The 55586-nt window shown below is 73.4% G+C and carries 51 protein-coding genes and 1 pseudogene (2 of these 52 only partly in view); 23 read left to right on the plus strand and 29 right to left on the minus strand.

What is annotated here, in order from left to right:
- From ACZ4M5_RS12945 to ACZ4M5_RS12955, 3 genes are all read right to left on the minus strand, one after another.
- Positions 1 to 47 carry the 5' end (the start) of an NAD(P)-dependent oxidoreductase gene (locus tag ACZ4M5_RS12945; RefSeq protein WP_467735952.1) on the minus strand. The gene continues 841 nt to the left of window position 1, outside the view, so only the first 47 of its 888 coding nucleotides appear in the window; it begins with the start codon at positions 45 to 47; its stop codon lies beyond the left edge, outside the window.
- A 138-nt stretch (positions 48 to 185) separates the two neighbouring features.
- Complete coding sequence (locus tag ACZ4M5_RS12950; RefSeq protein ID WP_467735954.1) at positions 186 to 1430, minus strand: ROK family protein; 1245 nt, start codon at positions 1428 to 1430, stop codon at positions 186 to 188.
- A gap of 35 nt (positions 1431 to 1465) precedes the next feature.
- On the minus strand, positions 1466 to 2107 hold the full coding sequence (locus tag ACZ4M5_RS12955) for an alpha-ketoglutarate-dependent dioxygenase AlkB family protein (RefSeq protein WP_467735956.1): 642 nt from the start codon (positions 2105 to 2107) through the stop codon (positions 1466 to 1468).
- Between the two features lie 182 nt (positions 2108 to 2289).
- Between ACZ4M5_RS12955 and ACZ4M5_RS12960 the strand changes: the two genes are divergently transcribed.
- Positions 2290 to 3432 carry a methyltransferase gene (locus tag ACZ4M5_RS12960; RefSeq protein WP_467735958.1) on the plus strand — a complete coding sequence of 381 codons (1143 nt, stop codon included), beginning with the start codon at positions 2290 to 2292 and terminating at the stop codon, positions 3430 to 3432.
- A 55-nt stretch (positions 3433 to 3487) separates the two neighbouring features.
- Here the strand turns inward: ACZ4M5_RS12960 and ACZ4M5_RS12965 are convergent, their stop codons facing one another.
- Complete coding sequence (locus ACZ4M5_RS12965) at positions 3488 to 4348, minus strand: class II fructose-bisphosphate aldolase (protein ID WP_467735960.1); 861 nt, start codon at positions 4346 to 4348, stop codon at positions 3488 to 3490.
- The gene (locus tag ACZ4M5_RS12970; RefSeq protein ID WP_467735962.1) at positions 4339 to 5265 is read right to left on the minus strand and encodes an SIS domain-containing protein; all 927 of its coding nucleotides are present in this window, start codon (positions 5263 to 5265) and stop codon (positions 4339 to 4341) included. Before ACZ4M5_RS12970 ends, ACZ4M5_RS12965 begins: the two co-directional genes overlap by 10 nt.
- Positions 5266 to 5381: 116 nt before the next feature.
- Here ACZ4M5_RS12970 and ACZ4M5_RS12975 point away from each other — a divergent pair, with 116 nt between their 5' ends.
- Positions 5382 to 6161, plus strand: a complete 780-nt coding sequence (locus ACZ4M5_RS12975) for a DeoR/GlpR family DNA-binding transcription regulator (RefSeq protein WP_467735964.1) — start codon at positions 5382 to 5384, stop codon at positions 6159 to 6161.
- A gap of 64 nt (positions 6162 to 6225) precedes the next feature.
- Entirely contained in the window at positions 6226 to 8061 is a 1836-nt protein-coding gene (locus ACZ4M5_RS12980) for a glycoside hydrolase family 15 protein (protein ID WP_467735966.1), read from the plus strand.
- Positions 8062 to 8064: 3 nt separating this feature from the next.
- Here ACZ4M5_RS12980 and ACZ4M5_RS12985 read toward each other — a convergent pair whose 3' ends face one another.
- Positions 8065 to 9033, minus strand: a complete 969-nt coding sequence (locus ACZ4M5_RS12985; protein WP_467735968.1) for a hypothetical protein — start codon at positions 9031 to 9033, stop codon at positions 8065 to 8067.
- Positions 9034 to 9224: 191 nt separating this feature from the next.
- Here ACZ4M5_RS12985 and ACZ4M5_RS12990 point away from each other — a divergent pair, with 191 nt between their 5' ends.
- From ACZ4M5_RS12990 to ACZ4M5_RS13000, 3 genes are all read left to right on the plus strand, one after another.
- Complete coding sequence (locus ACZ4M5_RS12990; RefSeq protein WP_467735970.1) at positions 9225 to 9437, plus strand: heavy-metal-associated domain-containing protein; 213 nt, start codon at positions 9225 to 9227, stop codon at positions 9435 to 9437.
- 2 nt (positions 9438 to 9439) lie between these two features.
- Complete coding sequence (locus ACZ4M5_RS12995; RefSeq protein WP_467735972.1) at positions 9440 to 11692, plus strand: heavy metal translocating P-type ATPase; 2253 nt, start codon at positions 9440 to 9442, stop codon at positions 11690 to 11692.
- 139 nt (positions 11693 to 11831) lie between these two features.
- The gene (locus ACZ4M5_RS13000) at positions 11832 to 12533 is read left to right on the plus strand and encodes a phosphatase PAP2 family protein (RefSeq protein WP_467735974.1); all 702 of its coding nucleotides are present in this window, start codon (positions 11832 to 11834) and stop codon (positions 12531 to 12533) included.
- 66 nt (positions 12534 to 12599) lie between these two features.
- On the opposite strand, the gene ACZ4M5_RS13005 is transcribed toward ACZ4M5_RS13000, so the two are convergent.
- From ACZ4M5_RS13005 to ACZ4M5_RS13020, 4 genes are all read right to left on the minus strand, one after another.
- A complete protein-coding gene (locus tag ACZ4M5_RS13005) occupies positions 12600 to 13052 on the minus strand; it encodes a phospholipase (protein ID WP_467735976.1) in 453 nt (150 codons plus the stop codon).
- A gap of 272 nt (positions 13053 to 13324) precedes the next feature.
- On the minus strand, positions 13325 to 13816 hold the full coding sequence (locus tag ACZ4M5_RS13010) for a hemerythrin domain-containing protein (RefSeq protein ID WP_467735978.1): 492 nt from the start codon (positions 13814 to 13816) through the stop codon (positions 13325 to 13327).
- Between the two features lie 89 nt (positions 13817 to 13905).
- A complete protein-coding gene (locus tag ACZ4M5_RS13015) occupies positions 13906 to 14076 on the minus strand; it encodes a DUF5670 family protein (RefSeq protein ID WP_467735980.1) in 171 nt (56 codons plus the stop codon).
- A 117-nt stretch (positions 14077 to 14193) separates the two neighbouring features.
- Positions 14194 to 16092 carry a CASTOR/POLLUX-related putative ion channel gene (locus ACZ4M5_RS13020; RefSeq protein WP_467735982.1) on the minus strand — a complete coding sequence of 633 codons (1899 nt, stop codon included), beginning with the start codon at positions 16090 to 16092 and terminating at the stop codon, positions 14194 to 14196.
- A gap of 289 nt (positions 16093 to 16381) precedes the next feature.
- On the opposite strand from ACZ4M5_RS13020, the gene ACZ4M5_RS13025 reads away from it, so the two are divergent.
- From ACZ4M5_RS13025 to ACZ4M5_RS13050, 6 genes are all read left to right on the plus strand, one after another.
- A complete protein-coding gene (locus tag ACZ4M5_RS13025; protein WP_467735984.1) occupies positions 16382 to 18382 on the plus strand; it encodes a flavin monoamine oxidase family protein in 2001 nt (666 codons plus the stop codon).
- A gap of 223 nt (positions 18383 to 18605) precedes the next feature.
- On the plus strand, positions 18606 to 19589 hold the full coding sequence (locus ACZ4M5_RS13030) for a Bug family tripartite tricarboxylate transporter substrate binding protein (RefSeq protein ID WP_467736553.1): 984 nt from the start codon (positions 18606 to 18608) through the stop codon (positions 19587 to 19589).
- Positions 19586 to 20128 carry a tripartite tricarboxylate transporter TctB family protein gene (locus ACZ4M5_RS13035; RefSeq protein WP_467735986.1) on the plus strand — a complete coding sequence of 181 codons (543 nt, stop codon included), beginning with the start codon at positions 19586 to 19588 and terminating at the stop codon, positions 20126 to 20128. Before ACZ4M5_RS13030 ends, ACZ4M5_RS13035 begins: the two co-directional genes overlap by 4 nt.
- A gap of 1 nt (position 20129) precedes the next feature.
- Positions 20130 to 21623, plus strand: coding sequence for a tripartite tricarboxylate transporter permease (locus ACZ4M5_RS13040; protein WP_467735988.1), 1494 nt, complete (start codon positions 20130 to 20132; stop codon positions 21621 to 21623).
- 167 nt (positions 21624 to 21790) lie between these two features.
- A complete protein-coding gene (locus ACZ4M5_RS13045; RefSeq protein ID WP_467735990.1) occupies positions 21791 to 23425 on the plus strand; it encodes a cellulase family glycosylhydrolase in 1635 nt (544 codons plus the stop codon).
- A 147-nt stretch (positions 23426 to 23572) separates the two neighbouring features.
- The gene (locus ACZ4M5_RS13050; RefSeq protein WP_467735992.1) at positions 23573 to 24559 is read left to right on the plus strand and encodes a sporulation protein; all 987 of its coding nucleotides are present in this window, start codon (positions 23573 to 23575) and stop codon (positions 24557 to 24559) included.
- A 47-nt stretch (positions 24560 to 24606) separates the two neighbouring features.
- Here the strand turns inward: ACZ4M5_RS13050 and ACZ4M5_RS13055 are convergent.
- A pseudogene (locus tag ACZ4M5_RS13055) lies at positions 24607 to 25651 on the minus strand (M56 family metallopeptidase).
- A gap of 6 nt (positions 25652 to 25657) precedes the next feature.
- The gene (locus ACZ4M5_RS13060; RefSeq protein ID WP_467735994.1) at positions 25658 to 26044 is read right to left on the minus strand and encodes a BlaI/MecI/CopY family transcriptional regulator; all 387 of its coding nucleotides are present in this window, start codon (positions 26042 to 26044) and stop codon (positions 25658 to 25660) included.
- Positions 26045 to 26312: 268 nt separating this feature from the next.
- Between ACZ4M5_RS13060 and ACZ4M5_RS13065 the strand changes: the two genes are divergently transcribed.
- A complete protein-coding gene (locus ACZ4M5_RS13065) occupies positions 26313 to 26564 on the plus strand; it encodes a twin-arginine translocase TatA/TatE family subunit (protein WP_467735996.1) in 252 nt (83 codons plus the stop codon).
- Between the two features lie 22 nt (positions 26565 to 26586).
- Here the strand turns inward: ACZ4M5_RS13065 and htpG are convergent, their stop codons facing one another.
- From htpG to ACZ4M5_RS13090, 5 genes are all read right to left on the minus strand, one after another.
- Positions 26587 to 28485 carry a molecular chaperone HtpG gene (gene htpG / locus ACZ4M5_RS13070; RefSeq protein ID WP_467735998.1) on the minus strand — a complete coding sequence of 633 codons (1899 nt, stop codon included), beginning with the start codon at positions 28483 to 28485 and terminating at the stop codon, positions 26587 to 26589.
- Positions 28486 to 28571: 86 nt separating this feature from the next.
- Positions 28572 to 29270 (minus strand): class F sortase, encoded by a 699-nt coding sequence (locus tag ACZ4M5_RS13075; protein WP_467735999.1) that lies wholly within the window; start codon positions 29268 to 29270, stop codon positions 28572 to 28574.
- 111 nt (positions 29271 to 29381) lie between these two features.
- Positions 29382 to 30134 carry a hypothetical protein gene (locus ACZ4M5_RS13080; protein WP_467736001.1) on the minus strand — a complete coding sequence of 251 codons (753 nt, stop codon included), beginning with the start codon at positions 30132 to 30134 and terminating at the stop codon, positions 29382 to 29384.
- A gap of 482 nt (positions 30135 to 30616) precedes the next feature.
- The gene (locus ACZ4M5_RS13085; protein ID WP_467736003.1) at positions 30617 to 30904 is read right to left on the minus strand and encodes a DUF3040 domain-containing protein; all 288 of its coding nucleotides are present in this window, start codon (positions 30902 to 30904) and stop codon (positions 30617 to 30619) included.
- Positions 30905 to 31490: 586 nt separating this feature from the next.
- Positions 31491 to 31904 carry a helix-turn-helix domain-containing protein gene (locus ACZ4M5_RS13090; protein WP_467736005.1) on the minus strand — a complete coding sequence of 138 codons (414 nt, stop codon included), beginning with the start codon at positions 31902 to 31904 and terminating at the stop codon, positions 31491 to 31493.
- Positions 31905 to 31979: 75 nt separating this feature from the next.
- On the opposite strand from ACZ4M5_RS13090, the gene ACZ4M5_RS13095 reads away from it, so the two are divergent.
- The 3 genes from ACZ4M5_RS13095 to ACZ4M5_RS13105 are packed head-to-tail and all read left to right on the plus strand — an operon-like array spanning position 31980 to position 34673.
- Positions 31980 to 32831 (plus strand): class I SAM-dependent methyltransferase, encoded by an 852-nt coding sequence (locus tag ACZ4M5_RS13095; RefSeq protein ID WP_467736007.1) that lies wholly within the window; start codon positions 31980 to 31982, stop codon positions 32829 to 32831.
- 49 nt (positions 32832 to 32880) lie between these two features.
- Positions 32881 to 33591 carry a ThuA domain-containing protein gene (locus tag ACZ4M5_RS13100; RefSeq protein ID WP_467736009.1) on the plus strand — a complete coding sequence of 237 codons (711 nt, stop codon included), beginning with the start codon at positions 32881 to 32883 and terminating at the stop codon, positions 33589 to 33591.
- Positions 33561 to 34673, plus strand: a complete 1113-nt coding sequence (locus ACZ4M5_RS13105; protein WP_467736011.1) for a Gfo/Idh/MocA family protein — start codon at positions 33561 to 33563, stop codon at positions 34671 to 34673. Before ACZ4M5_RS13100 ends, ACZ4M5_RS13105 begins: the two co-directional genes overlap by 31 nt.
- 6 nt (positions 34674 to 34679) lie before the next feature.
- On the opposite strand, the gene ACZ4M5_RS13110 is transcribed toward ACZ4M5_RS13105, so the two are convergent.
- The gene (locus ACZ4M5_RS13110; protein WP_467736013.1) at positions 34680 to 36158 is read right to left on the minus strand and encodes a glutamate-cysteine ligase family protein; all 1479 of its coding nucleotides are present in this window, start codon (positions 36156 to 36158) and stop codon (positions 34680 to 34682) included.
- A 122-nt stretch (positions 36159 to 36280) separates the two neighbouring features.
- Here ACZ4M5_RS13110 and ACZ4M5_RS13115 point away from each other — a divergent pair, with 122 nt between their 5' ends.
- Together ACZ4M5_RS13115 and ACZ4M5_RS13120 are read left to right on the plus strand one after the other, a co-directional pair.
- Entirely contained in the window at positions 36281 to 37459 is a 1179-nt protein-coding gene (locus tag ACZ4M5_RS13115) for an MFS transporter (RefSeq protein ID WP_467736015.1), read from the plus strand.
- Between the two features lie 509 nt (positions 37460 to 37968).
- The gene (locus tag ACZ4M5_RS13120) at positions 37969 to 38847 is read left to right on the plus strand and encodes an SDR family oxidoreductase (RefSeq protein ID WP_467736017.1); all 879 of its coding nucleotides are present in this window, start codon (positions 37969 to 37971) and stop codon (positions 38845 to 38847) included.
- A 69-nt stretch (positions 38848 to 38916) separates the two neighbouring features.
- Here the strand turns inward: ACZ4M5_RS13120 and ACZ4M5_RS13125 are convergent, their stop codons facing one another.
- A complete protein-coding gene (locus tag ACZ4M5_RS13125; protein ID WP_467736018.1) occupies positions 38917 to 39312 on the minus strand; it encodes a MarR family winged helix-turn-helix transcriptional regulator in 396 nt (131 codons plus the stop codon).
- Between the two features lie 85 nt (positions 39313 to 39397).
- On the opposite strand from ACZ4M5_RS13125, the gene ACZ4M5_RS13130 reads away from it, so the two are divergent.
- Positions 39398 to 40891 (plus strand): MFS transporter, encoded by a 1494-nt coding sequence (locus ACZ4M5_RS13130; protein ID WP_467736020.1) that lies wholly within the window; start codon positions 39398 to 39400, stop codon positions 40889 to 40891.
- Positions 40892 to 40973: 82 nt separating this feature from the next.
- Positions 40974 to 41258, plus strand: coding sequence for a DUF6332 family protein (locus tag ACZ4M5_RS13135; RefSeq protein WP_467736022.1), 285 nt, complete (start codon positions 40974 to 40976; stop codon positions 41256 to 41258).
- On the opposite strand, the gene ACZ4M5_RS13140 is transcribed toward ACZ4M5_RS13135, so the two are convergent.
- The 3 genes from ACZ4M5_RS13140 to ACZ4M5_RS13150 all read right to left on the minus strand — a co-directional run bounded on the left by ACZ4M5_RS13140 (position 41219) and on the right by ACZ4M5_RS13150 (position 44832).
- Positions 41219 to 41884, minus strand: coding sequence for a response regulator (locus ACZ4M5_RS13140; RefSeq protein WP_467736024.1), 666 nt, complete (start codon positions 41882 to 41884; stop codon positions 41219 to 41221). The genes ACZ4M5_RS13135 and ACZ4M5_RS13140 overlap by 40 nt on opposite strands.
- Complete coding sequence (locus ACZ4M5_RS13145) at positions 41881 to 43155, minus strand: sensor histidine kinase (RefSeq protein WP_467736026.1); 1275 nt, start codon at positions 43153 to 43155, stop codon at positions 41881 to 41883. The genes ACZ4M5_RS13140 and ACZ4M5_RS13145 overlap by 4 nt, the downstream gene beginning before the upstream one ends.
- Before the next feature lie 411 nt (positions 43156 to 43566).
- Complete coding sequence (locus tag ACZ4M5_RS13150; RefSeq protein ID WP_467736028.1) at positions 43567 to 44832, minus strand: geranylgeranyl reductase family protein; 1266 nt, start codon at positions 44830 to 44832, stop codon at positions 43567 to 43569.
- A gap of 190 nt (positions 44833 to 45022) precedes the next feature.
- Between ACZ4M5_RS13150 and ACZ4M5_RS13155 the strand changes: the two genes are divergently transcribed.
- On the plus strand, positions 45023 to 46378 hold the full coding sequence (locus ACZ4M5_RS13155) for a M20/M25/M40 family metallo-hydrolase (protein ID WP_467736030.1): 1356 nt from the start codon (positions 45023 to 45025) through the stop codon (positions 46376 to 46378).
- A gap of 61 nt (positions 46379 to 46439) precedes the next feature.
- Positions 46440 to 47141 carry an MBL fold metallo-hydrolase gene (locus ACZ4M5_RS13160; protein ID WP_467736032.1) on the plus strand — a complete coding sequence of 234 codons (702 nt, stop codon included), beginning with the start codon at positions 46440 to 46442 and terminating at the stop codon, positions 47139 to 47141.
- 339 nt (positions 47142 to 47480) lie between these two features.
- On the opposite strand, the gene ACZ4M5_RS13165 is transcribed toward ACZ4M5_RS13160, so the two are convergent.
- From ACZ4M5_RS13165 to ACZ4M5_RS13195, 7 genes are all read right to left on the minus strand, one after another.
- Entirely contained in the window at positions 47481 to 48524 is a 1044-nt protein-coding gene (locus ACZ4M5_RS13165; RefSeq protein WP_467736034.1) for an NUDIX hydrolase, read from the minus strand.
- Between the two features lie 140 nt (positions 48525 to 48664).
- The gene (locus tag ACZ4M5_RS13170) at positions 48665 to 48868 is read right to left on the minus strand and encodes a hypothetical protein (protein ID WP_467736036.1); all 204 of its coding nucleotides are present in this window, start codon (positions 48866 to 48868) and stop codon (positions 48665 to 48667) included.
- A 72-nt stretch (positions 48869 to 48940) separates the two neighbouring features.
- Positions 48941 to 49156 carry a hypothetical protein gene (locus ACZ4M5_RS13175; protein WP_467736038.1) on the minus strand — a complete coding sequence of 72 codons (216 nt, stop codon included), beginning with the start codon at positions 49154 to 49156 and terminating at the stop codon, positions 48941 to 48943.
- Between the two features lie 127 nt (positions 49157 to 49283).
- Positions 49284 to 51680, minus strand: coding sequence for an ATP-binding cassette domain-containing protein (locus tag ACZ4M5_RS13180; protein WP_467736040.1), 2397 nt, complete (start codon positions 51678 to 51680; stop codon positions 49284 to 49286).
- 133 nt (positions 51681 to 51813) lie between these two features.
- Entirely contained in the window at positions 51814 to 52230 is a 417-nt protein-coding gene (locus ACZ4M5_RS13185; RefSeq protein ID WP_467736042.1) for a VOC family protein, read from the minus strand.
- 10 nt (positions 52231 to 52240) lie between these two features.
- Positions 52241 to 52687 (minus strand): helix-turn-helix transcriptional regulator, encoded by a 447-nt coding sequence (locus ACZ4M5_RS13190; protein ID WP_467736044.1) that lies wholly within the window; start codon positions 52685 to 52687, stop codon positions 52241 to 52243.
- A 734-nt stretch (positions 52688 to 53421) separates the two neighbouring features.
- Positions 53422 to 54375 carry an ROK family protein gene (locus ACZ4M5_RS13195; RefSeq protein WP_467736046.1) on the minus strand — a complete coding sequence of 318 codons (954 nt, stop codon included), beginning with the start codon at positions 54373 to 54375 and terminating at the stop codon, positions 53422 to 53424.
- Positions 54376 to 54647: 272 nt separating this feature from the next.
- Between ACZ4M5_RS13195 and ACZ4M5_RS13200 the strand changes: the two genes are divergently transcribed.
- Positions 54648 to 55586, plus strand: partial view of a LacI family DNA-binding transcriptional regulator gene (locus tag ACZ4M5_RS13200; protein ID WP_467736555.1) — the 5' portion only. Its footprint extends 48 nt past the window's final position; 939 of the gene's 987 nt are visible here — the first part of the coding sequence; it begins with the start codon at positions 54648 to 54650; its stop codon lies off the right edge, out of view.

Raw genomic sequence — 55586 nt, forward strand, 5'->3', positions numbered from 1 at the left:
CCCATGATGCCGGTGCCCAGGACGCTGACGGTGAGCTGGTCGGTCATGGTGTCGACTTCCTCGGTCGTGCGGTCGGGTGTGCTGCCCGCGGGACGGGCGTCGTCCGGTGAACGGGTCCCCCCGGCGCGGGGATCATGCACGGCGTCCGCCGGGGGATGCGGCGCCCCGTGCGCGCCGGGGGGCCGTCACCCCTGCCGTGCCAGGGCCCCGAGGGGATCGTCCAGGACCGGCTGCCAGGCCAGTTCCGCCGCGCCGACCAGGCTGTTGTGGTCGAGGGTGCAGGCCAGGATGGGCACACCGCCGCTCTGCCCCCACAGGCTGCGGTCGGCGACGACCGCGCGCAGGCGGGCCGGGTCGGCGTCCAGGAGGGTGCGGTGCAGGCCGCCGAGGATGATGCGGTCCGGGTTGAGGATGTTGACCAGCCCGGCGAGCCCGAGCCCCAGGCGGTCGATGAGGGCTTCGGCGGCGGTGCGGACGGCCGGGTCGTCGTAGTGGTGGCGGATCAGGTCGATCGACTGCTGCAGCAGGGACACCTCGGGGCCCGGTGCCCGTCCCGCCTCGGTGAGGAAGGCCAGCGGATCGGTCTCGACGTCGAGGCAGCCGCGGCTGCCGCAGTGGCAGGGACGGCCCTCGGGGTGCACGGTGAGGTGGCCGACCTCCAGGGCGAGACCGGAACTGCCGCGGTGCAGACGGCCGTCGAGGACGAGGGCGCCGCCGACGCCCCGGTGCCCGGTGGCCACGCACAGCAGGTCGCGGGCGCCGCGTCCGGCGCCGTGCCGGTGCTCGGCGAGCGCGGCGAGGTTGACGTCGTTCGCGGCGAACGCGGGCCCGCCGAGGCCGGCCGCGCGGACCTGCTCGGCGAAGATGTCCCGCACGGGCGCTCCGGCGGGCCAGGCCAGGTGCAGGGGGTTGAGGGCCAGTCCGTCGGGTTCGGCGACGGCCGACGGCACGGCCAGGCCGGCTCCCACGCACCGCCGTCCGGTCTCACGCAGCAGCTCGGCCCCGGCGGTGACGACGGAGGCCAGCACCTTCGCGGGGTCGGCGTCGACGGTCTCGCAGCCGGGCGCGGTGGCGACGATCCGGCCGCCGAGCCCCACCAGGGCCGCGCGGAAGCCGTCGGCGTGCACCTGCGCGGCGAGCGCGACGGGCCCGTCCTCGGCGACGGACAGGCGGTGCGAGGGCCTGCCCTGCGAACCGGCCGCGGCGCCGGGGCGGGCGTCGACCCGGATCAGGCCGAGCGCCTCCAGTTCGGCGGCGACCGCACCGGCCGTCGCGCGGGTCACCCCGAGTTCGGCGGTGAGCACGGCCCGGGTGGGCGCCCGTCCGGTGTGCACGAGCTCCAGCGCGGGTCCGAGCGCCGCGCGCCCCCGGTCGAGCCGCGTCCTCGTGGTGCTCCCGTCCCCCGGCCGGGGGTCCGCCTTCCCGCTCATGAGGGCGAGTCTCCCATGATCCGCCGCGTCGGCGGCTACAGGCCGCTGACCCGCAGCGTGATGTTGAGCCGCCCGCTCAGGTCGAGCCCGGGCGGTGCCGTGCCCGGGTGGATGCGGGGCACCCCGTGGTGGGCGAGCCGGGAGGGGCCGCCGAAGACGAACAGGTCGCCGCTGCGCAGCTCGACGTCGGTCCAGGGCCGGTTGCGGGTCTCGGTGTTGCCGAAGCGGAAGACGCAGCTGTCGCCGAGGCTCAGCGAGACCACGGGCGCGTCCGCCTTCTCGTCGCTGTCGCGGTGCATGCCCATCCGAGCGTCGGCGTCGTAGAAGTTGATCAGCGCGATGTCGAAGGCGGGGTCCGGTCCGCCGAGGGTGTCGCGCACCGCGCGGCGGCCCAGGTCCCCCAGGAGGCCGGGGAAGGGCTTGACCGGGGCTCCGTCCCCGTCGGCAACGGTCCGTGCGTAGCGGTAGGGGTACCAGTGCCAGCCCAGGCACACCTGCCGGGCGCTCATCGTGCCGCCGCCGGGGGTGCGGACGGTGCGCAGCCCGGCGGGCGGCCGGGCCCAGGCGCGGCAGGCCTCGACCAGCTCGCGCTGGTCGCGCGCGTCCAGCCAGCCGGGCACGTGCACCGCTCCCGGGGCGATCTGCGCGCGCTCGCGGGGGAACAGCTCGGCGTCCATGCCCTCCATGGTGCCCGACCAGGGCCGATGGGCGGCTCGGCCGGGGCCTGTCGTTCGGATCACGGCGCAGGGCATCGGCAGCGCTTGCCGACGCCGGTGAGCGACGACAACGCGGCAGATGTGCGTGCCGGTCCCCGCCTCTGCGGCGTGACCCGAACGACAGGCCCTAACCTGGTCGCACGATGGACGACCGTATGACGACCCCGTGGGGCGAACTGGCGCTGACCCGTTTCCCCGAGGACCCGCGTGACCGGCTGCGCGCCTGGGACGCCTCCGACGCGTATCTGCTGAGGCACCTGGCCGGGGAGCGGGTGCCGCTGTCCGGGACGGTCGTGGTGGTCGGTGACCGGTGGGGTGCGCTGGTCACCGCGCTCGCGGACCACCGGCCGGTCCAGATCACCGACTCTTATCTGACGCAGGAGGCGACGCGGGCCAATCTCGCCCGGGCCGGTGCCGACGCTGAGGCGGTGCGGCTGCTCACCACGCAGGATCCGCCGCCGGAGCGGGTCGACGTGCTGCTGGTGCGGGTGCCGAAGAGCCTGGCACTGCTGGAGGACCAGCTGCTGCGGCTGGCGCCGGCCGTGCACGCGGGGACGGTCGTGGTGGGCACGGGCATGGTCAAGGAGATCCACACCTCGACGTTGCGGCTGTTCGAGCGGATCCTGGGCCCCACCCGCACCTCCCTCGCCGAACAGAAGGCGCGCCTGATCTTCTGCACCCCCGACCCGGCGCTGGAGCGGCCCGCGGGTCCGTGGCCCCACGTGTACGCGCTGCCGGACGACGCCGGGCCGGTGGCGGGGCGCACGGTGGTCAACCACGCCGGGGTGTTCTGCGCCGACCGGCTGGACATCGGCACGCGCTTCTTCCTGCGCCATCTGCCGCCGGGCCGGGGCGGCCGGGTGGTGGACCTGGGGTGCGGCAACGGGGTCGTGGGGACGGCGGTGGCGCTCGCCGACCCGGGCGCCGAGGTGCTGTTCGTGGACGAGTCGTTCCAGGCCGTGGCCTCGGCTGAGGCGACGTACCGGGCCAACGGCGTGCCGGGGCGTGCGGAGTTCCGGGTCGGCGACGGGCTGGCCGGGGTGGCGTCGGGCAGTGTCGACCTGGTGCTCAACAATCCGCCGTTCCACTCCCACCAGGCGACGACGGACGCCACCGCCCGGCGGATGTTCACCGGGGCGCGGCGCGCGCTGCGGCCGGGCGGTGAGTTGTGGGTGGTCGGCAACCGTCATCTGGGCTACCACGTCACGCTGCGCAGGCTGTTCGGCAACAGCACGCTGGTCGCGAGCGACCCAAAGTTCGTGGTGCTGAAGGCCGTGAAACGGTAGCGGCGAAGGGCGGTAGGGGTGCTGGCGAGGGGCGTCAAGGGAGCGGCGAGGGGCGTCAAGCGGTAGCGGCGCCGAGGGTCCGCAGGGTCCTCGCCACCGACTGCGTCATCGCCTCGCGTGCCACGGTCAGGCAGCCGCGCGGGTCGACGGCGTCGGGGTGCGCCGCGAGGAAGTCGCGGACCGCGCCGGTGAACGCGAGGTTCAGGGCCGTGCCGATGTTGACCTTGGTGATGCCCCCGGCGATCGCGGCCGTGAGTTCGGCGTCCGGGACGCCGGAGGAGCCGTGCAGGACGAGCGGCACGTCCAGGGCGGCGGACAGGCGTTTGAGCAGGGCCTGGTCGAGGGCCGCGGTGCGGGTGGTCATGGCGTGGGAGCTGCCGATGGCCACGGCCAGGGCGTCCACGCCCGTGTCGGCGACGAAGACGCGCGCCTCGTCGGGGTCGGTGCGGGCACCGGGGGCGTGGGCGTCCAGCGGGGCCCCGCCGTTCTTGCCGCCGATCCGGCCGAGCTCCGCCTCGATCCACAGACCCCTGGAGTGGGCCCAGTCGACCGCGGCCCGGGTCGCGGCGAGGTTCTCGTCGTAGGGCAGGCGGGCCGCGTCGTACATCACGGAGCTGAAGCCGGCGTCGGCGGCCTGGTGCAGCAGGGCGTCGCTGCACACGTGGTCCAGGTGCAACGCGACCGGTACGGCGGCCTGTTCGGCGCAGGCGGCGGCGGCGCGGGCCAGTGGGAGCAGCCGGTTGCCGTGGTACTTGACGGCGTTCTCGCTGATCTGCAGGACCACGGGGGCCCCTGCGGACTCGGCGCCGGCGACGACGGCCTCGGCGTGCTCCAGCGTGATGACGTTGAACGAGGCGACGGCCGAACGGGCCGCGGCGGCGCGGGTGACGAGTTCGCCGGTGGTGGTCAGGGGCACGGGGTCTCCTGGGTGGGGAGGCGGGCGTCCGGCGGGTCAGGGGTGAGGATCACGGAGCGGGTGAGGTGGCGCGGGCGGTCCGGGTCGAGGCCCCGGGCGGCGGCGACGGCGACCGCCAGGCGCTGGGCGCGGACGAGTTCGGCGAGCGGGTCGAGCTCGCCGCTGATCCACGACGCGCCGGTGGCGCGCACCTGTTCGGCGAGTCCGTCCGGTGCTTCACCGAGCATCCAGGTCGCCGTGCCCGAGGTGCTCACGCTGATCGGGCCGTGCCGGTACTCCATCGCCGGATAGGCCTCCGCCCAGGCCAGCGCGGCCTCCCGCATCTTCAGACCGGCCTCGTTCGCCAGTCCGACGGTCCAGCCGCGGCCCAGGAAGGTGAACTGGCCGCAGTCGGCGAGTCCTTCGGGCAGCGGGTCGGCCAGTGCCGTGCGGGCGTCGGCCACCGCGCGGTCGGGGTGCAGGCCGAAGTGGGTGCGCAGCAGGGTGAGGGCGGTGGTGGCGAACCGGGTCTGCACGACCGAGCGTTCGTCGGCGAAGTCGAGGACGGCCAGGTCGTCCGCGGCGCCGGCGACGGGGGTGCCGGGGTCGGCGGTGATCGCGGTGGTGCGGGTGCGGCCCGTCAATCGGCCCAGCAGTTCGAGGACTTCGGTGGTGGTGCCGGAGCGGGTCAGGGCGACGACCCGGTCGTAGGCACGGCCGTGGGGGAACTCCGAGGCGGCGAAGGCGTCCGTCTCGCCCTGGCCCGCGCCCTCGCGCAGGGCGGCGGCCGCCTGCGCCATGAAGTACGAGGTGCCGCAGCCCACGACGGCGACCCGCTCCCCCGGCGCCGGCAGCACCCGCGCGTGACCCGGTGCCTCCGAGGCGGCGCGGGCCCAGCACTCCGGCTGGCTGGTCAGCTCGTCCTCGACATGCGTCATACGGCACCCTCCGGTCTGCTTGTTCCTGCAAGATAGCGCCTTGTTTCGAACATCATCAAGCATCGGGGCCCGACCGGTGCGCTAGGGTCGCCCGGAGATCGAGAGTGGAGGTGCGGATGTCGCGCGATGCCCGCTGGAAGGCGCTGCTGGAACTGCTGGTGGAGCGCGGCCGGCTGGACGTCGAGGACGCGGCCCGCGAGCTCGGGGTGTCGGCGGCGACGATCCGCCGGGACTTCGACCAGCTCGCGGAGCAGCAGATGCTGGTGCGCACCCGGGGTGGTGCCGTGGTGCACGGGGTGTCGTACGAACTGCCGCTCCGCTACAAGACGGCCCGCCGCGCCTCGGAGAAGCAGCGGATCGCCAAGGCCGTGGCGGACCTGGTGGCGCCCGGTGAGGCGGTGGGCCTGACCGGCGGGACGACCACCACCGAGGTGGCCCGGGCCCTTGCCGTGCGCGGGGACCTGGCGTCGGGCACCCCGGCCCTGACCGTCGTGACGAACGCGCTGAACATCGCGAGCGAGCTGGCCGTGCGGCCGCAGTTCAAGATCGTGCTGACGGGCGGGGTGGCCCGGGCCCAGTCCTACGAGCTGGTGGGGCCGCTCGCGGACGGCGTGCTGGGGCAGATCACCGTCGACGTGGCGGTGCTCGGCGTGGTCGCCTTCGACGTCCGGCACGGCGCCGCGGCCCACGACGAGGCGGAGGCGGCGGTCAACCGGCTGCTGTGCGAACGGGCGGAGCGCGTGGTGGTGGCGGCGGACTCCAGCAAGCTGGGACAGCGGGCGTTCGCCCGGATCTGCGCGGTCGGCACGGTGGACACCCTGGTCACCGACACGGCCGCCGACCCGGGCGCGGTGCGCGACTTCGAGGAGGCGGGACTGCACGTCGTGACCGTCTGAGGGCGACTTCGCCGCGGGGGCCCTAGGCTGGGACGCAGGCGCCTGTCGGGCCAGGGAGGCTGTCATGGGCGTGACGGCGGAAGAGAGCGGCGGACCGGGTGGTCGGCGGTACGTGCCGATCGCCGAGCACGGGCTGATCGGTGATCTGCGCAGCGTGGCGCTGGTGGGGACCGACGGCACGATCGACTGGTACTGCTGCCCGGCGTTCGACGCGCCGAGTGTGTTCGCCTCGATCCTGGACGCCGAGCGCGGCGGCTGCTTCGAGCTGGCGGCGTCCGTACCGGCCCGCACCAAGCAGTTCTACTTCCCGGACACCAACGTCCTGATCACGCGCTTCTACACCGAGGACGGTCTCGGGGAGGTGCAGGACTTCATGCCGGTCGACGGCGAGTCGTCGGAGGCCGAGCGCCACCGGCTGATCCGCCGGGTGGTGTGCGTGCGCGGCTCGGTCCCGTTCCGTACCCGGGTGGCTCCCCGGTTCGACTACGGCATGCGCCCGCACACCGTGCGGCTGACCGGCGAGGTGGCCCTGTTCGAGTCGGGAGACGTCTCCCTGGCGCTGACGGCGACCGTTCCCCTGGAGGCCGACGGCCCCGACGTGTGCGGGGACTTCAAGCTGAGCGAGGGCGAGACGGCGGTGTTCGCGCTGGACAAGGTGGGCGGCGCCGTGACGCCCCGGCACTGCGCCCGCACCGAGGCCGAGGAGCAGTTCGCGGCCACGGTGGCGTACTGGCGGCGCTGGCTGGCGGGCTCCCGGTACAAGGGCCGCTGGCGGGAGATGGTGCACCGCTCGGCCCTCACGCTGAAACTGCTCACCTACGCCCCGACCGGGGCGATCGTGGCCGCGCCGACGACGAGCCTGCCCGAGCACCTCGGCGGTGAGCGCAACTGGGACTACCGGTACGTGTGGGTGCGCGACGCGGCCTTCTGCGTCTACGCCCTGCTGCGGCTGGGCTTCTCCGGCGAGGCCGAGGCGTTCATGAAGTTCGTGAGCCGGCACGTCAGCCCCGGGGACGGCGCGCACTCCGGGCCGCTGCAGATCATGTACGGCATCGACGGCCGCACCGACCTGCCGGAGCGGGAGCTGGACCATCTGGAGGGCCATCACGGCTCGGCGCCGGTCCGGGTCGGCAACGCCGCGGCCGACCAGCTCCAGCTCGACATCTACGGGGCCCTCATCGACTCCATCTACCTGTACGACAAGTGGGCCCAGCCGATCTCCAGCGACCAGTGGGACGACGTGTGCGCCCTGGTGGACTGGGTGTGCACGCACTGGGACCAGCCCGACGAGGGCATCTGGGAGACCCGCGGCGGGCGCAAGAACTTCCTGTACTCGCGGCTGATGTGCTGGGTGGCCGTCGAGCGGGCCATCCGGATGGCCAACCGGCGCGGGCTGCCCGCCGACCTGCCCCGCTGGCGGGAGTGCCGCGACACCGTCTACCGGCGGATCATGAGCAAGGGCTGGTCCGAGGAGCGCCGGGCGTTCGTGCAGTACGAGGGCGCCGACGTGCTGGACGCGTCCGTGCTGATGATGCCGCTGGCGAAGTTCATCGCCCCGCGCGACCCGAAGTGGCTGTCGACGCTGGACGCCCTCACCGAGGACCTGGTGTCCGACTCGCTGGTCTACCGCTACGACCCGCGCTCCAGCCCGGACGGGCTGCGCGGCGACGAGGGCACGTTCTCCATCTGCTCGTTCTGGTACGTCGAGGCCATGGTGCACGCGGGCCGGATCGACGACGCCCGCCTCGCCTTCGAGAAGATGCTGACGTACGCCAACCACCTCGGCCTGTACGCCGAGGAGATCAGCCACACGGGGCAGCAGCAGGGCAACTTCCCGCAGGCGTTCACCCACCTCGCCCTGATCAGCGCGGCGTTCAGCCTGGACCGGGCCCTCGGCTGAGGCTCAGTGCCCGTGCCCGTGCCCGTCGTCCGGATGCCCCTGGGGGGTGTCCGTCGCGGGTGCCGTCCGCCCGGCCCGCACGGTGAAGGCCGCGGTGTGGACCTGCCCCTCGTGCTTGAAGTCGAGGAAGAGGCGGTAGGACCCGGCGCTCGGGGCGGTGGCGGTGAACGAAATCTCCGGGCCGGGGCGGGTCGAGTCGTCCCCGGGTTCGCCGTTCGGGTGGACGTGCAGGTAGGCGAGGTCGCCGGCGCGCAGGGCGACCAGGTGGCCGTAGGCGCCGAGGTAGGGCTGGAGGTCGGTGACGGGCCGGCCGTCGCGGGAGACCGTCAGCTTCAGTTCGCTCGCCCGGCCCGGGTTCAGCCGGTCGGCCAGTTCGACCTCGTAGCCGCCGGTGGTGGTCTCGGCGCTCGGTGCGGGGAGGTCCTGCGGCCGGTAGGCGCCGATGGCGGCGAGATCGGCGCCCAGGGTGAGGTTGCCGGCGCCCTTCGTCGCCGGGGTGAAGTCTGCGAAGACGCGATAGCCGCCGGCGCGGGGCAGGTCGACGGGGGTGCTCCAGGTGCCGTCCGCGGCCCGGGTGGGGTGCAGGTGGCGGTAGGTGACCAGATCCCGTGAGGCCACGATGAGGTGGAGTTCCTTGTCGTGCTCGCGCTGGTAGGCGGTGAGCGCGCGCCCGGCGGCGTCCCGCACGGCGAAGCGCAGGTCGGAGCGCTGGCCCGCGGTGACGCGCGGGGTCTGCAGGTCGAGCGTGTAACCGCCTTCGGAGATCTGCAGTCCGCCGGCCGGGGGTGTGCCGTGCCCGGCGTGGCCGCGGCCGGGCTCCGCGGGGTGCCGGGAGGGGCCGGGGTGTTCGTCCTCGTGCCGGGGCGGGTCGTCCGCCACGACGGGGTCGATCCCCTGCCCCACGCCGTAGGCCGTGCCGAACGTCGCGGCCAGGGCGACGGCGAACGTGGTGATCTTCAGTCCGGTGTTCATGGCCGTCGGCTCCTTCGGGTACCGGGTTCACTCCCGCTGGTGCGGGGTCTCCATGCAGCTCACCATACCCCCAGGGGGTACCAAGTCAAGTTGACTTCGCACTTGCCTCGCATACCCGGTGGGGGTATACAGGGAACCGAGGTGCGGATACCCCCGTACCGTATTCGTGGAACTCTCAGAGGAGGCACCCGATGCCCGCCACCACCTACGCCGTGTCCGGAATGTCCTGCGACCACTGCCGTACCGCGGTGACCGAGGCCGTCGGTGAGCTGGACGGCGTCAGCGGCGTGGACGTCGACCTCGCCGCCGGACGCGTCACCGTCACCGGACCCGGCGAGCCGGACGACGAAGCCGTCGCACGGGCCGTCGACGACGCCGGCTACGAGCTGACCGGACGGGCCTGACCATGACCACCGCCCCGACCGGCACCGACACCGAGGTCGAGCTCGCCATCGGCGGCATGACCTGCGCCTCCTGCGCGGCGCGCATCGAGAAGAAGCTCAACCGCATGGAGGGGGTCACCGCCACCGTCAACTACGCCACGGAGAAGGCGAGGATCGGCTACACCGGCGACGTCTCCGTGCACGACCTGATCGCCACCGTCGAGGCGACCGGCTACACCGCCCAGGAGCCGGCACCCCCGGGTGAGCCCGGCCCGCCCGGTGCCGGCGCCGGCGCCGACGAACTGCGGCCGCTGCGCGAGCGGTTGATCACCGCCGTGCTGCTGGCGGTACCCGTCGTCGCCCTGGCGATGATCCCGGCGCTGCAGTTCGCGTACTGGCAGTGGCTGTCGCTCACGCTCGCCGCGCCCGTCGTGACCTATGCGGCGTGGCCCTTCCACAAGGCGGCGCTCACCAACGCCCGGCACGGCGCCGCCACCATGGACACGCTGATCTCGGTGGGGGTCTCGGCCGCGTTCCTGTGGTCGCTGTGGGCCCTGTTCCTCGGCACCGCGGGCACGCCCGGCATGACCCACCCGTTCGAGCTGACCATCGAGCGCACGGACGGTGCCGGGAACATCTACCTGGAGGCCGCCGCGGGCGTCACGGCCTTCATCCTGGCCGGCCGGTACTTCGAGGCGCGCGCCAAGCGCAGGGCGGGGGCGGCGCTGCGGGCACTGCTGGAACTCGGCGCCAAGGACGTCACCGTGCTGGGCGGGGACGGCCGTGAACGGCGGGTCCCCGTGGCAGGGTTGCGGGCCGGGGACCGGTTCGTGGTCCGGCCCGGGGAGAAGATCGCCACCGACGGGACGGTCCTGGAGGGCTCCTCCGCCGTGGACGTCTCGATGCTCACCGGGGAGTCCGTGCCCGTGGAGGTGGGGGCGGGCGACGCGGTCACCGGCGCCACGGTCAACGCCGGCGGACGACTCGTGGTGCGCGCCACGCGCGTCGGCGCGGACACCCAACTGGCCCGTATGGCGCGGCTGGTGGAGAACGCGCAGAACGGCAAGGCCGCGGCGCAGCGGCTCGCCGACCGGATCTCCGCGGTGTTCGTGCCGGTCGTGATCGCCCTGGCACTCGGCACGCTGGGCTTCTGGCTCGGCAACGGCGCCGGACTGACGGCGGCCTTCACCGCCGCGGTCGCCGTCCTCGTCATCGCCTGCCCCTGCGCGCTCGGCCTGGCCACCCCGACCGCGCTGCTGGTCGGCACCGGCCGCGGCGCCCAGCTCGGCATCCTCATCAAGGGCCCCGAGGTACTGGAGTCCACCCGCCGCGTCGACACCGTCATCCTCGACAAGACGGGGACGGTCACCACGGGCCGGACGACCCTGCTGGCCGTGCACACCGCCGACGGCACCGACGAGGCCGAGGTGCTGCGGCTGGCCGGCGCCCTGGAGCACGCCTCCGAGCACCCGGTCGCCCGGGCCGTGGCGGACGCGGCGCTGGAGAAGCTGAGCACGCTGCCCACGCCGGAGGACTTCGCCAACGTGCCCGGACTCGGCGTGCAGGGCGTCGTCGACGGCCACGCCGTGCTCGTCGGGCGTGAGCGGCTGCTGGCTGAGTGGGCCATGGAACTGCCGCCCGGGCTGGCCGGGGCACGGGCGGCGGCCGAGGTGGCCGGGCGCACGGCCGTCGTGGTCGCCTGGGACGGTGCGGCACGGGCCGTGCTGGAGGTCGCCGACGCGGTGAAGGACACCAGTGCGGAGGCGGTCACCCGGCTGCGCGCGCTGGGGCTCAGGCCCATCCTGCTGACCGGTGACAACGAGGCGGTGGCCCGGTCCGTCGCGCGGGAGGTCGGCATCGACGAGGTCGTCGCCGAGGTGCTGCCGCAGGACAAGGTCGACGTGGTCAAGCGGCTGCAGGCCGAGGGCCGGTCGGTCGCCATGGTCGGTGACGGCGTCAACGACGCGGCGGCGCTCGCGCAGGCCGACCTGGGGCTCGCCATGGGCACGGGCACCGACGCCGCGATCGAGGCCGGCGATCTGACCCTGGTGCGCGGCGACCTGCGCACCGCCGCCGACGCGATCCGCCTGGCCCGCCGCACCCTCGGCACCATCCGCTCCAACCTCTTCTGGGCGTTCGCCTACAACGTGGCGGCCCTCCCCCTGGCCGCGTCCGGCCTGCTCACCCCGATGCTGGCCGGGGCGGCCATGGCCTTCTCCTCGGTCTTCGTGGTGGGCAACTCGCTGCGCCTGAGGACGTTCCGGGCGGCGGGATGAGGACGGGGCGGACTCGCCGGTCACCGGGGTGACCGTCCGCCGAGCGGGCACTCGTTCGGTACCGGCCCGCGGGGGCGCCGAGCGTGCGCCAGGAGTGAGCCGGTACCTTGCTGAAGAAGGCCACTGCGGGGAGAAGCACATGACCGATCCGACGACCACAGCCGCGGACGCCCCTCGTCCGCTCCCGGGGGACGCCCCGTCCCCGCGCCGGCCCGTACGGCTGGCGAAGGCCGTGCTCGGTGACCTCAGGGCCGTGGACGGGGCCCTGTACGCGGCGGTGGCCGCCACCCCCACGCCCACGCTCGACCGGACGCTGCGCCATCTGTCCCACGCGGCCGACCACTCGAAGATCTCCTTCGGCATCGCCGCCGCGCTGGCCCTGGCCGGGAAGCGGCCGCGCAGGGCCGCCCTCGCCGGTGTCGGCGCCATCGCCGTGGCGTCGGCCTCGGCCAACCTCCTCGGCAAGCGGCTCGTGCGCCGCGCCCGGCCGGACCGGGAGGCGGCCCGGGTGACGGTGGACCGGCACGTACGGATGCCGACCTCGGCGTCGTTCCCGTCCGGACACACCGCGTCCGCCGTCGCGTTCGCCACCGCGGTGGGCGTCGTCCTGCCTCCCGCCGCCGTACCGCTCGGCGCGCTGGCCGGCGCCGTCGGCTACTCACGCGTCCACACGGGCGTCCACTACCCGGGCGACGTGGCGGCGGGCGCGGTCCTCGGCATCGCCAGTGCCGCGGCCGCCCTGGCCGCGGCGGCGGCCACCCCGACGACGAGGACGCAGGCCCTGCTGGCGGCGGCCCGTTCGTGGCCCCGCCTCGGCATCGGGATCGCCCTGCGCCGCTGAGGCGACGCGGCGGCCGGGCACGTGCGCCCGGCCGCCGCGAGGTCGGCTCCTCGGACCGACGCCTGGTCAGCCGAAGGCGCGCACCGCCTGGTAGTACGTCCACGCGGTGCTGTTGCAGGAGGTCTTCGTGGCGCCGCCGTACGCGGCGCAGACCCGCTTGAGGTCCTCGTAGAAGGCGCTGTCGATGCGGGACTTGTTGGCGCTGAACGTGCCGGCCGCCTTGTAGTTGCGGTAGCCGAAGTCGTGCCGGGCGCAGGACATGGAGAAGGGGAAGCCGAAGGGGTTGTCCGGCGAGGAGGAGCAGTAGTCGGTCGACCAGTCGAAGGCGTACGCGGACCATGCGGCCTGGTTCGCCCGGGCGGCGGCCCAGGTGTTGTAGCTCGACGCGCTGGTCTGCGTCCAGCTCGCGAGCACCTGGGGCTTGTCGGCGGGGGCGGCGCTCGCGGTCGTGGCGGTACCCACGACGGTGACGAGGGCCAGGGTCGAAGTGGCGAGACCGGTGGCGAGTCTTCGGTGCATCCCACACCTCCATCAGCCGCGGCCCGTCCATCGGGCCGCAGGTTCATGACAAGAGGATGACCACGTCCGCTGGACGTTCACACCTGCGGCGCCGCAACAGCGCTTGAACTCCGGTCGATCGCGGGGAAACGGCAGGCGACTCGATCCCGGGGAAACGGCAGGCGACCGGACGCCCCGTCAGATCCCGGCACGCCGAGAGCCCGGACCTCCGGTGGGTCCGGGCTCCTGCGCGGTCTTCGGGTGGGGCCGGTCGCCGTACCGGTCCCTACGGGTCAGGACTCGACGATCTTGCGGACGTTGTCCACGGAACCGCAGCCGGCCTGCAGCCGGCGCTCGCGCTCCCGGAGGAAGGCGACGCCCAGCTCCTCGCGCCGTTCCATCGCCACGTTCTCGCGCGCACCGTTGAGGATGGTGCGCTCCTCCTCGTCGGCGTGGTGGGTGATGGCCTCGACCAGCTCCTCGAGCTTCTCGTCCCACTCGTCGGAGCCGACCTCGTCCACCTGGAGGAGGGCGAGAAGCGCCTCGTTGCCCTCCTCGTGCTCGTGCTCGCCGTGCTCGACCTCGTCGTCGTCGATGTTCTTGTACCGCTTGAGCGCCGGGTAGACCTCGGACTCCTCGGCGAGCGCGTGCGCGATCAGCAGGTCCGAGAATTCGCGCAGGGCACCCTCACGGTCGGCTTCGACGCTGCGCATCTGACGGAAGAGTTCTTCCATGCGCCGATGGTCCTGGAGAATGAGCTCGACGACGTCGTTCGTGTCGGCCATGAACAGGAACCCCTTTCGTACGGAGAATCAGGCCTTTTCCCTTTACCCCGTTCCCGGCGTTCTGTGCCCGGGGAACGGACCGGCCGGGTCTACCAGCGGTACCAGCGGCCACGGCGGCCGCCACTGTCGGCGCTGCGCAGCACGAAACCGAGCAGCCAGACCACCAGCACGATCACCGCGATCCACCACAGCGCCTTCAGCGCGAATCCGGCGCCGAAAAGGATCAGGGCCAGCAGCAGGACAAGAAGCAGAGGAATCATCGTTGTCTACCTCCGCCACTCCTGGTGCCCGGCCTTCTGCCGGACACACAGCCGAATTGCATCGTTTTTCCAGGCGGATGGCGGGCAGACGGACCGATTCGACGGCACGGTAAACCGTCAGTCCCGGCCGACGACGACGACCTCGTCCCCGGCCGTCCAGCGGCGCCGCTCGGCCTTGGGCGGGTTGACCCGTACCCCGTGGCCGGGGCCGGCCGACGCCTCGTCGTGGCTGCGGTAGCCGATGGCGCACTCACCCCGTTGGCGTGCGGCGGCCACGACGGTGGCGAAGGCCGTCTCGCACCCGGGCAGTACGTAGTCGCCCGCGGGCCGCAGACGGATGCCGGTGCCGTCGGCGGAGAACAGTTCCTCGAAGACCGCGGCCAGGTGCCGGTTCTGGGAGATCTGCGCCATGAGCAGACCGATGAGCTTGCCGCTGATGATCACGTCGGCGCCCGGGCTGATGGGGGCCAGCGCCCGGTTGCGGTCGTCGACCAGCTCGGTGACGACCGGCAGCTCCCGTCCGGTGGCCTCCTCCAGCTGGCGCAGCAGCAGGAGCGTGACGAGCGTGCGGTTGTCGGGGTGGTCCGCGGTCTCCCCGGGCACGGGGTCCCGGCCGAGGACGATGACGCTGTCGTAGGAGTGCACGTCCAGCCGGCGCAGGGTCTCGGGACGGGTGACGTCCCCCTGGTGGAGGGTCAGGGCCAGGCCGGTGTCGTGGTGCGCTCCGGACTCGTGCACCTGCCGGACCGTCTCCTCGCCGCAGTCGGCCACCACGTCGACGGCCGACCCGGGCAGGGCGCGGCGGCGCAACTGGTCGACCATGAGCGGCGCCCTGCGGTTCCAGCCCAGCAGCAGGACCCGTTCCGGCCGCGCCGGTGTCGGCGGGCCGGACGCCATCACCGCCTTGTCGACCCACTGCCCGCAGTCGCCGGGCCAGGCCGTGTCGTCGTCACGGGAGATGACGATGAGCAGATCGTCCGCGGCGATGGCCGTCTGCGGCGGCGGAGCGAGCAGCGGGGTGTCGCCGCGCACCAGCCCCACCACGCTGGAGGTCGGATAGGACAGCAGCGCGTCACCGAAGGTCCGGCCGGTCAGGGACGCCTCACCGACCAGGTAGAACTCGTCGCCCGCGAAGTCCAGCAGCTCCTGGTGGACCAGGGAGAGCCCGGGGCGGCGGGCGGCCTGGACGATCAGCCGGGCCGTGACCGTGTCGCTCTCCAGGACGACTCCGCCCGGTCCGGCGGCGAGCACGGCAGCCAGCCGGTAGCGGTCGTCCCGGACGGCGGCGACGACGGGCGGGCGGCTCTTGGCCCCGGCCAGGGCGGCCCGCAGCGCCAGCAGCGTCTTGACGACCTCGGCGTCGGCGTCCGGCTCGTCCCGGGGCAGCACCAGCACGACACCGGCCGTCGCCGGGCTGGTCAGGGTCAGCACGGCCGGGTCGGTCGTGGGGCCGCTGCGGCAGATCAGCCGTGTGCGGCCGAGGGGCCCGGCCTTCGTGCCGAGGGCCTCCTCCATCGCGGTCTTGTCGCGGTCGGCGAGCACCGCCACCGCGGCGCGCCGCAGGTTGGCGTTGGCGGCGACCAGTTCGCCGACCACCGTGAACACCTGCTCCGACCATCCCAGGACCACGACGTGGCCCTGTTCGAGCACGGTCGAGCGGCCCCGCCGCAGCGCGGTGAGCCGTTCCGTGAGGGCCGTGGTGATCAGACCGACCAGCGTCGACACGTACAGCAGCGCCACGAGGGCGAGCAGCACCGACATCGTCACGCGCAGCGGCGTGCCGGTCGCGCCGCCCAGCCGCAGGGTCTCCCCCGTCAGGTGCCACACCTGGCCCAGCCGGTCCGGCAGGGCCTCGGGCGCGTCCGGGTCGGTCCACACCACCACCGCGCTGGCCGGGACGACGACCGCCAGGCACAGCAGTGCCATCCACCCGACCAGGGCGGAGGCACCACGGGCCAGTGTGCTGTCGAACCAGTAACGGGCCCGGTCACCGAACGAAGTGCGCCGCTGCGCCACCCTTCCCCTTCCGTCGCCCCGGCCCTGCCGTGCGCCGGTGGGCGCCGCCGTGCGCGTGCGGCGCGCGGACGGACGGAGAGCGCGGGTGTGAGTACGCATGTCGCAGTCTGAGGGCTCGCACCGGGCGGCGAGCGCGGTTCCGTCGCGCATTCATCCCTTCGGGTTCACCGAGCGTGCCGAGAGCGCCATCTCTCCTGTGACGTGCGGGTTTTGCCCCAGATTCGCTCCTTGGGGGCAACGCCCGGGCGAAAGGCGGCGCCCCGGGTCGGCGACCGCTACAAAGATCGCCATGACTGAAGATCACGCGGTGGCGCGCCCGGACGGCGGCTTCTCCCGGCGGAGCTTCGCGGCGGTGGCCGGCACGGCCACCGTGGCGACGGCCCTCACCGGCGGTACCGCCACGGCCCTGCCCGCACCGGCCGCGCCACCCGCTCCCGGCGCCGCCCGCGGCGCCGACCCCGAGCGGTGCCTCGCGGTCGCCCGCGCCCTGCTCGTCCTCGACTCCGACAACCGTCCCCTCGTCCCGCGCTACCAGCGCGTCCTGCGGGAAGGGCTGCCGGCCCGCCGGACCCGCCCGAAGGACGTCCTCGTCGTCGGCGCCGGCCCCGCGGGGCTGGTGACCGCCTGGCTGCTGAAGCGGGCGGGGCACCGGGTGACGGTCCTGGAGGCCAACGGCAACCGGGCGGGCGGCCGCGTCAAGACGTTCCGCAAGGGCGGACACGAAGGCGCCGCCCAGCCGTTCGCCGACCCCCGTCAGTACGCCGAGGCGGGCGCGATGCGCCTGCCCGGCAGCCACCCGCTGGTCATGCAGCTCATCGACCAGCTCGACCTGAAGAAGCGGCGCTTCCACTACGTCGACGTGGACGAGGAGGGACGCCCCGCCGCGCGCACCTGGATCCACGTCAACGGCATCCGTGTGCGGCGCGCCGACTACGCCCGCTCACCCCGGCGCGTGAACCGCTCCTTCGGCGTCCCGAAGGCCCACTGGGACACCCCGGCCGCCGCCATCCTGCGCGCCGCCCTCGACCCGGTGCGCGACGAGTTCAGCCGGGTCGGGCCCGACGGCAAGCGCGTCGACAAGCCCCTGCCCGAGCGGCTGCGCGGCTGGGCCCGCGTGGTGCAGCGGTTCGGTGACTGGTCGATGTTCCGCTTCCTCACCGAGCACGCCGGCCTCGACGAGCGCACCGTCGACCTGATCGGCACCCTGGAGAACCTCACCTCCCGCCTGCCGCTGTCCTTCATCCACAGCTTCATCGGCTCCTCGCTCATCAGCCCGGACACCCCCTTCTACGAACTGGAGGGCGGCACGGCCGTCCTGCCGGACGCGCTGCTGGAACGGGTGCGCAAGGAGGTGCGGTTCGACCGCCGGGTGACCCGTATCCAGTACCACCACCCCGACCGTCCGGCGCCGGAGGGCGGGCATGTGCGGGGCAAGGGCCCGCACGTGTGGGTCGACACCGTCTCCGAGGGCCGCGACGGCCCGGTCGTCCGCGAGCAGTTCACCGCCGACGTCGCCGTGGTGACGGTGCCGTTCTCCGGGCTGCGGCACGTGCAGGTGGACCCGCCGCTGTCGTACCGCAAGCGCCGCGCGGTCAGCGAACTGCACTACGACTGCGCGACCAAGGTGCTGCTCGAGTTCAGCCGCCGCTGGTGGGAGTTCGACGAGGCGGACTGGAAGCGTGAACTGAACGCCGTGAAGCCGGGCCTGTACGAGGCGTATCGCACCGGCCGGGCGCCCGCGGACGGCAGTCTGCTGGGCGCGCACCCCTCCGTGCCGGGCGGGCACATCACGGCGGCCCAGCGCACGCACTACGCCGCCAACCGCGCGATCGGGCGCGACCAGCCGGAGGCGGCCGGCGTGGTGGGCGGCGGCTCGGTGTCGGACAACGCCAACCGCTTCATGTTCAACCCCTCGCACCCCGTCCCGGGCAGCGCGGGCGGTGTGGTCCTCGCGTCCTACAGCTGGGCCGACGACGCCCTGCGCTGGGACTCCCTGGACGACGAGGCGCGCTACCCGCACGCGCTGTGCGGTCTGCAGCAGGTCTACGGACGGCGCATCGAGGTCTTCTACACCGGCGCCGGCCGCACCCAGAGCTGGCTGCGCGACCCGTACGCCTACGGGGAGGCGTCCGTGCTGCTGCCCGGACAGCACACGGAACTGCTGCAGGCGATCCCCGCGGCCGAGGGGCCGCTGCACTTCGCCGGGGACCACACGTCGGTGAAGCCGGCCTGGATCGAGGGGGCCCTGGAGTCCGCCGTCCGGGCCGCCCTGGAGGTGCACACCGACTAGTCCGTCCCGAGCGAGGGGCCCCGGCGCGCATACGCCGGGGCCCCTTCGTCTTCCCAGCCGCCGAGGAGCGGCGGCGGCCGTGCCACGACCGCAATGACCACAACATCCGTTGGTTGCGCAAGCGAGACAGCCCGTCGGCGTCCGGGCACCATGTGGCCCACCTCACCCTCCCCCACAGGGCTCTTCCCTACCCGCAACGACGTACCGACAGGTGGTGGCACTCGTGCGCCTGCGCACCCCCCTCGCCCTGCTCGGGGCCGCCGTGCTCGTGTTCGCCGGGCCGCCGCTGCTCACCGCCGGCAGTGGCTCCGGGACCGGCACACAGATCCCGGGCCTGCGCTTCATGGTCCCCAACACGCCCGGCGGCGGCTACGACATCACGGCCCGGACGGCCGCGAAGAACGCCGAGGACGCCGGACTCACCCACAACGTCGAGGTGTTCAACCTGCCCGGCGCGGGCGGCACCGTGGGCCTGACCCGCCTGGTGAGCGAGCACGGCAACGGCAAGCTCGCGATGTCCATGGGTCTCGGGGTGGTGGGCGCCGTCCGGTCCAACGACGCCCCCAGGACACTCGCCGACACCACCCCGATCGCCCGGCTCACCGAGGAGCAGGACGTGGTGGTCGTGGCGAAGGACTCGCCGTACGAGACGATCGACGATCTGATCGGCGCCTGGAAACAGAACCCGGGCAAGCTGCCGGTGGGCGGCGGGTCGTCGCCCGGCGGGCCCGACCACCTCGCCCCGATGCTGATGGCGAAGGCCGCCGGGATACCGCCGAAGCAGGTCAACTACATCCCCTTCGACGGCGGCGGTGAGCTGCTGGCCTCCATCCTCGGCAACAAGGTCGCCTTCGGCGTCTCCGGAGTGGGCGAGTACCTCGACCAGATCAAGGCGGGCGAGCTGCGCCTGCTCGCGGTGACCGGCCCGGAGCGGGTCGAGGGACTGGACGCGCCGACGCTGACCGAGGCGGGCTACGACGTGAACTTCACCAACTGGCGCGGCATCGTCGCCCCGCCCGGCCTGAACGACGCCGAGCGCGTCAAGCTCGTGCGGCTGATCGAGGAACTCCACGGCTCCGACGAGTGGCGCACGTCGATGGAGCAGAACGGCTGGGACGACGCCTTCCTCACGGGTGAGAAGTTCGGCGCGTTCCTCGAAGCGGAGGACAAGCGCGTGGTGTCGGTGCTGAAGGAGCTGGGACTGTGACGACGACGCCGACCACCGGCGCACCCCCCGCCGAGCAGGGTGGGCGCCGCTCCTGGCTGCGGGAGCACTCCGAACTCGGCGTGTGCGTCCTGCTGCTGGCGCTGGGTGTGCTCGTGCTGACCGACACGCTCACCATGGACGTCGACATCGCCCAGCGCGGCCCCGTCGGCCCGAGGACCGTACCGGTCGTCGTCGGCGCCGGTCTGCTGGTGATCGCCGCCCTGCTCGCGGTGGACGTGCTGCGCGGCGGCCGGGGCGAGGCCGAGGGCGGTGAGGACGTCGACCTGTCCGAACCCGCCGACTGGCGCACGGTGTCGCTGCTCGCCGGGGTGTTCCTCGGCGCGGCGGTGCTGATCGAGCCGCTCGGCTTCCCCGTCGCGGGCGCGCTGCTGTTCTGGGGTGCGGCGTTCGCGCTGGGCAGCCGCAGAACCGACCGCGATCCGCTCATCGCGGCCGGGCTCTCCCTGCTCACCTACGTGGTCTTCAACAACCTGCTCGGAGTGCCCCTGCCCGGTGGCCCACTGATGGGAGTGCTGTGAGATGAACGCCTTCAACTCCCTCCTGGACGGCTTCGGTACGGCCCTCAGCCCGATCAACCTGCTCTGGGCCGCCGTCGGTGTGCTGCTCGGCACGGCCATCGGCGTGCTGCCCGGCATCGGGCCCGCGATGGCGGTCGCCCTGCTGCTGCCGGTGACGTACGGGCTCGACCCGACCGGCGCGTTCATCATGTTCGCCGGCATCTACTACGGGGCCATGTTCGGCGGCTCGACGACCTCCATCCTGCTCAACACCCCCGGGGAGAGCGCGGCGGTGGTGGCGGCCATGGAGGGCAACCCCATGGCCAAGTCAGGGCGCGGCGCGCAGGCCCTGGCGGCGGCAGCGATCGGGCACTTCGCCGGCGGCATGGTCGGCACGCTCCTGCTCGTCGCCCTCGCGCCGACGGTGGCCGAACTGGCCGTGGACATCGGCGCCCCGGACTACTTCGCCATCATGGTGCTGGCGTTCATCGCGGTGACCTCGGTCCTGGGCTCGTCGCGAATCCGGGGCCTGGCCTCGCTGCTCATCGGCCTCACCCTGGGCCTGGTGGGCCTGGACCAGATGACCGGTCAGCAGCGCCTGACCTTCGGTGCGCTCCAACTGGCCGACGGCATCGACGTGGTGATCGTCGCGGTCGGTCTCTTCGCGATCGGCGAGGCCCTGTGGGTGGCCGCGCATCTGCGGCGCAGGCCGCCCGAGCCGATCCCGGTGGGCCGGCCCTGGCTGGGGCGGGACGACGTGAAGCGGACCTGGAGGTCGTGGCTGCGCGGCCCGTTCATCGGCTTCCCGTTCGGCGCGATCCCGGCGGGCGGCGCGGAGATCCCCACGTTCCTGTCGTACGTGACGGAGAAGCGCCTGTCGAAGCACCGGGACGAGTGGGGCAAGGGCGCCATCGAGGGCGTCGCCGGTCCGGAGTCGGCGGCGTCGGCCTCGGCCGCGGGCACCCTGGTGTCGATGCTGACCCTGGGCCTGCCCACCACGGCGGTCGCGGCCGTCATGCTGGCGGCTTTCCAGCAGTACGGCATCCAGCCCGGCCCGCTGCTGTTCGAGCGCGAACCCGACCTGGTGTGGGGCCTGATCGCGTCCCTGTTCGTCGGCATGGTGCTGCTGCTCGCGCTCAACCTGCCGCTGGCCCCCGTGTGGGCCAAGCTGCTGCGCATCCCGCGGCCGTACCTGTACGCCGGGATCATGTTCTTCGCGGCGGTCGGGGCGTACGCGGTCGGCGGGGAGGTCGTCGACCTGGTGATCCTGCTGATCATCGGCCTGATCGGCTTCGGCATGCGCCGGTACGGCCTGCCGGTGCTGCCCGCCGTCATCGGCGTGATCCTCGGGCCCAACGCCGAGCAGCAGTTGCGGCGTGCCCTGCAGATCAGCGACGGCAGCGTGACGGGTCTGGTCGACACGCCGTTCGCGGTGACGGTGTACGGGGTGATCGTGCTGCTGCTGTGCTGGCCGCTGCTGAGGAGGGTGGTGCGGCGCGGGCGTACGGCGGCCTGACCCCGCGGGGACGTTCACGCAGGGGCGCGGCTCGGACGAGCCGCGCCCCTTTCGCGTCCCTTCCCCGCCGGCCTCTTGACGGTCCGCGGGATCGGTGGCTACATGCATGGGAGCGCTCCCATGCATCACGGACAGCCCCGTTCCCGCCCCCACGCCCAGGAGCTCTCATGAAGCCCCGCTCGACCCCTGCCCCACGCGTCGCGTTCGCGGCCGCCGCGTTCCTGACCCTGCTGCTCTCCCTCCTCACCGCCGCTCCTCCGGCGCTGGCCGCCCCCACCGGCTTCCACGTCCGCGACGGCCGCCTCCTGGAGGCGGGCGGCAACGACTTCGTGATGCGCGGGGTCAACCACGCCCACACCTGGTACCCGGACCGGATCGGCTCCCTGGCCCACATCAAGGCCAAGGGCGCCAACACCGTGCGGGTGGTGCTGTCCAGCGGCGACCGGTGGACCCGCAACGACACCGCCGACGTGGCGAACGTCGTGGAGCAGTGCAAGCGGAACCGTCTCATTTGCGTCCTGGAGGTGCACGACACCACCGGATACGGCGAGCAGAGCGGCGCCGTCCCGCTCTCCCGCGCCGTCGACTACTGGATCAGTGTGCGCGGCGCGCTCACCGGCCAGGAGGATCACGTCATCGTCAACATCGGCAACGAGCCGTACGGCAACAGCGGTCACGCCGCGTGGACGGCGGACACCAAGGCGGCGATCGCCCGGCTCCGCGACGCCGGTTTCGACCACACGATCATGGTGGACGCGCCCAACTGGGGCCAGGACTGGGCGTTCACCATGCGCGACAACGCCGCCTCGGTGTTCGCCGCCGACCCCGACGCCAACACCGTCTTCTCGATCCACATGTACGGCGTCTTCGACACGGCCGCCGAGATCACCGCCTATCTGAACCGGTTCGTCAGCGCGAAACTGCCGCTGGTGGTGGGCGAGTTCGGCCATGACCACTCGGAGGGCGATCCGGACGAGGACACCATCCTGGCCGTCGCCGAGCAACTCCGCCTCGGATACCTCGGCTGGTCCTGGAGCGGCAACGGCGGTGACGTCGGATACCTGGACATGGTCACGGGCTTCGACCCGGACCGGCTCACCCCCTGGGGTCAGCGCCTGTTCGACGGCGTGAACGGCATCGCCGCCACCGCCGAGGAGGCCGCGGTGTACTCGTCCGGGGGAGGCGACACCACACCCCCGACCGCGCCCGGCGCCCTCACCGCCTCCGACGTGGCCTCCACCTCCACCACTCTGAGCTGGGCCCCGGCCACGGACGCCGGCGGCGTCACCGGCTACGACGTCGTGCGGATCGGCGCCGGCACCGAGACCGCAGTCGCCTCCACGACCGGCACCACCGTCACCCTGACCGGGCTGTCCCCCGCCACCTCCCACACGTTCGCCGTCTACGCCCGCGACGCCGCGGGCAACCGCTCGGCCCGCTCGGCGACGGTGACGGTCACGACCGCGCCGGGCGGTCCGTCGCCGTCCTGCGGCGTCGGCTACCGCGTGACGGGCAGCTGGCCCGGCGGTTTCCAGGGCGAGATCGTCCTGCGCAACACCGGAACCACCGCGGTCGACGGCTGGACGCTGCGCTGGACGTTCACCGACGGCCAGCGGGTCGGCAGCCTGTGGGGCGGCACGGTGACGCAGAGCGGGTCCGGGGTGAGCGTGACGGCTGCCCCCTACTCCGCGACGATCCCGGCCGGAGGGTCGGTCACGCTCGGCTTCACCGCCACCCGGGGTGCCACCAACCCGGGCCCGGCGGGCTTCACGCTGAACGGCGCCGACTGCCCCGTGAGTTGACCCTCGCCCCCGGGCCGAGTGCCACCTCTTTCGGCCAATCCCCGCCCGTACGTGGCGTCATGGAGCCCGTACGGGCCGGGGAGAACTATACTTCTACACGTTTGTAGAAGCAATCTCGTACACGCACGTGAAGGAGTGGACGCCACCATGGTGTTCAAACGACGGCTCGGGGCGATCGGTGTCGGCGGACCGACCGTCGACACGGTCCTCGACCCCGGCCCCGTCCGGCCCGGCGGCACGCTCGGCGGCCGGATCCAACTGGAGGGCGGCAGGGCCGACTTCGAGATCGAGCACCTCACCCTGGAACTGGTGGCCCGGGTGGAGGCCGAGCACGAGGACGGCGAGAGCGAGGGCGTCGTCACCTTCGACCGGTTCACCGTGGGCGGCGGTTTCCGGCTCGCGGAGGGCGAGCGACGCACCCTGCCGTTCGAGGTGACCCTGCCGTGGGAGACCCCGGTCACCGAACTGCACGGCCAGAGCCTGGGCGTCGTCCTCGGCGTGCGCACGGAGCTGTCTGTGGCGGGTGCGAAGGACAAGGGCGACCTCGACCCGCTGCGCGTCACGCCGCTGCCTGTCCAGGAGGCGGTCCTCGAAGCCCTCGGCGCTCTCGGGTTCGGCTTCCGGTCGGCCGACCTGGAGCTGGGACACATCGGCGGCACGGGCCAGCGGCTGCCCTTCCACCAGGAGATCGAGCTCGTACCGCCGCCGCGGTACGCGCAGCAGGTGCACGAGATCGAGGTGACCTTCCTGGCCGGGCCGGACGGCATGGAGGTGGTGCTGGAGGCGGACGAGCGCGGCGGCTTCCTGGCGCCCGGCCACGACGCGCTGACCCGGTTCACCGTCTCCCACGACGGGGTCGGGCACCAGGACTGGACGGCGGTCGTCGACGGCTGGCTGCGTCACCTGGTCGAGCACCGGACCGGGTACGGCGTCCTGGCCGGTCACGGCGCCCTGCCGGCCCACGATCACGCGGGGCACCACCACGGGGAGCGGCGGCCGGGCCCCGGCATGGGGACCGTGGCCGCCGCGGGTGCGGCCGGTCTCGCGGTCGGTGTCGTCGGCGGCATGGTCGCGAGCGAAGTGGTCGACGAGGTGGGGGACTTCTTCGAGGACGAGGAGGAAGAGGAGGGCTGAGTCGCCCGGGCGGGTGTGCGGGCGCCGCAGGACGCGGCGCCCGCACCTCACAACGGTGTCGCGGCGTGCAGGATGAGGACCATCGTCACGGCCGCGTTGGCCGACGACATCGCCGACACCGCCGTCCCGGCGGCCGCGCCCCAGGCCGCCAGGCCGACGGCCGTGAACACCGGCGGCCAGCTGCGCACGGCGGGCGCCGGACCGAGCAGGGCCGCCACGCGGCGCGGCACCGGCCCGGGCGCGGCCAGGCCCGCCAAGGTCGGCGCCGGGGTGCCCCGCGAGACCAGAGCGGCCGCGCCGATGGCCCGCGCCACCGTGCGCCGGCTGCCGACCACCCGCGCCGCCTCCTCGTCCGCCCACCGCTCGGCCGTGTAGGCCACGGCGGTGCGCAGCGGACGCAGGAACGGGTTGGCCCGGGCGGCGAGTTGCACGGTGAGCAGCAACCGATCGTGGCGCGCGGTGAGATGGGCCCGTTCGTGGGCGAACAGGGCACGCCGCTCGGCCGGCCGGAGCCGCTCCAGCAGGGCGGTCGTCACCACGACCCGGCCCCTGCCCCGCCGTGGTGCGCGCCCCGGTCCCGGGCCCGGGCGGGCGGCTCGCGGGCCCCGGGCCGCGTCGAAGCGCCGCGCTCCCCTATGCCCGGTCCCGTCGCCGGCCCGCCGCCCGCCGGGGGGGCAGCGCGTAGGCGTAGGGGACGGCGTCCGGCAGGACCGCCACCTCCGTGTCCGGCAGTCCGGCCAGGGCACGGTGGGCCTGCCTGCGCACCCGGCCGTGCCGCCACAGCGCCCGGGCGCAGGCGGCGACCACCGCGCACAGGGCCGGGATGGCGGCCTTGCCGACGACCTCGTCGAAAGGCACGGCCGCCCGCACCTCCGGATCCGACCAGCCGTCGGGCAGCGGGTTGCCCGGCAGCTGGGCGGTGCCGACCACCATGACCAGGGCCAGGCACACCGTGCTGCACAGCGCCAGCACCGCGGCCAGGACGGTCAGCAGCCGGGTCGCGGTGCGCGGGTGCAGATGCTGCTCGGCCAGGCGCGCGACCGGCCAGGCCGTGAGCGGCAGGACCAGCGGCAGAAAGACGAAGACCCCCATGCGGCGTCAGTCTTCCCCGTCGCCGTGTTCCTGCTCCAGCAGGTCCCGCAGCAGCCGCTCGTCCTCGGGACCGAGTCCGGTGACGAAGCTGGCCAGGACGGCCCCGCGGTCGTTCTCGGCGTCCAGCACCTTGCGCATCTTGCGCGCCGCCAGACCCGCCTGGTCCGAGGCGGGCGTCCAGGCGAAGGACCGGCCCACCCGCTCCCGGGTGACCGCGCCCTTGCCCAGCAGCCGCGTCAGGATCGTGATCACCGTGGTGTACGCGAGGCCGCCGCCGAGGCGTTCCTGCACCCAGCCGGCCGTCGCCGGCCCGTCCGCCTCCCGCAGTGCCGACAGCACCAGCGCCTCCAGCTCGCCCTGCCCCCGCCGGGGCCGCTGCCGGGGATCCGTCACCGCCCTGCCTCCTTCGCGCCGCCCTGCGTTGCCCGTGCGGACATCGTATAGACCGGCCGGACCCACCCCGCATCTTCCACAGTGCTGCGGCTGGGCCTTGGCGACGGTCGCCGCCGGGGCCGGCCTGGCGGCAGGCCCTGTTCGCGCGCGGCGTGCTGCCGCACCTGCGCCGGCACGTGCTCCCCCACCCCGGGCCGGGGATCTCGCCGTGCTCCCCGCCCGATACGCTCGCGCCGTGCCCGGCCCGGGTGAGAAAGGACAGGACACCATGTTCGGACTGAGCGAGCTGGCGATCGTGCTCATCGTCGTCGTAGCCGTCATCGGGATCAAGAAGCTTCCCGAGCTGACCCGTTCGGCCGGCAAGGCGGCCCGCATCCTCAAGGCCGAGGCGCGTGCCGCCAGGGACGAGGAGGCCGGCACGGCCCCCGCGCCGCGGGTGGTCCAGGGCGAGGTCGTCCCGCCGGGCACCGGCCCGACCCCGCCCGGCACCCGCCCTGCGGGCACCCCGGACCATCCCTGATCCGTCGCCGATCCGTCCCTGACTACAGCGTGCGCTCCAGGCGCTCCGACACGGCCCGGACGAACTTGGCCGGGTCCTTGGGCTGTCCGCCCTCGGCGAGCACCGCGAGGGCGTGCAGCAGCTCCGCGGACTCGGCGAGCTCGCTGCGGTCCGCACGGTCGGTGTAGGCCTGGTTGAGGCTCTTCACCAGCGGGTGACCGGGGTTGAGCTCCAGGATCCGCTTGGTGCGCGGCACCTCCTGTCCCATGGCCCGGTACATGTTCTCCAGCGCCGGGGTCAGGTCGTGCGCGTCGGAGACCACACAGGCCGGGGAGACGGTCAGCCGCGTGGACAGCCGCACCTCCTTGATGTCCTCGTCCAGTTGCTCGCGCATCCAGCCGAGCAGCCCGGCGTACTCCTCGGCCTGCTTCTCCCGCTCCTCGCCGGTCTTCTCCTCGCCCTCGGAGTCCAGGTCGATCTCGCCCTTGGTGACGGAGCGCAGCTTCTTGCCCTCGTACTCGCCGACGGCGTCGGCCCACACCTCGTCGACCGGGTCGGTGAGCAGCAGCACCTCGATGCCCTTGGCCCGGAACGCCTCCAGGTGCGGTGAGTTCTCGATGCTCTGCCGGGACTCGCCGGTGATGTAGTAGACGGCGTCCTGGCCGTCCTTCATGCGCTCCACGTACCCGGCGAGCGTGGTGGGCTCGTCCTCGGAGTGCGTGGTCGCGAAGGACGCGACGGCCAGCAGCGCCTCCCGGTTGTCGGGATCGGTGACCAGGCCCTCCTTCAGGACGGTGCCGAACTCCCGCCAGAACGTGGCGTAGCGCTCGGCGTCCTTGGTCATGAGGTCCTTGACCGTGGACAGCACCTTCTTGGTGAGCCGGCGCTGCATCATCCGGATGTGCCGGTCCTGCTGGAGGATCTCGCGCGAGACGTTCAGCGAGAGGTCCTGCGCGTCGACGACGCCCTTGACGAACCGCAGGTACGGCGGCAGGAGCGCCTCGCAGTCGTCCATGATGAAGACGCGCTTGACGTACAGCTGGACGCCGCGCTTGAAGTCCCGCGTGAACAGGTCGTGCGGGGCGTGCGCGGGGATGAAGAGCAGCGACTGGTACTCGAAGGTGCCCTCCGCCTGGAGCCGGATCGTCTCCAGCGGTTCGCGCCAGTCGTGGCTGATGTGCTTGTACAGCTCGTGGTACTCGTCGTCGGACACCTCGTCCCGCGAGCGCGCCCACAGCGCCTTCATCGAGTTCAGCGTCTCGGGTGCGGGCGCGCCGTCGCCGTCGTCCCCGGCGGGGACCATCCGGATCGGCCAGGTGATGAAGTCGGAGTACCGCTTGACGATCTCCCGGATCGTCCACTCGGACGTGTAGTCGTGCAGCTGGTTCTCGGGGTCGGCCGGCTTGAGGTGCAGGGTCACGGACGTGCCCTGCGGCGCGTCGTCGACCTTCTCCAGCGTGTAGGTGGCCTCGCCCCGGGAGGTCCAGCGGGTGCCCTGCTCCTCGCCGGCGCGCCGGGTCACCAGCGTGACCTCGTCGGCCACCATGAACCCGGAGTAGAAGCCGACGCCGAACTGGCCGATGAGCCCTTCGGCGCCGCCCCCCTCCTGGGCCTCCCGCAGCTCCTGGAGGAAGGCCGCCGTGCCGGAGTTGGCGATGGTGCCGATGAGGCGGCCGACCTCGTCGTACGACATGCCGATGCCGTTGTCCCGCACGGTGAGGGTGCGGGCCTCCTTGTCGACGTCGATCTCGATGTGCAGATCGGACACGTCGGCGTCGAGCGCGTCGTCCCGCAACTTCTCCAGACGCAGCTTGTCGAGCGCGTCGGAGGCGTTGGAGACGAGCTCGCGCAGGAAGACATCCTTGTTCGAGTAGACCGAGTGGATCATCAGCTGCAGCAGCTGACGCGCCTCTACCTGGAACTCAAACGTTTCGGTCGTCATGTTCGCGAATCCCTCACAGGTCCCACAGTCGCCTGAACTGGTGGCTGTCACTGTAAAACACCAAGTCAGGGCAGGGACCCCGGATGTCAGACGAGGTGGGCGAAGACGACCAGGTTCTCGGTGTAGTCCCGGGCCTGGCGGTCGTAGGCGCCGGCGCAGGTGATCAGCCTGACCTGCGCCTGGGGGGTGTCGCCGTAGACCCGTTCGCTGGGGAAGTCGTCCTTGCGGAAGGACTCCCTGCCGTCGACGACGAAGTCCGCCCTGCTGCCGTCGGCCCTCGTCACGTGGAACTTGTCGCCCTTCTTCAGCTCACCCAGGCCGGCGAAGACGGCCGGGGAGGTCTTGGTGTCGACGTGCCCGGCGATGATCGCGGTCCCGGGCTCGCCGGGCGAGTGGCCCTCGGCGTACCAGCCGACGAGGTTGGTGTCGTCGGCAGGCGGGGGGTCGAGCATGCCGGAGGCGCCGATGGCGAGGTCGGTGAAGGGCGCGTCGACGCCGATCTTCGGGATGAGCAGGCGGACCGGCCGGGAGCGGGACATCCGCGGGCCCTCGGCGGACGGTGACGCCGACGCCCCGGGCGGCGTGTAGGGAGCGGCCGAGGCGGCGGGAAGGGCGGGCGGCGCGTGCGGCGCTCCGCCGGCGTCGAAGGAGCCGCCCCGGCCGCCGGTCAGGTTCAGGAGCACGGCGAGCGCGGCCGCCGACCACAGCACCGCCACTATGGCGCGCAGCCGCTTGCGGGACGGCGCGGGTTCGGGGTCGGGAAGGGCAGGGGGGCTGACTGCCATCGGTAACCACCTTGTTCAGGGCACAGCGGGGGGCACGGCCCGCACCGGGACGAGCCGGGCCGCCGCGACGCGCGGGGCGCGTGCGGCGGCCGGTATGAGGTCGGGCATCGGTCACGCCACGCCCTGGGCGGCCTTCCGGCGGCGCAGTGCGTACAGACCGGTGCCGGCGACCGCCAGCACCGCGATCCCGCCGGCGGTCACACCCGAGGTGTTGGCCAGCGCGCCACCACCGGTGTGCATGCCACCGCGCGGCTTGTCGTGCTTGCCCTCCCACGAGCCCTTGTCGTGCTTGCCGCTGTACCCCTCGTCGCCCTTGTCGGCGTAGGAGTCGTCCTCGTGCTTGCCGGACCAGCCGCTGTCGCCGTCCTCCTTGTCCCAGTCGTCCGAGTTGACCAGGGCCAGGGCGCCACCGCCGGTGTGCATGCCACCGCGCGGCTTCTCGTGCTTGCCGCCCCAGGAGGAGTCCTTCTCGTGGCTGCCGTGCTCCTCGTCCTTGCCGTGGTCCTCGTGCTTGCCGTGCTCCTCTTCCTTGCCCTGCTCGTCGTCCTTGCCCTGCTCGTCGTGGCCGCCCTGGTCCTCGGGCTTGCCCTGCTCCTCGCCGCCCTCGTCCTCGGGCTTGCCCTCGTCGTCGCCGGAGTCCCAGTCGCCGTCCGAGGTCACGGCGGTCAGCGCTCCGCCACCCGTGTGCATGCCGCCGTGCGGCTTGTCGTGCTTGTCGTGCTTGTCGTGCTTGTCGTGCTCCTTGCTGTAGGAAGTGGAGTCGTCGTCCCAGTCGCCCATGACCTGGGCGTAGGCGCCGGGGGCGGCGATCGCGAGGGCCGCCGTGGCCGTGGCCGTGGCGAGCAGCATGCGGGCAGAGCGCATCGGTGAGTCCTTCCGTCGCGAACCGGGCAGTCGGCGCCTCGCCGACTCACGAGACCCGGTCTCGACGTGAACCACCGTCAGTCAGACCGGGCGCTCCCACCATCCGGGACGTTCACACGGGTTACGGGCGCACTCTGACGGCCGAATCCGGCCGCCGGCGGCGGGGCGGACGAACCGGGTCACATGGGGGCCGCGACCACGCGTGCGGCCGGGGTGCGGCGGACGGCGTCGGCGGCTCCCGGCACGGCGCTCACCGCCCTGACGGGCGGGGGTGGACGGCCGTCGGTAGTTCGCCCCGGAGGTGACGACGGTCCCGGAGGGCGCGACTGGCTGCCGCAGGGGTGGCCGGGTGGGTGACGACACCGTCGGTGTGCGTGCGGTCCTGCGGGAGGCCGGTGACAGAGGCGGGCGGGGCCGGTGCCCGAGGAGTGGTCGGCGGTCCCGTACGCGAAGGGTGGGTCGAGGGCCGAGAGCCGGAGGGGTCAGCGGGGGTCGGGGCTCCGGCTCCCCGTGCGCTCGGGGTCCGGGTCGATCAGCTGGGCCGCCATGCCGAGGACGACCAGCCCGCTCGCGATGAGCAGCCCCTGGGCCAGGACGATGCCCGCGCCCAGGAGGACCACGCCGATCGCCAGACCCCAGCGGGGCCCGGTGCGCCGGTACTCGCGGGGCGGCACCGGCCGGCCGGTTCTCATGGCGCGCGCGAACCGGGGGTCCTGCCGTTCCAGACGGGTCCGCAGGTCCACGAGGCGCGCGTCGTCGGACTGGGTCACGGCTTCTCCTCTCCGGCGGCCGGCAGCGCCGTGGGCAGGGCACACCGGAGCCAGGGCACGTGGTGGGGTCCGGGTCGGGGTGCGCGGGGAGACGGCTCACCGGTGCCCGGCCGGCCGCTCCCACCAGGGCTCCAGCTTCTCCCCCTCCGACGGCACGCACCATCAGGCCCGACCCTCATCCTTCCCGGTGGCCGCCCTCGGCGAACGCGGCGCGGTGGGGCCGCTGTTCGGTACGAGATGGGTGCCGTCACGGATGGCGGGGCCGGAGGGCGGCGCCAGGCTGGGGGTGACGGTGCGCCGAGGGGGCGGTGAGGCGTGCCGTTGCCCGGGCGGCTCCGTCTGCTGAACGCCCTCGTGTGCATCGCCGCACGGCGTGGCTGCCCGGGCCGGTGACGGTGTCCACGCCGGTGCTGCTCACCGAGGCCGCCGTGCCTGCGCCGGGGCCCGCCGCGATGCCGGTGGCGAACGCCCTGCTGCCGCGGATTCGGTCGCACTCCGCTCCGGACTGCCCGTCGGGCGGGACCTGGGCCACCGGTCCCCGTGAGGGCGCCTCGCCCGACGGGCGCGTGGGGGGTGCGGTCGGGCGTCAGGTGGACGGGGCCCTGCGGCCCGGCGCCCTCGCCTCGTCCAGGAGGCGGCGGAAGGTGGGGCACTCGAGGTGGCTCGGCGCGGGGCAGGCGGCCGCATGCCGCAACGAGTCGCGCAGCACGCCGAGTTCGCGGATCCTGCGGTCCAGTTCGTCGGCCTTGGCGGTGAGCACGCCCCGGTCGATGCGCGGCCTGCCGTCCGGCGCGAACATCCCGGCGATCTCGTCGAGGGAGAACCCGGCCGTCCTGCCCAGCGCTATCAGGGCCAGGCGCTCCAGCACCGACGGGTCGTACTGACGGCGCAGCCCGCGGCGGCCGACCGGGGTGATCAGCCCTTTGTCCTCGTAGAAGCGCAGCGTCGAGGCGGGCACTGCGGCGCGGCGCGCCACGTCCGCGATGTCCAGGTGCGTCATTGTCTTGACCTCAAGTCGGCTTGAAGTAGAACGCTGTCATCGCGCTCCCCCCGAAGGCAAGCAGAAGGAGAGACCATGGACGCCTCACGCAGGGGTTACGACGAACAGGCCGCCCGCTGGAACGGGCCCTCGGGCCACGCCTGGGTGGATCTGCAGCAGCTGCTGGACGGGATGTTCCGGCCGATCGAGGAGCTGCTGGTGCGTGCCGTGTCCGAGGAGGGGGCGGCCCGGGTGCTCGACGTCGGCTGCGGTACCGGTGCCGTCACCCGGGCCGTCGCGCGGCGGACCGGGCACTGTGTCGGAGCGGACGTCTCCGAGCCGATGATCGCGGCGGCCCGGGTCCTGGCCGAGCAGGAGGGCGTGCCGGCGTCGTTCGTGCACGCCGACGTGCAGGAACACGCGTTCGGACCCGGCGCCTTCGACACCGTCGTCTCGCGCTTCGGTGTCATGTTCTTCCCCGATCCGGTCAGGGCGTTCACCAACCTGCGCACCGCCGTGGCGGACGGGGGCGGACTGCGGCTGGTGGTGTGGCGGGGGCCGGAGGAGAACCCGTTCATGACGGCGGCGGAGCGCGCGGCGGCGCCGTTCGTGCCGGAGCTGCCCGTCCGCCGGCCCGACCAGCCGGGGCAGTTCGCCTTCGCGGACCCGGACCGCGTGCGCGGCATCCTGGAGGCGAGCGGGTGGTCCGGCGTCTCCCTGCGGCCGGTCGACCCGGTCTGCACCCTGCCCGAGCGGGATCTCGTGCGCTACTTCACCCGGCTCGGCCCCCTGGGCACGGTCCTGCCGCAGGCCGACGAGCGGACCCGGGCCGAGGTGGTCGACGCGGTGCGGCCCGCCTTCGACCCCTTCGTGCAGGGCACCGAGGTCCGCTATACGGCGGCCTGTTGGGAGATCTCGGCGCGCGCCTCCTCCACGAAAGTTTCGTGACGTCCGGCCCTCTTTTCGAAACCGGCCCCTCCGCGCATAGTGGGTCACGATGACGCGGAGACGAGCACTGGTGGTCCGGGGCGGCTGGGAAGGCCACGAGCCGGTGAAGGCGACGGAACTGTTCCTGCCCTTCCTGCGGGACAGCGGATTCACCGTACGGGTCGAGGAGTCCACCGAGGTCTACGCGGACGCCGCGCAGATGGCCGCCACCGACCTCGTGGTGCAGTGCGTGACGATGTCGCAGATCACCACCGCCCAGGTGGAGGGCCTGAGTTCGGCCGTCGCGGCCGGCACCGGCCTCACCGGCTGGCACGGCGGCATCGTCGACTCCTTCCGCGCCTCGGCCGAGTATCTCCACCTGGTGGGCGGCCAGTTCGCGGCGCATCCCGGCAAGGAGCCGTGCGCACGACGGGGCGAGGCGGCGGACAACTTCCTGCCGCACACGGTCCGCGTCACCGAGGCGGGCCGGGAGCACCCCGTCACCGCGGGCATCGGCGACTTCGAGCTGGAGACGGAGCAGTACTGGGTGCTGCACGACGACCTGATCGAGGTGCTGGCCACCACCACGCACCCGGCCCGGTCCTGGCAGCCCTGGCGCAGGCCGGTCACGTCGCCGGCGGTGTGGACGCGCCGGTGGGGCACCGGGCGGATCGTGGTGACGACCCCGGGGCACGACGTCGGCGTGCTGGAGAACCGCCAGGTCCGCACCATCGTCGAGAGGGGCATGCTGTGGGCGGCGCGCACCGCGTCGGTGTCGTAGGACTCGGCGTCATCTCCGGCGCCTACCTGGACACCCTGGCCGGACATCCCGCCGTGCGGATCACCGCGGTCGCCGACCTGGACGCCGGACGCGCGGCCGCGGTCGCCGGCCGGCTGCCCGGCGCCCGGGCGCTGCCGGTCGGGCGACTGCTGAGCAGCCCGCGGGTGGACACCGTCCTGAACCTCACCACACCGGCGGCCCATGCCGGGATCGCCCTCGCGGCGATCCGCGAGGGCAAGCACGTCTACGGGGAGAAGCCGCTGGCGGCCGAGCTGGACGACGCTCGGGCCGTGCTGGCGGCCGCCGGGCGGGGCGGCGTGCGGGTGGGCTGCGCGCCGGACACCGTGCTGGGCACGGGAGTCCAGACGGCCCGCGCCGCCGTGGAGGCCGGGCACATCGGGCGCCCGCTGTCCGCCTCGGCCGTGATGGTCACGCCGGGCCACGAGCACTGGCATCCCCACCCCGACTTCTACTACACGGCGGGCGGCGGCCCGTTGCTCGACATGGGTCCCTACTACGTCACCTCCCTCGTCCATCTGCTGGGTCCGGTACGGGCCGTGATCGGTGCGGCCGGCCGGCTGCGCGCCGAGCGGGTCATCGGCTCCGGGCCCCGCGCGGGTGAGCGCATACCGGTGGAGGTGGACAGCCATGTCTCCGGGGTGCTGGAACACGCCGGCGGCGCGCTGACCACTCTCACGACGAGCTTCGACGGGGTGGCCACGACCGCCGCGCCGATCGAGGTCCACGGCGAGGAGGGGACCCTGGCCGTCCCGGACCCGAACCGTTTCGACGGCGCGGTACGGCTGCACGCGCTCGGCGGGACGGGATGGCACACGCTGCCGGCGTCGGCCGGGTACGAGGACGGGGCGCGCGGCCTCGGCCTGCTGGATTTCCTCACGCCGGGCGGGCGGCGGGCCGGGGGTGAACTCGCCCTGCACGTCCTGGAGATCATGACCGCCCTGCTGCGCTCCTCGGCCGAAGGGCGGCGTGTGGAGCTGACGACGTCGGCACGGGTGCCGACGCCGGTCCCGCTGACCGGGGCCCGCGTCTGGCGCGGCGAGGCCTCGCCCGGCGCGGTGTGAGGACCGTCAGTCCACGGGCCAGGTGTGCACGGGGGCGTTCATGTGCATGTAGTCCATGTACGTCCTGGTCATCTGCCGCAGCGCCTCACGCCGGTCGGAGACGCCGGCCTTCTCCAGGTGGTGGACCGTCTCGGCCTGCCAGGTCGCGCCGTTGCGGCCGGTGACGCAGCGCTGCTCGATGATGCCCAGCAGCGGCTCGCGCCACGGCGCGTCCATCCCGGCCAGTTCCAGCCCGCGGTGGGCGAGCGGCAGCAGGCGCCGCAACACCAGCTCCGTGACCGGGACTTCGCCCACCCCGGGCCAGTACAGACGGGCGTCGATGCCGTCGCGGGCCGCGGTGTGCAGGTTCTCCTCGGCCACGGCGAACGACATCCGCGTCCACACCGGCCGGTCCTCGTCGACCAGGGCGCGCGTCAGGCCGTAGTAGAAGGCGCCGTTGGCGATGATGTCGGCGACGGTGGGCCCGGCGGGCAGGACCCGGTTCTCGATGCGCAGGTGCGGGCCGCTGTCGGTGACCGCGTAGATGGGCCGGTTCCAGCGGTAGATCGTGCCGTTGTGCAGGGTCAGTTCGCCCAGTTCGGGTACGCGCCCGCTGTTCAGCTCCTGCTGCGGGTCCTCGTCCTCGCACAGCGGCAGCAGCGCGGGGAAGTAGCGGACGTTCTCCTCGAAGAGGTCGAAGACACTGGTGATCCAGCGCTCCCCGAACCACACCCGGGGCCGCACGCCCTGGGCCTTGATCTCCTCGGGGCGGGTGTCCGTGGCCTGCTCGAACAGGGGGATGCGGGTCTCGCGCCACAGCTCCTTGCCGAACAGGAAGGGCGAGTTGGCCGCGAGGGCGGTCTGCACCCCGGCCACGGCCTGCGCCGCGTTCCAGTAGTGCGGGAACTCCCTGGGCGCGACCTGGAGGTGGAACTGCGTGCTGGTGCAGGCGGCCTCGGGGGTGATGGTGTCGGCGTAGGTCGCGAGGCGCTCCACGCCGTCGACCTTGATCCGCAGGTCCTCGCCCCGCGCCGCGAAGATCTGCTCGTTGAGCAGCCGGTAGCGGGGGTCGCCGGAGAGGGCCGCTCCGCTCACGTCCTGCTCCCCGAGAGTGGGCAGGATGCCGACCATGATCAGGTGGGCGCCCACGGCGGCGGCCCCGTCCTCGGCGTGGTTGAGGGCGTCCCGGATCTCCTGCTCCCAGGCGCCGGGGCCGCCGGCCGTCAGCTCCCGGGGCGGGATGTTGATCTCCAGGTTGAAGCGGCCCAGCTCGCTCGACCAGGCAGGGTCGGCGATCGACTGGAGGACGTCGGTGTTGCGCATCGCCGGGAGCCCGTGGTCGTCGACGAGATTCAGCTCGATCTCCAGCCCGACCTGGGGGCGCTCGCTCTCGAAGCCGGACTCGCGGAGCATCCGCGCCAGCACTTCGAGGTCGGTGTGCATCTTCTCCCGGTACCGACGGCGGTCCTCCCGCGTGAACACCAGGGCCGGCACGTCACGTCCCATCGCCCCTCCTGCCCTCCGGCGGCGGATGCTGTCTCGTCCCAGCGTCGCACCTTGTCCTCTCCCCCGCACCCACCTAGCCTGAGTTTGTGCCGCAAATAAACAAAGCCCGTTCGCACAGTGCCGTGCCGGGCCACGACCGCTCCCTCACCCGACTTCGCACCGCCCTCACCGTCTTCTTCGCCCTGGACGGCTTCGTCTTCGCCGGCTGGGTCGTCCGGATCCCCGCCATCAAGGAGCAGACGAACGCCTCCGCCAGCGCCCTGGGCCTGGCCCTGCTGGGCGTCTCGGCCGGGGCCGTCGTCACGATGACCCTCACCGGACGCCTGTGCCGCAGGTACGGCAACCACCGCGTCACCGTCGTCTGCGCGGTCCTGCTCTCCCTGAGCGTCGCCCTGCCCCCGCTGACCCGGTCGGCCCTGGCGCTGGGCCTGGTCCTGCTGCTGTTCGGCGCCGCGTACGGCAGCATCAACGTCGCCTTCAACAGCGCGGCCGTCGACCTGGTGGCCGCACTGCGACGGCCGATCATGCCGACCTTCCACGCCGCGTTCAGCCTGGGCGGCATGCTCGGCGCGGGCCTGGGCGGGCTGGTCGCCGGCTTCCTCAGCCCCACGCGGCACCTGCTGCTCCTCACCGCCGTCGGCCTGATCGTGACGGCGGCGGCCGGACCCGTCCTGCTGCGGCACGAACCGCCCCTGCCGCCCGGGCGCGAGCGGGTCCGTGGCGGCGCCCCGCGCCGGCTGGACGGCCGCACCCGGACCCTGGTCCTCGTCTTCGGCCTGATCGCCGGGTGCACCGCGTACGGCGAGGGTGCCCTGGCCGACTGGGGTGCCCTGCACCTCGAAGAGGACCTGGACGCCTCCTCCGGGGCGGCCGCCCTCGGCTACTCCTGCTTCGCGCTCGCCATGACCGTGGGCCGGCTGACCGGCACCACGCTCCTGGAACGGCTGGGGCAGACCCGGACCGTCGTCGCCGGCGGCACCACCGCGGCCGCCGGCATGCTGCTGGGCTCCCTCGCGCCGTCCCTGTGGGCGGCCCTGCTCGGCTACGCGGTCACGGGCCTCGGTCTGGCCAACCTCTTCCCCGTCGCGGTGGAGCGCGCCGGGGCCCTGGCCGGGCCCAGCGGCGTCGCGACGGCCTCGACCCTGGGCTACGGCGGCATGCTGCTCGGCCCGCCGGCCATCGGCTTCATGGCCGACTGGCTCACCCTCCCGGCCGCGCTGACGAGCGTCGCCGTACTGGCGGGCGTGGCGGCGGTGGTCGGGGCGCTGGTGGGCGCGAGGACCCGGAGCCCCGGGAACTGACCCGGGCAGTCGGCCGCGGGAGGCACCCGGCGAGACCCAGGACTCCCGCCTCGGACGCGCCCGGACCCGGGAGCCTCGGCCACGAACAGGTCCGGAACCGTCGACCCTCGGCCTCGAACACGTCCGGGCCCGGGAGCCTCGGCCACGAACAGGCCGGAACCGTCGACTCTCGGCCCAGGACGCGCCCGGACCCGGGAGCCTCGGCCACGAACAGGTCCGGAACCGTCGGCCTCGGCCTCAGACCCCTCCGGGCCCGGGTTCCCTCCGCCTCGCATGCGTCCGGGATCCGGGACCTCTGCGCCTCGGGTGCGCTCCGCAGCCCGGACCCCTCCAGAACGGCCGCACCGCGCGGCGGCGGTTCCCGAGGGCGGGCACCGCCGTTCGGGTGAACGCCCTCCCCCTCGGGAAGTCCGCCCGGGTCCGCAGGTCGCATCGCACCGATCGTGGGTACCCGGGGCCGCGGCCCCCGAGATCACCGGGCCGCATGCCATGGACCAGGAGGAAGATCCGTGACCGAACAGCAGCACCCCGGCCAGCAGCACCCCACCCCGGAGTTCCCCTCCCAGGACCAGCCGCACCCCGGCTGGACGGGGCCCATGGACCCGCCGCCGGACCACGGTGAGGAGTCCTACCGGGGCAGCGGCAAGCTGGAGGGCCGCAAGGCCGTGATCACCGGCGGTGACTCCGGTATCGGCCGCGCGGTCGCCCTGGCCTTCGCCCGGGAGGGGGCCGACGTGCTCTTCACCCACCTCGACGACGAGAAGGACGACGCCGCCGAGACCGTCCGGCTCGTCGAGGCCGCCGGGCGGCGTGCCGTGGCCGTCTCGTGCGACATCCGCGAGGAGGAGAACTGCCGGGCGCTAGTCGACCGCGCCGTGGAGGAGTTCGGGCGGATCGACGTCCTGGTCAACAACGCCGCGTACCAGATGTCCCAGCCCGACGGCATCGAAGCCATCTCCACCGAGCAGTTCGACCGGGTGATGCGCACCAACCTGTACGGCATGTTCTGGCTGTGCAAGCTGGCCCTGCCGCACATCCCGGAGGGTGGCAGCATCATCAACTCCACGTCGGTGCAGGCGTACAAGCCCAGTCCGCACCTGCTGGACTACGCGACGACCAAGGGTGCGATCGTCACCTTCACGCAGGGTCTCGCGCAGATGCTGATCGAGCGCGGCATCCGGGTCAACGCCGTCGCGCCCGGCCCGGTGTGGACGCCACTGATCCCGGCGACCCTCCCGGACACCCAGGAGTTCGGCAAGCAGGCCCCCATCGGGCGCCCCGCGCAGCCGGCCGAGATGGCTCCGGCGTACGTCTTCCTGGCCTCGCAGGACGCCTCGTACATCACCGCCGAGATCGTCAACGCGACGGGCGGTACGCCGCTGCCGTAGCGGACGCACGCCGCTGTACGTCAGGCGTCAGGCGTCAGGCGTCAGGCGTCAGGCGTCAGGCGTCAGGCGTCAGGCGTCCGCCAGCATCCGGGTCAGCACCGCGCGCTGCACGGGGAGCACCTCTCCGTGCAGCGCGCGTCCCTTTGCGGTGAGCGAGACCCGGACTCCCCGCCGGTCCTCGGGGCACATGCACCGCTCGACGAGGCCCTCCTTCTCCAGCCGGGCGATCAGCCGGGACAGCGCGCTCTGGCTGAGGTGGACCCGCTCGGAGATCTCCTGCACGCGGTAGGCGGCGGCGTTCTTCGACGGACGGCGTCCCGCGAGGACGTCGAGCACCTCGAAGTCGCTGGCGCACAGGCCGTGTTCGTGCAGCGCGCGGTCGAGCGCGCACTGCGTCCGCGCATGCAGCGCCAGAAGGTCCCGCCACTGTTCCACGAGCGCCTGCTCGGCCCGGGTCACCGCCATGCGCGGCACCGTAACAGAGAACCCGGTTCGTTGCATCCGAATTAAATGCACTTGCATTCCATGCATGCGCATGTAGAGTCCGGGCATGACCTCTCCGCTCATCTCCCCCACGTCTCAGGGACGTTGGACTCCCCGGCTGTGGGGCACCCTGCTCGTGCTCTGCGCCGCGATGTTCCTGGACGCCCTCGACGTGTCCATGGTCGGTGTGGCGCTGCCGTCCATCGGGGCCGACCTCGGCCTGTCGACCTCCGCGCTGCAGTGGATCGTCAGCGGCTACATCCTGGGTTACGGCGGTCTGCTGCTCCTCGGCGGACGCGCCGCCGACCTGCTGGGCCGCCGCCAGGTCTTCCTGGTGGCCCTCGGCGTCTTCGCGCTCGCCTCCCTGCTGGGCGGGCTCGTCGACTCGGGGCCGCTGCTCATCGCCAGCCGGTTCGTCAAGGGCCTCAGCGCGGCCTTCACCGCCCCCGCCGGGCTGTCGATCATCACCACGACGTTCCCCGAGGGGCCGCTGCGCAACCGGGCCCTGGCCATCTACACGACCTGCGGCGCCACCGGCTACTCGATGGGCCTGGTCTTCTCCGGCCTGCTGACCGAGGCCAGTTGGCGGCTCACCATGCTCCTGCCCGCTCCCATCGCGCTGATCGCCCTGCTCGCCGGCCTCAGGCTCCTGCCGCGCACCGAACGGGAGCGCGGCCGGGGCGGCTACGACATCCCGGGCGCCGTGCTCGGCACCGCCTCGATGCTGCTGCTGGTCTTCACCGTCGTGGAGGCGCCCGAGGTGGGGTGGGGTTCGGCGCGTACCGTCGTCTCCTTCGCCGCCGTCGCCGTCCTGCTGGCCGCCTTCGTGACCGTCGAGCGGCGCAGCCCCAGCCCGCTGGTGCGGCTCGGCGTGCTCCGCTCCGGACCGCAGGTGCGGGCCCAGCTCGGGGCGTTGACGTTCGTCGGCAGTTACATCGGCTTCCAGTTCCTGGTCACGCTCTACATGCAGCAACTGCTCGGCTGGTCCGCGCTGCACACGGCGCTGGCGTTCCTCCCCGCCGGTGCGCTGGTGGCCCTGTCCGCGACGAAGGTGGGGGCCGTCATCGACCGGTTCGGCACGGCCCGGCTGATCGTGGCCGGCTTCGCCCTGATGGTGACCGGCTACGCCCTGTTCCTGCGGATCGACCTCGATCCCGGCTACGCGGCGGTGATCCTGCCGACGATGCTGCTGGTCGGCTCCGGTTTCGCCCTGACCTTCCCCTCGCTCAACGTCCAGGCCACCAACGGCGTCGACGAACACGAGCAGGGCATGGTCTCGGGGCTGCTCAACACCTCGGTCCAGGTCGGCGGCGCGCTCTTCCTCGCCGTGGTGACGGCGGTGGTGACCGCCAACTCCCCCGCGCACGGCGACGCCTCGCCGCAGGCCGTCCTCGACAGCTACCGGCCCGGACTGGTGGTCGTGGCGGTGATCGCCCTCGCCGGGCTGCTGATCACGCTCACCGGTCTGCGGCCCCGTCGGAAGCGGCCGGCCGCCGAACCGTCCGTCGTGGTCGCCAAGTCCACCCCGAGGGAGGCGGAGCGCGTCGCCGTGCGCTACTAGCGCGACCGGGGGGGGAACGCCTCCGCGGTGTGCCCGGCGGGCCGCCTTGCCCGCCGGGCACACCCCTGTTGGACTCCCCTCCATGACGACGAACGGGAGGCGGCGCACCCCGGCCGAGCGTGACGCGATCACCGTGGAGATCGGCTACGCGCTGTGCAGTGCGGCCTTCGCGGCGGCCGTGGTGTTCGGGGCGGTGGCGGGTCCCGCCCTGCTCTTCGACCTGCCGGACACGGCCCGGCTGCTGTTGCTGCGGGCGGGCGCGGTGCTCGCGCCGCTGCTGTTCGCCGCGCGGGTGATCAGCGTGCTGGTCCGCTTCCGGGCATCGGCTCAGCCCAGCCAGCCCGGCCGCACGAGCCCGGACTCGTAGGCCAGGACCACCAGTTGGGCCCGGTCACGGGCGCCCAGCTTGACCATCGTGCGGCTGACGTGGGTCTTGGCGGTGAGCGGACTGACCACCAGGCGCCGGGCGATCTCCTCGTTCGACAGGCCGATCCCGACCAGCGCCATCACCTCCCGCTCCCGCTCGGTGAGCCGGCTCAGCGCGCCGGCCGCTGCAGGCTCCTTGGAACGCGCCGCGAACTCCGCGATCAGCCGCCGCGTCACCCCCGGTGACAGCAGGGCGTCGCCCGCCACCACCGCCCGCACGGCGCGCAGCAGTTCGTCCGGTTCGGTGTCCTTCACCAGGAACCCGGAGGCGCCCGAGCGGATCGCCTCGAAGACGTACTCGTCGAGCTCGAAGGTGGTGAGCATGACGATCCTGACGTCCCCCAGGGCCGGGTCCCCGGTGATCTCGCGGGTCGCCGCAAGTCCGTCCAGCACGGGCATGCGGATGTCCATCAGGACGACGTCGGGCCGCAGTTCGCGGGTCCGGCGCACGGCCTCCGCGCCGTCGGCCGCCTCACCGGCCACCCCGATGTCCGGCTGCGCGTCGAGCAACGCCCGGAATCCGGCCCGGACCAGGGACTGGTCGTCGGCGAGCAGTACGCGGATCACTGGTCCTCCCGAGGTCGTCGCACGCTTCGGTTCACGGACCGCTCCTGCGCCCCCGCCCTACCGCCAGGCGGTGCCAGCGGCAGGACGGCGAGCACCCGGAACCCCCCGTCCGGGCGCGGTCCCGCCTCGATGGTGCCGCCCAGCGCGGCGGCCCGCTCCCGCATCCCGGCCAGCCCGTTGCCGCTGCCGCCCGCGTCGGCGCCGGTGGCCGGCCCGTCGTCGTCCACACGCAGCCGCAGCTGCGCCGCGTCGTACGCCAGACGCACGCGCGCATGCCGCGATCCCGAGTGCCGCACGACGTTGGTCAGGGCCTCCTGCACGATCCGGAAGGCGGCCAGGTCCGTGCCGGGCGCGAGCCTGGGCGCCTCTCCCTCGACCTCGACCGCGAGGCCCGCGCCCGCGGCCTGGTCCACCAGCTCCGGCAGCCGGTCCAGCCCCGGCGCGGGCGCGCGCGGCGCGGCCCCGGGTGCCCGCAGGGTGTCCAGCACCTGGCGCACCTCGCCCAGCGCCTCCTTGCTCTGGTCCTTGATGGTGGTGAGCGCCGTGCGCGCCTGCTCGGGGTCGCTGTCGAGGAGCGCCAGGCCGACCCCCGCCTGCACGTTGATCACGGAGATGCTGTGCGCGAGCACGTCGTGCAGTTCCCGGGCGATCCGCAGCCGCTCCGCGTCGGCCCTGCGCCGTGCGGCCTCGGCCCGCTCGGCCCGCTCCCGGGCCCACTGCTCACGGCGGAGCCGGGCCAGCTCCGACACCGCGGCGATCGCCACCACCCACGTGGCGACGACGGCCTCCTCGTTCCAGGAGGCGGCGGAGTCCCCCGCGGGCGGCAGCCAGCGGAACAGCCAGTGCGCCAGCAGGACGTGTCCCGCCCACAGCGCCCCCATCGCGGCCCACGCCGCCGCGCGGTGCCCGGCGACGACGGCGCTGAAGCACGCCACGGCGACGGTGAGGAACACCGGCCCGTACGGGTATCCGGCGCCCAGGTAGAGCATGACGACCGCCGCGGTGCCGAACACCACCGCCACCGGATGGCGCTTGCGCCACAGCAGCAGCGCCCCGGCCAGGAACAGCAGCACCCGGGCGTACGGGTCCAGGCCCGCCCGCTCGCCGTGCTGCGCACGGTCGGCGAAGTGCGAACCGGCCAGCACGAAGGTGGTCACGACGAGAGTCGACCGCCAGGGCCACCGCGGCCCCCGCTCCTCCTGCCGGTCCCACCAGGCAGGGCCGTACCGCCACCACTGCGGCGGGCCGCCCCGCCCGCGCTGCTCTTCCATACCGGCCACGCTAGACGCCGGCCGCGGGCTCCGGCGTCCGCCGAACGCGGTGATCACCGCTACTCCCCGCGGAGTACGGCCGGGGCCCCGGCCCGGCGCGGCCGGCATCGGGTGCAGCCGGTCCGGGGGTTCCGCCGCCAGGGCGGCACACGCCCGCACGACGAAGCCCGGCTGCTGTGGCGGTGGCGGTCGAGCCTCATCCCGATGACCGGCGGGTACCCGGCAGCACCCCGGCGGGCGCGTGGACGCCGGCACCGCCGCCGACGCCGCCGCCGGCGGCCGGCCACCCGTCGGCCCGTCCCGGTTGGAGCGCCGGAAGGCGGGGGCCGGGGCGTTCCTCGACGGCGTGCGCCCCGCACTGACCGGACGACGAGCCGCGCCGTGTCGCTCCCGACCACCCGGCCTTCGGGATCACTCCGACGCGCCGGCCCCGGGTCCGGTCTCCGCCCCGCGCTCGGCGGCGGCCGCGGGACGGCGGTCCATCACGGACAGGGCACGCTGGGCCAGCGGATGCGTACGCACGAGTTCCCCCAGCGAGGTCGAGCCCTGCGTGATGTCCCTGAACGCCTTCCAGGCCGGGCGGAAGCTGGTCAGCGCCGCGTGGAACAGCCCGGGACGGCGTTCGAACAGGGTCAGCATCCGCTTGCCGACGCTCATCTCCACCCCCAGCCCGGCCTTGATGGCGAAGGCGTAGTTGAGGGCTTGGCGGCGGGTGTCCACGGCGTCGTGCGCCTCGGCGATCCGCACCGCCCACTCCCCCGCCAGCCGGCCCGAACGCAGCGCGAAGGAAATGCCCTCGCGGGTCCACGGCTCCAGCAGCCCGGCCGCGTCACCGCACACCAGCACCCGGCCGCGCGACAGCGGCGAGTCCTCGGCCCGGCAGCGGGTCAGATGGCCGGAGGAGATGCTCGGCTCGAAGCCCGCGAGCCCCAGCCGTCCGATGAACTCCTCCAAGTACCGCTTCGTCGCCGCCCCTTCACCGCGCGCCGAGATGACCCCCACCGTGAGGGTGTCGCCCTTGGGGAAGACCCAGCCGTAACTGCCGGGCATGGGGCCCCAGTCGATGAGGACCCGGCCCTTCCAGTCCTCGGCGACGGTCTCCGGCACCGGGATCTCCGCCTCCAGGCCGAGGTCCACCTGGTCCGCCTTGACCCCGACGTGCGCACCTATCCGGCTCGCGCTGCCGTCGGCGCCGACGACCGCGTGGGCGAGCAGGACCTCGCCGCCCTGCAGGACGACGGCCACCGTGCGCCGGTCCGGGACGGCCGAGCCGTGCTGCTCGACCCGCTGGACGGTGACCCCCGTACGGAGCTCGGCGCCCGCCTTCTGGGCGTGTTCGACGAGCTGCTGGTCGAACTCGGGCCGGTTGATCAGCCCGAACAGCATGCGCTTGGAGCGGCGGGTGCGGGTGAAGCGGCCGTTGTGGGAGAAGGTCACCGCGTGCACGCGGTCCCGCAACGGCAGCTCGAAGCCGGGCGGCAGGGAGTCGCGCGAGGGGCCGATGATGCCGCCGCCACAGGTCTTGTAGCGCGGCAGCTCGGCTTTCTCCAGCAACAGCACACGTCTGCCGGCCACCGCCGCCGCGTAGGCGGCCGAAGCGCCCGCGGGTCCCGCGCCCACCACGACGACGTCCCACACCTGCTGCACGTCGTCCGCCGAAGAGTTCTCGCTGCTCACGATGGTCTACTGCTCCCGATCAAGCCGCCTGCCGCTGTCTCCCGCATCCTACGGCGGCGGTCACCGCAGGCCGCTGTGGGAGGATCGGCGCTGTGGGTGCCCCTTACACGGGGACGCGCCCGCACCGCTCGATCACCGCGTACCAAGACGTACGCATCCGTACAACGTCGCACCCACGAGGAGCGTGCCCATGTCGTCGAATCCGGTCGCCGAGACCGTCGCCTCTCTGATGCCCAGGGCGAAGGAGGAGCTGGCCGAACTGGTGGCCTTCCGGTCGGTGGCGGACTTCGACCAGTTCCCGCGCAGTGAGAGCGAGGGCGCCGCCCGCTGGGTCGCCGACGCGCTGACCGCCGAGGGTTTCCAGGACGTGGCCCTGCTCGACACCCCCGACGGCACCCAGTCGGTCTACGGCTACCTGCCCGGCCCGGAGGGCGCCAGGACCGTTCTCCTCTACGCCCACTACGACGTGCAGCCGCCCCTGGACGAGGCGGCCTGGACGACTCCGCCGTTCGAGCTGACCGAGCGGGACGGGCGCTGGTACGGGCGCGGCGCCGCCGACTGCAAGGGCGGCGTCATCATGCACCTGCTGGCCCTGCGCGCGCTGAAGGCCGACGGCGGTGTGCCCGTCCACGTCAAGGTGATCGCCGAGGGGTCCGAGGAGATGGGCACGGGCGGGCTGGAGCGCTATGCCGAGCAGCACCCGGAGCTGCTGGAGGCGGACACCGTCGTCATCGGCGACGCGGGCAACTTCCGGGCCGGCCTGCCGACCGTGACGTCGACGCTGCGCGGCATGACCATGATCCGCGTGCGGATCGACACGCTCGCCGGCAATTTGCACTCGGGCCAGTTCGGCGGTGCCGCTCCCGACGCGCTGGCCGCCCTGATCCGGGTGCTGGACTCGCTGCGCGCCGAGGACGGTTCGACGACCGTCGAGGGACTCGCCCCGGGCACGGCCTGGGACGGACTGGAGTACACGGAGGAGCAGTTCCGGCAGGACGCCAAGGTGCTGGACGGGGTGGAGCTGATCGGGTCGGGGACGGTCGCCGACCGCATCTGGGCGCGCCCGGCCGTCACGGTCCTCGGCATCGACTGCCCGCCGGTCGTCGGCGCCACCCCGTCCGTGCACGCGAGCGCCCGGGCGCTGATCAGCCTGCGGGTGCCGCCGGGGATGGACGCGGGCGAGGCGACCAAGCTGCTCCAGGCGCACGTGGAGGCGCACACGCCGTGGGGGGCGCGGGTGAGCACCGAGCAGGTCGGTGAGGGGCAGCCGTTCCGCGCCGACACCTCCAGCCCGGCGTACCGGGCGATGGCGTCGGCGATGGCGGTCGCCTACCCCGGTCAGGAGATGCAGTACGCGGGGCAGGGCGGGTCCATCCCGTTGTGCAACACGCTGGCCGGGCTGTACCCGCGGGCGGAGATCCTGCTCATCGGGCTGAGCGAGCCCCAGGCGCAGATCCACGCGGTGAACGAGAGCGTGTCCCCCGACGAGCTGGAGCGGCTGTCGGTGGCGGAGGCGCTGTTCCTGCGCAACTACGCGGCGAGTTGACCGCTCTGCCCTCGGCAGAAGGCCCTCGTCCGCGGACGGGGGCCTTCCCTACGGTCGTCGCATGGACCTCGTCGAGTTGCTGCCCCGTCTGCACCTGCTGCGTTTTTCGGTCGGCCAGGCGTACCTGTGGCGTGACGGCGACGGGCTGACGCTGGTCGACGCCGGCCCGGCGGGTTCGGGCACGGCGATCGCCCAGGCGGTGGCCGCCCTGGGCCACCGGCCGCGGGACGTACGGCGGATCGTGCTCACCCACTTCCACGAGGACCACGCGGGCGGGGCGGCCGAGTTCGCCGCGCTGAGCGGTGCCGGGGTGCTGGCCCACCGGCTGGAGGCCCCCGTCGTCCGGGGTGACGTCCCGGGCCCCGAGCCGGTGTTCGAGGAGTGGGAGCGCCCGTTGCACGCCCGGGCGCTGGAGCTGCTGCCCGAGGGGGACTTCCCCCGGCCCGGGCAGGTCACCGAGGTGTCCGGCGGCGACGTACTGGACCTGGGCGGCGGGGCGCACGTCCTGCACGTGCCGGGGCACACGGACGGCAGCATCGCCCTCCATCTGCCGCGCCACGGCGTGCTGTTCACGGGCGACACGGTGGCCGCGTCGCCGGTGGACGGCACGGTGATGCCGGGCGTGTTCAACCGGGACGGCGCGGCCGTCCTGACCGCGTGCCGGCGACTGGCGGAACTCGACACCGACGTCGCCTGCTTCGGCCACGGGGACCCCGTCCGCGGGCGGGCCGGGCGGGCCCTGCGCGAGGTGTTTCGGCCGTGACGGCCCGCGGCACCCGGGGCAGCCCCGGTGACCGGCGCCCCGGCGAGTCCGGCCGATCCGGCGCCCTGACCCTGCCCGCGTTCGGCGCGTATCGCCCTCGCGTCCGGGACATGTCGTCCCGGGCTGTTCCTCGGACGCGGGGCCGACCCGCACGGTCGCTTCCCTGTGACGCGCCGGACGAAGGCCCCGGCCGAGTGCCGGGTCCGGGACGACGTCCGCCGCGCGCACCGAGCGTCCGTTTCTCCGGCAAGTGGCTGCGGGTGAGGTGGTCGCCGGGCTGCCGGATGCGCTCGAGATCCGCGGCGACGGGGTGAAACGCCCTTCGGACGGGACGAGCGGCTAGCCGACCGGCACGCCGGCCTCCAGGTAGAACGCCGCTCCCCGTTCCCGGGCCCGCAGGGCCCACCGCAGTCGTTCGTAGCGCACCGGCGGCAGCAGTCCGGCGGCCTCCTCCTCGGTGACGAAGCGGCAGTCGCGCAGCTCCGGGCCGGGCAGCAGCAGCCGGGCGGCGTCGGCGGATTCGAGGAGCCCGCCGTCGAACAGCAGCCGCAGACCGCCGTATCCGGGCGGCTCGGGGCGTTCCCAGTCGACGACGAGCAGGCCGGGCGCCTCGTCGAGGCGGATGCCGGTCTCCTCGGCGACCTCGCGCATCCCGGCGCGTGCCGGTGCCTCGCCGGGTTCGACGACCCCGCCGGGGAACTCCCAGCCGGCCTTGTAGGTGGGGTCGACGAGCAGCACGCGGTCCCGTTCGTCGAAGAGGAGGACACCGGCTGCGAGGGTCTCGGCGGTGGGCTCGGGCGTCTGCACGATGTCGCACAGGGGCGCCGCGCCGCTGGTGACCGCCTCCGCTATCCGGGCGGCGGCCTCGCGCGGGGTGAGGTGACCGGTGTCGACCGGGTGGGCGTCGGCGGTGAGCCAGGAGGCGAGTGCGGCCCGGTAGGGCTCGATGTGGTCGAAGGACCACTGGCGTGTGCGTTCCTCCCCGTCGGGCAGGCCCGGCGGGATCTCGCGTCCGGCTATGCGCTCCCGCAGTATCGTTTCGGCCGGGGCGAGCAGGATGTGGCTGACCGCGATCCTGCGGGCCGCCAGCCCACCGAAGATCTCGTCCCGGTACTCCTGGCGCAGCAGGGTCATGGGGACCACCAGGGTCCCGCCGAGCTCGGCGAGCATCGCGGCCGCCGTGTCGATCACGAGCCGCCGCCAGATCGGCAGGTCCTGGAAGTCGCCGACCTCGGCGAGGCGTTTGGGTGGCAGCAGACACCGCAGTGCTCCGCCGATGACCTCGGGGTCGAAGAGCGTGCTGTTCGGGATCAGTTCGATCAGTTCCTGCGCGGTGGACGTCTTCCCCGCACCGAACGCGCCGTTGATCCAGACGACGGTCACAGGTCCCCCTCTGCTGTTGGCCCCCTGAGGCTTGCCCGCTCCACCCTGCCACGGAAACCAGCCCCAGTTGAGGGCGCATGACGACGGCGCCGGCGCCCCCGGATCGGGGGGCGCCGGCGCCGTGGGCCGGGGGCGGCTCGTCAGCCCTTCCTGTTCACCTGGTGACCGTCCTCGCGGTCCAGGGACAGGCTGTCCTTGGCGACGACGGTGTCGTCGAGGGTCTTGAGGGCCTCGTCCACGTTCAGGGTGCCGAGGCCGTCCCCGAGCGCGTGCGACGGGCTGACCGCCGCGACGACGAAACCGGTGGCCAGGGAGGCGATGGCGAGCATGCTGCGCTTCTTCATGCCCGGAACAACGCCCCGACCCACCGCGGGGTCACGCCGTCGCCCGCGCCCGGTGAGACGGCCCGTGCGCGCTCAGCCGCCCCAGGCGTCCGGTCCCCCACCGCGCCACTCGATCAGCCCCGACGCCGCCACGTACGCCTCGTCGGCGTCCTCGATGCCCGCCCGGCGGAGGAACTCGGCGACGTCCAGCAGCCCGTAGGCGATCCCGAGGAACTGGTCGTCCACCCGGACCCGCCGGCCGTTGTCCGCGGCGGGCGGGTAGACCACGACGGGTTTCGCGGAAGCCATGCCCCCAGGGTCGGCGGGCGGGGCGGCCGACGCCCCTCGGAGGGGGCCGTTCGGCCGACCCGGCGGGAGGGGACCGCGGAGCCCGGCAGGGACCGCGGAGCCCGGCAGGGACCGCGGCACCCGGCCCTCAGCCTCCCACGTACGCCGCGAGGTGCTGCCCGGTCAGCGTGGAGCGGGCCTCGACCAGGTCGGCCGGGGTGCCCTCGAAGACGACGCGTCCGCCGTCGTGACCGGCGCCCGGCCCCAGGTCGATGATCCAGTCGGCGTGGGCCATCACGGCCTGGTGGTGCTCGATGACGATGACCGACTTGCCGGAGTCGACCAGCCGGTCGAGCAGGCCGAGCAGCTGCTCCACGTCCGCGAGGTGCAGGCCTGTCGTCGGTTCGTCCAGGATGTAGACGCCACCCTTGTCGCCCATGTGCGTGGCCAGTTTCAGCCGCTGCCGCTCGCCGCCCGAGAGCGTGGTGAGCGGCTGGCCGAGGGTGAGGTAGCCGAGCCCGACGTCGGCGAGCCGCTCCAGGATGCGGTGCGCGGCCGGGGTGCGGGCCTCTCCGGCGGCGAAGAACTCCTCGGCCTCCGACACCGGCATCGCCAGCACCTCGCTGATGTCCCGGCCACCGAGGCGGTACTCCAGCACCGAGGCCTGGAACCGCTTGCCCTCGCAGTCCTCGCACGGGGTGTCGACGCCGGCCATCATCCCCAGGTCGACGTAGACGACCCCGGCGCCGTTGCAGGTGGGGCAGGCGCCCTCGGAGTTGGCGCTGAACAGGGCCGGCTTCACACCGTTGGTCTTGGCGAACGCCTTGCGGATGGGGTCGAGCAGTCCGGTGTACGTGGCGGGGTTGCTGCGCCGCGAGCCCTTGATCGGGCTCTGGTCGACGGCGATCACGCCCGCGTCGGCCGGCATCGACCCGTGCAGGAGCGAGCTCTTGCCGGAACCGGCGACACCCGTGACGACCGTGAGGACGCCCAGCGGGACGTCGACGTCGACGTCCTGCAGGTTGTTCGCCGAGGCTCCGCGGATCTCCAGGGCACCGGTGGGCTTGCGGACGCTTCCCTTGACCCTGGCCCGGTCGTCGAGGTGCCGCCCGGTGACGGTGCCGGAGCGGCGCAGGCCCTCGACCGTGCCCTCGAAGCAGACGGCCCCGCCCGCCGTGCCGGCGCCGGGGCCGAGGTCCACGACGTGGTCGGCGACCTCGATGGCCTCCGGCTTGTGCTCCACGACCAGGACCGTGTTGCCCTTGTCCCGCAGCCGCAGCAGCAGGTCGTTCATCCGCTGGATGTCGTGCGGGTGCAGGCCGACGGTGGGCTCGTCGAAGACGTAGGTGACGTCGGTGAGCGAGGAGCCCAGGTGGCGGATCATCTTCACGCGCTGCGCCTCGCCGCCGGAGAGGGTGCCGGCCGGCCGGTCCAGCGCGAGGTAGCCGAGGCCGATCTCCACGAAGGAGTCGAGCGTCCCCTGCAACGCGGTGAGCAGCGGCGCCACCGACGGCTCGGTCAGCTGCCGGACCCACTCGGCCAGGTCTCGGATCTCCATGGCACACGCGTCGGCGATGGAGATCTCGCCGATCCTCGAGTTCCGGGCGGCCTCGCTGAGCCGGGTGCCGTCGCACTCGGGGCAGGTGGTGAACGTGACCGCCCGTTCCACGAAGGCCCGGATGTGCGGCTGCATGGCCTCCTTGTCCTTGGACAGGAACGACTTCTGGATCTTGGGGATCAGGCCCTCGTAGGTGAGGTTGACGCCGTTGACCTTGACCTTGGTCGGCTCCCCGTAGAGGAAGGCCTGCATCTCCTTCTTGGTGAACCGGCGGATCGGCTTGTCCGGGTCGAGGAAGCCGGACTGGGCGTACAGGCCGACGGTCCACACGTTGTCCGACTTCCAGCCGGGGATGGTGAACGCGCCCTCGGAGATCGACTTCGAATCGTCGTAGAGCTGCGTGAGGTCGATGTCGGAGACCTTGCCGCGGCCCTCGCAGCGGGTGCACATGCCGCCGGTGCGGGAGAAGGTCGCCTTGACCGTCTTGGTCTTCTCCGCGCCGCGGTCGACGCGGATGCCGCCGGACGCGCTGACGGAGGCGGTGTTGAAGGAGTACGCGCTGGGCGGGCCGATGTGCGGCTCGCCGAGCCGGCTGAAGAGGATGCGCAGCATGGCGTTGGCGTCGGTGGCCGTGCCGACCGTGGAGCGCGGGTCGCCGCCCATGCGCTGCTGGTCGACGGCGATCGCGGTGGTCAGTCCGTCGAGCACGTCGACCTCGGGGCGCGCCCGGTTGGGCATGAAGCCCTGCAGGAAGGCGCTGTAGGTCTCGTTGATCAGTCGCTGCGACTCCGCCGCGATCGTGTCGAACACCAGCGAGCTCTTGCCCGATCCGGAGACACCGGTGAAGACCGTCAGCCGGCGCTTGGGGATCTCGATGCTGACGTCCTTGAGGTTGTTCTCGCGCGCGCCGTGCACGCGGATCACGTCGTGGCTGTCGGCGACGTGCGGCCCTGACGGCTGTCCGTCCGTCTCCCTGGCCTTGCTCATGGTGTCTCCATCTGTCGGGCGGGCCTGCCGCGCTCGGGCGATCTCGGCCCCCGCGCCGGACCGACCGGCAGGGCGCGAGGGGTGCGCTCCCGTGCTGCCACGGGAGCGCGGTGGGACGTGTCGTGCCGGGTGGCTACCGCGGCTTCAGCTCCTGGATGCGGATCATGTTGCCCGCGGGGTCGCGGAAGGCGCAGTCGCGGACCCCGTAGGGCTGGTCCACCGGCTCCTGCACGACCTCGGCGTCACCGGCCTGAAGCCGTTCGAAGACGCCGTCGACGTCGGTGGTGGCCAGCACGATGCCGCCGTAGGTGCCCTTGGCCATCATCTCGGCGACGGTGCGGCGCTCCTCCTCGGTGACGCCGGGGTCGGCGGCCGGGGGGTGCAGCACGATGTTGGTGTCGGGCTGCCCGGCGGGCCCGACCGTGATCCAGCGCATGCCCCCGTAGCCGACGTCGTTGCGCACGTCGAAGCCGAGGGTGTCGCGGTAGAACGCCAGGGCGGCGTCCGGGTCGTCGTGCGGGAGGAAGCTGGCGTGAATGGTGAGGTCCATGGCCATCACGCTAGTTTCGGCTCGCGGTGGGCGCTTCTCGATTCCTGACCGGTCTGGTGACCTGCTTGGCCACGCACGACGGGATGCCCGCGGTGGCGCGGGCGGCTTCGCGCCGGTAGGTGCTGGGCGGCATGCCGACCAGCTCGGTGAAGCGGGTGCTGAAGGTGCCGAGCGAGGAGCAGCCGACCTCGAAGCACACCTCGGTGACGCTGAGGTCGCCGCGGCGCAGCAGCGCCATCGCCCGCTCGATGCGCCGGGTCATCAGGTAGCTGTACGGCGATTCCCCGTAGGCCTGCCGGAACGCGCGGCTGAGGTGCCCGGCCGACATGTGCACTCCCCGGGCCAGCGCCTCCACGTCCAGGGGCTGTGCGTACTCCCGGTCGATCCGGTCCTTGACCCGGCGCAGCCGGGCGAGATCGCGCAGGCGCTGCTCCGGGACGGGTCTGCTGCTGCTCACACGCGCGATCGTGCCACATCGCACGGACACGCGGTCGATTTTGGAGACGGACCCGTCGTGCCGGGCCGGACAGCTCGCCGTCCCGTCACGCGCCGCACGAGCCGAACGTCCCCGGCGGCAACGCCGCAGCCGACAGCACGCGCAGCGGCACCCCGGCGATGGTCCGCCGCGCTCTGCGCGGGAGGCGGGGCGGCGGGGCGGCGCGGGTCCCGTGCCCGTCGAGCGCACCAGGCTCTGCGCACCCGCCTGGCGGCCCGGGCCCGTGGGATCGGCATGCCGGGGCAGCCCGCCCGGTCCCCGGTGAAGACCCCCTCCGACCCGAGAGCCAGGGCCGCCTCCACGGGCCGGAGGCCGGCGGGCTGGAGGCCGGCGGGCTGGAGGCCGGCGGGCTGGAGGCCGGCGGGCTGGAGGCCGGCGGGCTGGAGGCCGGCGGGCTGGAGCGTGACCGCGAGCATCCGGTCGCCGCGCGCATGCGCAGGTCGGCGGCAGCAACCGGACGGCCGGACCACCACCGGTGTGCGCCGGTCCCGCGGCCGGCACGCACCGGGCACCGGCGTCACAGCGAGAGGAGCAGCACACCGGCGGGACGGCGGGGAGGAACAACCTGCCAGCGGCACAGCGGCACGGCGGCACGGCGGCACGGCGGCAGGAGCATCGCGCCCAGGGCCGTTGCCCGGCCGGCCGCGAGGACCGGTTCGCGGGCCCGGCGGGTGCCTGAACGTTCCTGCCCGGTCTCAGACGCCCGCGGCCGCCGGGTCGGCCCGCTTGGCCAGGGCCGCCGCGGCGGCGCCCACCAGGCCGGCGTCGGTGCCCATCTGGGCGGGGGCGACGGTGAGGTTCCGGACGAAGGACAGCGTCGCGTAGGCACCCAGGGCCTTGCGCAACGGGGCGAAGAGGACCTCGCCCGCCTTGCCCACGCCCCCGCCGATCACCGCGATGTCGATCTCCACGAGGGTGGCCGTGGCGGCGATCCCCGCCGCCAGGGCCTGTGCGGCCCGCTCGAAGGACGCGAGGGCGACCGTGTCTCCGGCCCGGGCCGCGGTGGCCACCGCGGCGGCGGAGGTGTCCCCGTCGGGGCCGGGCCGCCAGCCGTCCTCCAGCGCGCGCCGGGCGATGTTGGGGCCGCTCGCGATGCGCTCCACGCACCCGTGCGAGCCGCACGGGCACAGATCGCCATCGAGGTCGACACTGATGTGGCCGATGTGACCGGCGTTGCCGGTGGGTCCGGCGTGCAGCCGCCCGCCGAGCACCAGACCGCCGCCGACACCCGTGGAGACCACCATGCACAGCGCGTTGTCGTGGCCGCGGGCGGCGCCCTGCCAGTGCTCGGCGGCCGTGATCGCCACACCGTCACCGATCAGCTCCACGGGCAGGTTGCCGGCGGCGGCGCGGACCCGGGAGACGAGCGGGTAGTCGCGCCAGCCGGGCACGTTCACCGGGCTCACCGTTCCCGCCGAGGCGTCCACGGGTCCGGCGCTGCCGATCCCGACCGCCGTGGCCCGCCCCCACAGCGGGGAGGCGGTGAGCTCGCCGAGCACCCCTTCCACGGCCCGCATCACGGTGGCGCCGTCCTCGCGCGCGGGCGTCGGCCGCTGGGCGCGGACCAGGATCCGGCCGTCCCCGTCCACGAGAGCGCCGGCGATCTTGGTGCCGCCGATGTCGAGCGCGGCCACTAGGTCGGTGTGCATCAGTGTCGGATCTCCCCGTGAACCGTGTGAAAAATGCCGAGAACAGCCATCGAGCAGGGCAAACCACGTACCGGCTCCGCCATGGAAGGCGGGCCGGAGGGCGCGGTGGACAGTCTCTCCCGAGGCTGACAACGTTGTCCAGGCTCTATGCTCGACGCCACATCCTCATACAACATCCCGGACCTACGCATCCCGTGGACGACAGGACAGGACACCGCACCGTGCCGCAGACCCACCTCCGATCCGCCACGCGCTACGGCAACCGTCCGACCATGAAGGACGTGGCCGCCCGGGCCGGGGTCGGCCTGAAGACGGTCTCCCGGGTCGTGAACGGCGAGCCCGGCGTCACGCCGGAGACGGAGCGACGGGTCCAGGAGGCGATCGACGCCCTGGGGTTTCGCCGCAACGACAGCGCGCGGGTGCTCCGCAAGGGCCGCACCGCGAGCATCGGACTGGTCCTGGAGGACCTCGCCGACCCGTTCTACGGACCGCTGAGCCGGGCCGTGGAGGAGGTCGCCCGGGCGCACGGGGCCCTGCTGATCAACGGCTCCAGCGCCGAGGACCCGGACCGGGAGCAGGAGCTGGTGCTGGCCCTGTGCGCGCGGCGGGTGGACGGGCTGGTGGTCATTCCGGCCGGGGACGACCACCGGTATCTGGAACCGGAGCTGAAGGCGGGTGTGGCCACGGTGTTCGTGGACCGCCCGGCCGGGCACATCGAGGCCGACGTGGTGCTCTCGGACAACTTCGGCGGTGCCCGCGACGGGGTCGCCCACCTCATCGCCCAGGGGCACCGCAGGATCGGCTTCATCGGCGACATGCCCCGCATCCACACGGCCGCCGAGCGGCTGCGCGGCTACCGGGCCGCGATGGAGGACGCGGGCATACCGGTGGCGGCCCCCTGGATGTCCCTGGGCGTCACCGACCCGGAGCGGGTGCGCAGAGCCGCCGAGGAGATGCTGTCCGGCCCGGAGCCGGTCACCGCGATATTCGCCGGCAACAACCGCGTGACGGTCACCGTGATCCGGGTCCTCGCCGGGCACACCCGCCGCGTCGCCCTCGTGGGGTTCGACGACATCGAGCTCGCCGACCTGCTCCAGCCGGGCGTCACGGTCGTCGCCCAGGACGCCGCGGCCATCGGACGCACCGCGGCGGAACGCCTTTTCCGGCAGCTCGACGGCTCCTCGGTCACGCCCGAGCGCATCGAGCTGCCG

The sequence above is a fragment of the Streptomyces sp. NPDC026246 genome (genome assembly GCF_055567995.1).

Bases quoted from the DNA above. Each gene is read 5' to 3' on its own strand.
- ACZ4M5_RS12950 (WP_467735954.1), bottom strand. From the start codon at position 1,430: ATGAGCGGGAAGGCGGACCCCCGGCCGGGGGACGGGAGCACCACGAGG.
- ACZ4M5_RS12955 (WP_467735956.1), bottom strand. From the start codon at position 2,107: ATGGACGCCGAGCTGTTCCCCCGCGAGCGCGCGCAGATCGCCCCGGGA.
- ACZ4M5_RS12960 (WP_467735958.1), top strand. From the start codon at position 2,290: ATGGACGACCGTATGACGACCCCGTGGGGCGAACTGGCGCTGACCCGT.
- ACZ4M5_RS12970 (WP_467735962.1), bottom strand. From the start codon at position 5,265: ATGACGCATGTCGAGGACGAGCTGACCAGCCAGCCGGAGTGCTGGGCC.
- ACZ4M5_RS12975 (WP_467735964.1), top strand. From the start codon at position 5,382: ATGTCGCGCGATGCCCGCTGGAAGGCGCTGCTGGAACTGCTGGTGGAG.
- ACZ4M5_RS12980 (WP_467735966.1), top strand. From the start codon at position 6,226: ATGGGCGTGACGGCGGAAGAGAGCGGCGGACCGGGTGGTCGGCGGTAC.
- ACZ4M5_RS12985 (WP_467735968.1), bottom strand. From the start codon at position 9,033: ATGAACACCGGACTGAAGATCACCACGTTCGCCGTCGCCCTGGCCGCG.
- ACZ4M5_RS12990 (WP_467735970.1), top strand. From the start codon at position 9,225: ATGCCCGCCACCACCTACGCCGTGTCCGGAATGTCCTGCGACCACTGC.
- ACZ4M5_RS12995 (WP_467735972.1), top strand. From the start codon at position 9,440: ATGACCACCGCCCCGACCGGCACCGACACCGAGGTCGAGCTCGCCATC.
- ACZ4M5_RS13000 (WP_467735974.1), top strand. From the start codon at position 11,832: ATGACCGATCCGACGACCACAGCCGCGGACGCCCCTCGTCCGCTCCCG.
- ACZ4M5_RS13005 (WP_467735976.1), bottom strand. From the start codon at position 13,052: ATGCACCGAAGACTCGCCACCGGTCTCGCCACTTCGACCCTGGCCCTC.
- ACZ4M5_RS13010 (WP_467735978.1), bottom strand. From the start codon at position 13,816: ATGGCCGACACGAACGACGTCGTCGAGCTCATTCTCCAGGACCATCGG.
- ACZ4M5_RS13015 (WP_467735980.1), bottom strand. From the start codon at position 14,076: ATGATTCCTCTGCTTCTTGTCCTGCTGCTGGCCCTGATCCTTTTCGGC.
- ACZ4M5_RS13025 (WP_467735984.1), top strand. From the start codon at position 16,382: ATGACTGAAGATCACGCGGTGGCGCGCCCGGACGGCGGCTTCTCCCGG.
- ACZ4M5_RS13040 (WP_467735988.1), top strand. From the start codon at position 20,130: ATGAACGCCTTCAACTCCCTCCTGGACGGCTTCGGTACGGCCCTCAGC.
- ACZ4M5_RS13045 (WP_467735990.1), top strand. From the start codon at position 21,791: ATGAAGCCCCGCTCGACCCCTGCCCCACGCGTCGCGTTCGCGGCCGCC.
- ACZ4M5_RS13050 (WP_467735992.1), top strand. From the start codon at position 23,573: ATGGTGTTCAAACGACGGCTCGGGGCGATCGGTGTCGGCGGACCGACC.
- ACZ4M5_RS13065 (WP_467735996.1), top strand. From the start codon at position 26,313: ATGTTCGGACTGAGCGAGCTGGCGATCGTGCTCATCGTCGTCGTAGCC.
- htpG (WP_467735998.1), bottom strand. From the start codon at position 28,485: ATGACGACCGAAACGTTTGAGTTCCAGGTAGAGGCGCGTCAGCTGCTG.
- ACZ4M5_RS13075 (WP_467735999.1), bottom strand. From the start codon at position 29,270: ATGGCAGTCAGCCCCCCTGCCCTTCCCGACCCCGAACCCGCGCCGTCC.
- ACZ4M5_RS13080 (WP_467736001.1), bottom strand. From the start codon at position 30,134: ATGCGCTCTGCCCGCATGCTGCTCGCCACGGCCACGGCCACGGCGGCC.
- ACZ4M5_RS13090 (WP_467736005.1), bottom strand. From the start codon at position 31,904: ATGACGCACCTGGACATCGCGGACGTGGCGCGCCGCGCCGCAGTGCCC.
- ACZ4M5_RS13095 (WP_467736007.1), top strand. From the start codon at position 31,980: ATGGACGCCTCACGCAGGGGTTACGACGAACAGGCCGCCCGCTGGAAC.
- ACZ4M5_RS13100 (WP_467736009.1), top strand. From the start codon at position 32,881: ATGACGCGGAGACGAGCACTGGTGGTCCGGGGCGGCTGGGAAGGCCAC.
- ACZ4M5_RS13110 (WP_467736013.1), bottom strand. From the start codon at position 36,158: ATGGGACGTGACGTGCCGGCCCTGGTGTTCACGCGGGAGGACCGCCGT.
- ACZ4M5_RS13125 (WP_467736018.1), bottom strand. From the start codon at position 39,312: ATGGCGGTGACCCGGGCCGAGCAGGCGCTCGTGGAACAGTGGCGGGAC.
- ACZ4M5_RS13130 (WP_467736020.1), top strand. From the start codon at position 39,398: ATGACCTCTCCGCTCATCTCCCCCACGTCTCAGGGACGTTGGACTCCC.
- ACZ4M5_RS13135 (WP_467736022.1), top strand. From the start codon at position 40,974: ATGACGACGAACGGGAGGCGGCGCACCCCGGCCGAGCGTGACGCGATC.
- ACZ4M5_RS13145 (WP_467736026.1), bottom strand. From the start codon at position 43,155: ATGGAAGAGCAGCGCGGGCGGGGCGGCCCGCCGCAGTGGTGGCGGTAC.
- ACZ4M5_RS13155 (WP_467736030.1), top strand. From the start codon at position 45,023: ATGTCGTCGAATCCGGTCGCCGAGACCGTCGCCTCTCTGATGCCCAGG.
- ACZ4M5_RS13160 (WP_467736032.1), top strand. From the start codon at position 46,440: ATGGACCTCGTCGAGTTGCTGCCCCGTCTGCACCTGCTGCGTTTTTCG.
- ACZ4M5_RS13170 (WP_467736036.1), bottom strand. From the start codon at position 48,868: ATGAAGAAGCGCAGCATGCTCGCCATCGCCTCCCTGGCCACCGGTTTC.
- ACZ4M5_RS13175 (WP_467736038.1), bottom strand. From the start codon at position 49,156: ATGGCTTCCGCGAAACCCGTCGTGGTCTACCCGCCCGCCGCGGACAAC.
- ACZ4M5_RS13180 (WP_467736040.1), bottom strand. From the start codon at position 51,680: ATGAGCAAGGCCAGGGAGACGGACGGACAGCCGTCAGGGCCGCACGTC.
- ACZ4M5_RS13185 (WP_467736042.1), bottom strand. From the start codon at position 52,230: ATGGACCTCACCATTCACGCCAGCTTCCTCCCGCACGACGACCCGGAC.
- ACZ4M5_RS13195 (WP_467736046.1), bottom strand. From the start codon at position 54,375: ATGCACACCGACCTAGTGGCCGCGCTCGACATCGGCGGCACCAAGATC.